A 51,664-nucleotide genomic window follows, 5' to 3' on the forward strand; every position below is an offset into this window, starting at 1 on the left:
AAGTTATACGTAACGGCTACGTTTGCAAATGTTTGGCACGGCCTAACTTCTATATAAATGCCAAGCTAAGTACAGCATCAATATGCCTACTAGAGCATCCAGTATGTTCCATGCCTTAGGCTTTGCAAATAAAGGCCTGAGTAATCGCGCACCATATCCAAGCGCAAAGAAGAAAAAGAACGAAGCGCTAACTGCACCAGCGGCAAACGTCAATTTACTGCTTGCACCCGTAGAGACCATGCCGACGAGTACCAATGTGTCTAGATAGACGTGCGGGTTTAACCAAGTAAAACCAAAGCACAGTAGTAAGGCTTTTTTTAAGCTACTCACGACTTGTCCTTCGACAGTCATTGCATGTGATTTTCTAACGCTGGCATATAAGCTCTGCAAGCCGTAAACTAGCAAAAATAGTGCGCCTGCCAGTCTGGCTATGTCAACAGCATGCGGATAGCGAGCCGTTACAGCACCAAAACCAGCGACACCTGCCGAAATTAGTATCGCATCGCTCACCGCACAAAACAGACAGATAAAAAAGATATGTTCACGTTTGATGCCTTGTTTGAGTACAAAGGCATTTTGGGAGCCAATCGCTAAGATAAGTGAGAGGCCGAGCAGGAAGCCAGAAATATAATCGGGAGCATTCATAATACGGTGCTTAACGGTTGGAGTATAGAAATGTTGACATTTTGATTACTGGCAGACCAGAAAAAACCTGTTAAGATACGCTATTGAACGAATGTATGCAATATGCGCACAATGTGAGTGTAATAGACGAGGGGCAGAGCAAGTCATGGTAGTCAGTTTGACAAGAATGCTACAGTCATTTGGGCAAGCTCAGGATGACCTACCATCATTGGCAGTAAAGAATGCTCAAGAGATGAGCGTCGATCATGAACAGGATGCTAGTAATGATGGCAATCAAACAAATCACGGGCGTTCTACACTGACGCCACCTGAACGTGTAAACCGCATATGTGATGCGTTGGCACAAGTGAGTGATAGCCAATCATCCACGCCTTTGACCGATCGCTATCTGAGTAATCATGCTCAAATGCGCCCAACCAATAGACCGCCTTTTGACCCAGATACTTTGTGGTATCTCAAACATGGACGTTGTCCGATTATGACTGAGCTTGTTGATGTGGTCGATGAGGCCACCCTAAATGCTATGCCTATTGAGGCCGTTGCGATATTAGACCGTATCAACGGTAAGCTAAAGCGCTATCGTGAGTGGAGTAGTGAGCTGAACGAACAGCAACAGCAGCAACATAATGAGCGTCAGTTCGTCATCGATAAGTTGGTCTCCGAAAGTATCCCTGAGGCATTGCATCATTATGAGCAGCTACAACGTTTTAGTCCGCATCGTACCAAAAATAATATGGTGCAGGGTAAGATGACTGCTGGTGATATGCTGACAGATTTGTTTTTGGAGATTGATTATGAGCTTGATGAGTTACTAGATGAGTTGCATCAAACGGTTCTGAACCGCCTTGCCTCTACCCATCGTTATGTCAAAAGCCGTACGCAAAGTTAAATATCTTTTTTAATAGCACTTTTTTTGTACATTCGAAAAGGTTAAGTGTTATCAAAAGATACAATCAACTCGGTGCATAACAATATAGGGCTTTAATAGAGCCTTATTTTTTTGTTTAATAATAACAACTATAAGAAATTTGTTAAGAGATTCTGACAAGTAACAAGGACAATACAATGACCCAAATGACTGCGATGTTCGTAATGTTTGTTTTGTATGGGCTGTTGCCAGCAGCTGGGTTATATCTAGGATATCGTGGCATTAAAAAAGTCACAGCACCCAAAATGCTCGAATATAAGGCGATGCCGCAATTGGGTTATATACCCGAAAAAAGCCTGCCCGTCGAAGTGAAGACGGCTCTTGAGCAAATTAATACAAAAGGTGAAAAGCTGCGTGTCATGTATGGCGATACCAATAATGATGGCAAGATTGATGATAAAGATACCGTCAATGAAACTTATATTATGATTCAAAACTTGATGGATAGGCACGTACCGCTTGCTGTGGCTGATTATCGCCGCTTGCATGATTTAGACGATTCGCTTGCTGACACTACCAAAATTAAACATTCTAATGTCACTGGTAAAGAAGCTTTGTTAGATGTGCTTGAAACGATTAACACACAGTTCGATGTCCTGCTCAACGCATCCTATCACCAAGATGGTCAAAAGCTACTCGCAACCAATCGCTATCTCCAAAAACGCTTTGATAATCCTGCTACTAATATAGGTATTCAAAAGCCCGATAGCAATGCCAGTAGTGATACTAGCAGTGATGTAAATATCCAAGCGATTGAAAGCCCGACTGGTGAAAAAGTGAGCGCTGAAGACATTAAGCTATAAATACAAAGTTGGATGGTGAAAGGATAAAGAGTAATCGTATATGAGTATTTTAATAGGCGTTGGCATTGTAACGACCGTCACCACCTTTTATCTAGGTAGAAAAGGCTGGCAAGCTTTTCATAAAGCTGTCGGTATATCACCTGGTGTGCTTACTTATCATGATTATGATGCGCCCTTATCATTAGCCACATTAAATTGGCAGCGGTTAACGTTAAATAAACAGCACTTAAAAAATTTATCAGAGCAGCAACTGCGTCAGCTAAAACGTATCGATGAAAAAATGAACAGTTATCACGCTTATCAAACAGCCCTACACAATCAATATAAGACACCAGCTATAACAGAAGCGCAGTTTGTGTTGAATAAAATGTTGCAAACACGGCTACCTGAAATGCTAGCCACCCATTACCAATTAACGAATACAAGCAGTGTGAGTAGTAAGAAGAGACTGGAAGGTAATGAGTTATTGCAGAGTGTTTTAGACAACATCGAAAAGCGTTTGGATAGATTACTGGCCCAAATGGACGAGGAGCAGCTACAAGAGCTGCGAGTTATGAAGCGCTATATTAATAGTCACGATAGCTGAGCTGTTATATCTATACTGAGCAACTGTAACGCCTGAAAAAAGAGACATACAAAAGCGGCCAATGATTATTCATCATTGACCGCTTTTGTATGTTTATCCCAAATCTATTTAAGACTTAGAATAATATTAAACCAAATCAGCTAGCGCTTATTATTGCGATCACGGGTGTTGCGTGTACCACGGCTGGCAGGGCTAGCACTACTTTTAGGCTTAGCACTGCTGTTGCGGTTATCGCTACGGGTATCAGTACGACGCGCTTTGAGTGGTTTATTTCTAATACGCTCTTGTTTTTCTTTGGCTGCGCCATGTAGACCTGTACCATAACGTGGGCGCAAGCTGACTAAGTCCGTCAACGTATTGATTTCTTTTTTATCAAGCTCTAAGAAACGACCAGTACGTAGCTCTTTTGGTAGAACAATTGTGCCATAGCGTGTACGCAGTAGACGACTAACCTTTAGACCTTGAGATTCAAACAAACGACGTACTTCGCGATTACGGCCTTCTTTTAGCTGGACATGGTACCACTTGTTGACACCTTCGCCGCCGCCTTCTTTGATGTCTTCAAATTTTGCGACACCATCTTCTAACATGACACCAGCAGTCAACGTACGTGCGATATCAGGCGTCACTTCACCCAATACACGTACAGCATATTCACGAGTCACTTCACTAGATGGGTGCATCAAGCGGTGTGCCATTTCACCATCATTGGTAAATAACAATAAGCCAGTTGAGTTAATATCCAAACGTCCAACCATTACCCAGCGGTCATGAGTCAGTTTTGGCAAACGCTCAAAGACAGTTGGGCGGCCTTCTGGATCTTTAGCTGAGCAAACTTCGCCTTCAGGCTTATAGTAAGCAATAACACGGCGACGCTTCTCATTTTCAGAAGTGTATTTGATTTGACGGCCATCAACGCGAATCTCATCACCTTGCGAAACACGATCACCGATGGTCGCAGGACCGTTATTAACTGTTACGCGGCCAGATTTGATGACTTCTTCCATTTGACGACGTGAACCAAGTCCCATACGGGCGAGTGCTTTCTGTAATTTTTCATCTTTCATAATCATAACCTTGAGTCGGTGGGTTTACATTTCTCAATGTAAAAAAATTGGATTGGCTATTCTACGCTATTTTAACAAATTTAGCACGTAAACCAATACCTTACTACTTAATGACGTAGTCACTCATGAATACGTAATACTGTTTAATTCACTTATTATAAAAATTTATCAGCGTGCAGGCTTTATCTTACGCTAGGATTTTGTAACGTACACAGGTACAATATTACTCTTAGTCAAATATTGACGAAGCAAAGGACAGGCATGCAAAGTATTTGCGCGCGCTGTCTTTATTTTTTTATATCGTACCCTCTATTGGAGTTACTATGTCTACTGCCCAAGAATCCGCCACCGTTTTGGACGGCAAAGCACTTGCCAAACAGATAGAACAGGATCTGCGCACGCGCGTAGATACGATTAAGGATAAGACTGGCCGCACCCCAAGTTTAGCGACGATATTGGTTGGTGACGATCCTGCCTCTGCGACTTATGTCCGTATGAAAGGCAACGCCTGTAAGCGTGTTGGCATGGACTCTATACGCGTTGAGATGCCAAGTGTCACGACCACTGAGCAGCTCATGGCAAAGATAGATGAGTTGAACAGCAATCCAGATGTGCATGGTATTTTGCTACAGCATCCTGTTCCTGAGCATATTGATGAGCGTGCTTGCTTTGAGCAGATTGACCTAGCAAAAGATGTTGATGGCGTGACTTGTCTTGGTTTTGGTCGTATGGCGATGCAGCAATCAGCTTATGGCTCATGTACACCGCAGGGTATCATGCACCTATTAGAGCATCATAATATCGAATTGTCGGGCAAAGAGGCAGTAGTCGTAGGGCGTAGTGCTATTTTAGGTAAACCAATGGCGATGATGCTATTGAATGCTAACTGTACGGTGACTATTTGCCATTCAAGAACTCAAGATCTGGCAGCGCACATTAAGCGTGCTGATATCGTAGTTGGTGCGGTGGGTGTACCTGAGCTGATTAAAGCGGAGTGGGTCAAATCAGGAGCCGTCGTCGTCGATGCAGGATTTCATCCGACAGATGATGGCGGTGTCGGTGATATCGAGATGAAAGGCATGGAAAATATTGCCAGTGCTTATACGCCAGTACCAGGTGGCGTTGGCCCAATGACTATCAATACGCTTATTCGCCAAACCGTTGATGCTGCTGAAAAATCAGCGGGTTTGAACAACGGCTAAAAAGATAGTCATACGAATACTGATTGCCGATATATAAGGGGGCCTGAGGTAACATAGACTTCAGGCTAAATCAACCACATTTCAGTTGATAGGACCTAAACATGGCTAAAAAAAACGTAGGTGTTCATGAGCGACTACAAGGTATTGGTAGAGGGTTTGTTGATGTCTGTCATTACGTTATTTTATTTCTAATCAGTGTGGTTGTCGTTTGGACCGCAGGAAAAGAGTTCGTTGGTATCATCCAAAAAGGCTCAGCGGATCTAAAAGACATATTGATGTTATTTATTTACCTTGAGCTACTGGCTATGATAGGTATTTATTTTAAAACCCATCGTTTGCCAGTACAGTTTCTGATATTTATTGCTATCACTGCCTTGTCACGACATTTGGTGGTTGATGTACAAGCAGTTTCAGACTATTTTCATTTATGGCTGCTAGCGACAATTTCTGTGGCTATTATGCTATTGAGCGGCGCTATCGTAGTGCTCACTTGGACGGCAAAAACGTTTGGTCGTCCAGAGGATAATCTGGATAAACAGCATGCAAACCTAACGGTTAAAGCACTATTGCCTGACAATGCTCAATCGCCCGATAGCCATACCAATCATCGCCGCGAATAATAGCCGTGAACAATTAGATAACAACATAAAAAAGAGCGGCCAGTGGTTGCTCTTTTTTATGCTATTTAGTTCTATGAGAAGCGTTTGGTACTACAACCATTTAAGTCTTTTAAAGTTGTAATACAGGTAGCTACACAAGGCGATAATAATGGCCATGATGAAAAGATATGAATACTTCCAATGCAGCTCAGGCATAAAATCAAAGTTCATACCATAGATACCAGCGATAGCAGTTGGTACGGCTAGGATACCGGCCCATGCAGCGAGCTTACGCACGACTTCATTCTGACCCATATTGACCATCGCCATGTAGGTATTCATCACCACGCTCAGCATTTCATTAAGACCGTTAATTGCATCTATTGAGTGTAAGAGGTGATCGTTAACATCGCGAAAGTAAGGCTTAGCCGCTTGAGAAAACCCAGAGACAATTTCACTCTTTTTGTGATTGATAAAAAAGCTACAGATGTCTTGTACAGGTAAAATAATAGCGCGCATATGTACCAGTTGCGACTTGAGCTCGTAGAGGTTTTTTAGCGTGCCTTTATCAAACTCAGAGGTAAATACATAGCCCTCCTGTTCGCGCAGGTAGCGGCCCAATCTATCGGTAATTGGCATATAGTTATCAACGATAAAATCGAGGATAGCATGCAGTACAAAGATAGGGCCCATGCGTAGCTTTTCGGGGCGACGGTGGCAATGCTCACGTACTGGTGCATAAGAATTTGAAGGGCCATTGCGAATTGTAATGAGGTAGTTCTTACCCATAAATATCGCAGTCGTACCATAACGAATGACATTGTCTTCGAGTTTGGCTGTACGTAGTACTACAAAGACCATATCATTGTCGTAGTTTTCGACCTTGGCACGTTGATGATCAGCAAAAGCATCTTCAATCGCTAGCTCATGCAGGTCAAAGGCTTCTTTTACTTTGACCATGGTTTCTAAGCTTGGGTCGTATAGTCCAAGCCAAATAAATTGACCATTATTACCTAGCGTACGACTCACATCATTGAGCGCCACTCTATTAAGGTTTTCACCTGTTTTACGTGAGTAAGCGTAGCAATTGACCACCTCATCTGCACTTGATGAATCAATGTCTTCATAGCGTTCTGAGTCAGGATCGTAGACTGTCATGGTCTCGATAGTATCCTCAGTAGTAGCGTCCACATCCCCATAAATATAACTATCATCATCGTCCAAATAAAGATGCTTGTCATTCATATTGGCATAGATATGATTCATATTAGAATCAGGGGCAATATGAGCTGCTTTTTTGATCAGTTGATTATTATCATTTTCCATATACTTTCCTGTCATATAATAAAAAACTTCAATAATCCAAATATACTGTGAGCTTTGCTATGGTTTTATCGTATGCTAATACTATTTATAGGGTATAGCTTTCTATAGGGCATAGCTTTTTAGCGTATCGATATCTACCAACGCCAATAGACTTTCATGACACGCTTCTAGCTTTATTTGCGGTGCGATGTCGAAGTCTAATGCTTCAACCCAACGCAGGGCGCAGATACACCAGTAGTCGCCAGGTTTGAGACCAGAAAAGTTGTACTCAGGTAGCGGGGTGATCAGGTCATTACCGCGACTGGCAGAGAAGTTTAAAAACTCGCTGGTCATCTTGGCGCAAACAGTATGTTGACCGACATCATGGTTGCCAGTATGACAAAAACCATTGCGATAATAGCCAGTGATAGGATCGAAGCAACAGCTGGCAAGTGCGGTGCCTAAGACATTGGTTTGGTTGATGGCAGGGTTTGGGTGGTAATCAGATGACATAAGGCTTCCGAGATGAAAATATGTGTTAGTGTATCATGAGTCTGTACCGAAGATGCTGCCATAATCGCGCTCATTATCTTATGGATAACAAAAAACAAACCTCTCGACAATTCACCTAATATTGAGCCAAATACATCAACGATGACTGTTATATCTACTAAGCTAATAAGCGGCAATTGAACTGTAATTAGATAGTGATTGTGGCTAATTGTCACTAGGCGAACCTTGAGTGCTATGCTAAACTAAAGCATAAAGTGCCTTGATTATTTGTCGCAATTTTTTAGCGCAAAAAGATACTCGTCTTATCATTCTAAATTATACTTATTATTCACCCTTTTGCGGTTACCTGGTTTGTTTATAAATAATTGGGTCAATGATGTTGCGCGTTAAAAATAAATACACACAGCGTCAATACTCGGCAAATCACTCTTTAAGTACCGCATCAGTACCGCGTTTTTGGTAAGCGATACGCCAAACAAGGATTTATTGTGTCTGTTAGTTCTGATTCTGCAAAACCTGCCCAGCCAAATTCTACCAACGAAACAGTGTCTCAGCCTGCCGAAAATAGTGCTGCACCCAATCGCATGCCATACTTAAGCAACTTTGGCAGTGATGTTGCTAATAGTTGGTTGTTGCCTGATGGGGTAGTGGATGTCCTATTTGAAGATGCGCATAAGCAAGAAGTGCTTAGACATCAGTTAATCGAGCAGCTTATTACTCATGGTTATCAGTTGGTTTGCCCACCGATGATTGAGTTTACTGAGTCTTTGCTAAGTGATGCATCAGAAGATCTAAAACGTCAAACCTTTAAAATTATCGATCAGTTGACGGGTCGTCTAATGGGCGTACGCGCTGATATTACGCCGCAGATTTTGCGTATCGATGCGCATTGGGGCGGTACGGGTATTGCACGTTATTGCTATGTTGGTGATGTGATTCATACCTTGCCATCAGGTCTGTTTGGCTCACGTACGCCTCTACAATTAGGTGCTGAGATATTTGGCTGTGCGTCACTAGCGGCAGATATAGAGCTGATAGACGTGCTGTTTACGATGGTGAATAAGCTCAATATGAGTGCAGCGCTTCATATCGATTTGGGTCACGTAGCGATATTCAAACGCTTGGCCGAATTGGCCGAACTATCAGACAGTGATACTGAGCAACTGATGTACTTGTATGCCAATAAAAACCTACCAGAGCTTAAGCGTGTTTGCCGTAGCTTACCAATGGGTGATGATTTTTATGTGTTGGCACGCTTTGGTCACGATATCGCAAATCTATTAGCCAAATTATCAAATACAGCGCAGCAAGACGGTCAGATCGCGACGGCAATCGACGAGCTACAGCGTTTGAAAACCTATCTACAAGATCAATGGCAGTGCCCAGTCAGTATTGATGTGACTGAGCTATCAGGTTATCACTATCATACTGGTATCGTATTTAATGGTTATATCAATAGCGAAACGCAGCCATTAGTACGTGGTGGTCGTTTTGATGGTATGCAAAGTCAGACGCAAACGTTACGCGCGGCCACAGGCTTCAGTATGGATGTCAGCCGCTTGCTGGCGCATACACAGCTAGATGCGCCAACCGTTGTCCTAGTTGATTTTGCTGCTTTGACTAATGCAAATACAGATGAGATGCAGACGCTATTACAGCAAGTGGAGAGTCTACGTCAGCAAGGCTATCGAGTCACTATGCCGTTAGATGCACAGGACAGTCCAGATGATGTTACGCATCGTTTGAGTATGTCTGCTGACAGTCAATGGCAATTACAGACTGTTTAACTCTCTGATAATAGACCACTGAATGGCACACACCGTCAACAGTATTTAGTACATATTATAAGAACGCAGAATTATTCGTTAGATATCTCAGGGTTTCTATTTCATGAAACACTGAGATACAAAGATATAGCTAAGAAAGTCAGTTTAGTTTTCCAGCTTTTATTGCACACACCTCAATATATAAGGTAAGGATTGATCATGGGTAAGAATGTTGTAGTTTTGGGTAGCCAATGGGGCGACGAAGGTAAGGGTAAAATCGTTGATTTACTTACCGAAAAAGCCTCAGCAGTAGCCCGCTTTCAAGGCGGTCATAATGCTGGTCACACGTTGGTTGTCGATGGCAAAACCACTGTCTTGCATTTGATTCCATCAGGTATCTTGCGTGAAGGCGTCACTTGCTTCATCGGTAATGGTGTGGTGTTAGCACCTGACGCACTACTAAAAGAGATGAAAGAATTAGAGACAAACAACGTACCTGTACGTGAGCGCCTACGTATCTCTCCTAACTGCCCACTTATTATGCCTTACCATGTGGCCCTTGACCAAGCTCGTGAAGCCAAGCGTGGCACTGGTAAGATCGGTACAACAGGTCGCGGTATCGGCCCTGCATACGAAGACAAAGTAGCACGTCGTGCGATTAAACTTGCTGATTTGTTCCGTGAAGATCTAGAAGAAAAGCTACGTAACCTAATCGAATATCATAACTTCCAACTAACTGAGTACTATAAAGTTGAAGCAATTGATTTTGATGAGACACTCAAGCTGTGTAAAGAGTGGAAAGAAGAAATCAAAGGTATGGTTACTGATGTAACTGAAGACCTAAATCAATTGCGTCTGGCTGACAAACATCTTATGTTTGAAGGTGCTCAAGGTACATTGCTAGATATCGATCATGGTACGTATCCGTTTGTTACTAGCTCAAGCGTAACCGCTGGTGGCGTGTCTACTGGTACTGGTATTGGTCCATTATATTTAGATTACGTACTTGGTATCACGAAAGCGTATACCACGCGCGTTGGTAGTGGTCCGTTCCCAACTGAACTGTTCGATGATGTTGGTGCTCACTTAGCCAAAGTTGGTCATGAGTTTGGTGCGACAACTGGTCGTGCACGTCGCTGTGGTTGGTTTGATGCTGAAGCATTACGCCGTGCCGTAGTACTTAACTCTATGTCAGGTATCTGCTTGACCAAGCTTGACGTACTAGATGGTCTTGAAGAATTGCTAATCGGTGTGGGTTACAACTTACCTGAGACTGAGTGTGCAGGCGCACATGATGCTGAATTCTATGAGTCAGTTACGCCTAAGTACGAAACAATGCAAGGTTGGAGCGAGTCTACCGTTGGTATTACGAACTATGATGAGCTTCCAGAAAACGCTAAAAAATATATCAAGCGTATCGAAGCATTGATCGGTTGCCCAGTTGATATTATCTCAACCGGTCCTGATCGTGAAGAGACTATCGTATTACGTGATCCGTACGACGCTTAATTTTTACTACAAACTTGATTAAATAGTTTCTAGTATCAGTGATAGAACCCCAATGCTGAGCGTTGGGGTTTTTGCTTTTGTTAGAACTTATAGCATTATCAATGACTAATGAACAATGAATTTACTTTTTTGCAAGGTATGGTCATAAATTAACCCTATCATTTGTAGCCTTAATCATTATAATAGGCAGCAATCCTATGTTGGCGCTTATGGTTATACATTGATATACCATGAGTTGTGCAAAACAGTCCAAGTCAACATTGTGGCCAAAGCAAAAACAACGCATTAATTTTTATATATTTTATTGAATTTATCATCTATTAGGAGCTTCTCATGGCTAACGAACGTACTTTATCTATCATCAAACCTGACGCAGTTGCTGGCAACCACATCGGCGCTATCTACAGCCGTTTTGAACAAGCTGGTCTAAAAATCGTTGCAGCTAAAATGCTACAACTTGATGATGAAAAAGCAGGCGGTTTTTACGCTGAGCACGCTGAGCGTCCATTCTACAACGATCTAAAATCTTTCATGATGTCAGGTCCAGTATTGGTATCAGTACTAGAAGGCGAAAACGCTATTGCTAAGCATCGTGAAATCATGGGTGCAACTAACCCAAAAGAAGCTGCTGAAGGCACTATCCGTGCTGACTTCGCTAGCAGCATCGATGAAAACGCAGTACATGGTTCAGATTCAGCTGAGTCAGCAGCACGTGAAATCAGCTACTTCTTCAGTGATGATGAAGTTTGTGCACGTACACGCTAATATAGTAAATAAAAGATAAGCTTTTACGGCGTTCGATTTGTTTGTAGTAACTGCTATAATAAGACAGCTACGATTTAAGCTAATCTTACTTGTATAAGTTTTATGTTTATTTGGCTATAGACGAATTATTGACAACATTGGTTGTTTGTAATTGGTTTGCGAGACGGCTTATATCTTATGGGTATAGGCCGTTTTAGCTATTATTCATTGAAATTGTCGATGACTTACCTCATTATTAATTTTACTTAGCGTTATCAATCCCTTATCAGCATATTTTTTATCAATGGCTAATTTATTAATTGGTATTTGTCAAGCTGAAAAACTGCGCTCATAGCGGATTGCTCATGCACCCATGTATGTATGGCAAAGCCCATATAAATAATTGCACCGCTTATCTAAGCTTCTGCAAAAAGGTTACCTATTATGTCAACTTTTCAAGCACCTACTCAGCACGTACCTGCTAAGATTACTGATAGTATTAAACTAGTAGATGAGGCACATGCCAAAACCAATCTATTGGGTATGTCACAAGCGCAACTGGCTGATTACTTCAAGAGCATTGGTGAAAAACCATTTCGTTCCACTCAGGTAATTAAGTGGATATATCAGCATGGCGTGACAGATTTTGAGCAAATGACGAATTTGAGCAAGTCATTGCGGGACAAACTGTCACTTAATGCTTGTGTGGTTCCGCCCAAAGTGATTCATCGTCAATATAGTGATGATGGTACGCGTAAGTGGGTATTTGAAGTTACTGGTGGCTCATTGGTTGAGACGGTGCTTATTCCTGCAGATGACAGTAAGTCAAATGGTCGTAAAACACTATGCGTGTCTTCGCAAGTAGGCTGTGCGCTAGACTGTAGTTTCTGTAGTACAGGCAAGCAAGGGTTTGAGCGTGACTTGAGTGCGGCTGAAATTATCGGTCAGTTATGGGTCGCTAATGCTTCATATATGACGGATGAAAATGAAAGCTTAGAAAACATTGATCATAGCCTATGGGAAAATAATGTTACCAATGTGGTGATGATGGGTATGGGTGAGCCGCTATTGAACTATAAACCTGTGGTTGGTTCAATGGAGCTGATGCTAAGCGATCATGCTTACGGATTGTCAAAGCGCCGTGTCACATTATCGACTTCTGGTGTCGTCCCGAAAATGTATCAGCTAGCACAAGACATCGATGTGGCATTGGCTATTTCATTACATGCGCCAAATGATGAACTGCGTAATGAGCTAGTACCTATTAACAAAAAATATCCGCTAGAAGAGCTGATTGCAGCGGCAAAAAACTATGTTTATGATGTTAATCCACGTCATAAGAAACACGTCACGATCGAGTATGTGATGCTTGACGGCGTCAATGATAGCAATGAGCATGCGCATCAGTTGGTTGCGTTATTGGACGGGTTACCAAGCAAGATTAACCTTATTCCTTTCAATCCGTTCCCACATGCACCGTATGACAAATCAAGCAACAACCGCATCCATGCGTTTAGCAATATATTAAGCGAAGCTGGTTTTGTTTGTACGATTCGTCAAACACGTGGTGATGACATTGATGCCGCTTGTGGTCAGTTGGTTGGACAAGTTGCCGATCGCACTAGACGCTCAGCCGCATGGCAGCAGAGTATCAAAGATCGTGAAAGTGTTTAGTAAGTTTTCTAGCAAATGAGCGTTATATCTGACTGATATTGCATTTTAACTGTCTTTTTTCTGTCGCAATGGTAAGAAAATGTAGCAATGACGGTCGAGACTATGGAATGCGGCAATTAATAACAACTAAATTGTACTTAAAGGGGTTAAATCTATTAAACTGATGTTTCTTTGATCGAACGCATTGAATCCCAGTTTTATGATGGCGGCTATGATGACTTCTAAAAATTCTTGTCAGTTCAAACATCAAAAATCATTTTCTAAGTTTCATAAGCAGTTAAGTATCAGTGCTGCCCAAACTGCTTTACCAAAGCGTACAGTGCTATCGGTGGTGTTTGGCGTCCTTGTATTAAGTGGCTGCCAGAACACACCGACTAATGATTTGCTAGGCAACTCTTCTTATCAAACATCTACGCGCGCTAGCAATGATCGAAATTTAGATCAGCAGGAAATCGCCCGTGTGCGTACCTCACTTGCTGCGCAATACATCCGCAAAAATGAACTCGACACTGCGCAGCAGCAGCTTGAAAAAGCCTTTGCTGCCGATAGCCGTTATGCGCCAGCCTATGATATGATGGGCGTTTTGTTGCAGCAAGAAGGCAGTCGTATCAATCTAGCCAAAGCCGATCAGTACTTCAAAAAAGCTATCGCGCTAGATAGAGACTTTGCACAAGCACACAATAATTATGGCGTATATTTGTCACAGACAAAGCGCTACCGTGAAGCGGCAGAACAGTTTGAGATTGCAGGCGCGTCGCTAGGCTATGAAGGCCGTATTGGTGCGCTAGAGAACCTAGGTCGTACTTATCTACAATTAGGTGATAATAGTGCCGCTTCAAAAGCATTTTTACGCGCACTTGATGGCAATCGTAATAGTATTATTGCTCATATCGAACTGGTAGATTTATTGCTTGAACAACAGCGTGTACCGCAGGCACAGAGACTGTATGATGAGACTCTGATATTGGTGCAGGGGCAGGGTGTTAGTCCGCGCTTGCTCTTACAAGGTATAAAGCTTGCAGCAGCACAAAATAATATAACTACGCGCCAGCAATTGGCACAGCAGCTTTTATCCGCTTACCCATTAAGTGATGAAGCAAAACAACTTAAGACTTGGCTTAACAATCCAGAGGCACCATGGAAATGATCACCCCATCATCTAACACTCAATCTAACGCGCAGGGATCATTTGGTGCCGTGTTGCAGCAAGCCCGTAAAAACAAGCAAGTAACTTTAGAGGTAGCGGCGGCCGAGCTGTTTATTCTCAAGCGTCATCTAGAAGCACTAGAAAATGAAAACTTCGCGGAGCTACCACAGGCTGCGTTTGCTCGTGGTTTTGCGATTAACTATGCCAAATATTTGGGCTTAGATTCAGCCAAAATTGCTAGTAGTTTTGATGCCGCTTACCCCAACGAGTTAAAGGCCAAGTCAGCCAGTAATATCGACACGCCACTACGTCCAATGGGGACTTTGCAGCGTGATACTCATAACCGCATCCGCTTTAACCCCCTATTGATCATAGGTGTTGTCGGGTTGATTATTTTGGCGGTGTTTTTATTTCGTATGGTGAGTAACGCTAGCAAAGAAAATACCCAAGAGCCTGTATCAGCTGTTGAGGATATGTCCGCAATAGAGCAAGCACAAGGTGCCGCCATAAACAATGATGCGAGTGGCGTTGGTGCTTCTGGCTCTGCATTGAATCTAGGTGATGCTGCAACGACTGCTAACCTAAACCTTATATTGACAGATGACGCTGTGGTTAGCATCACGGATGCTGACGAAAACAGTCTTATAAATGGTGCCCAGTCTGCGGGTAATTACGACCTATCTGGTATGCCACCGTTTAATGTAAAAATTGATAATATCGACAATGTGAGTTTGATGCTCAATCAACAACCAGTTGCACTAGATACGTATGCAACAGATAAGCAGGCTGCTTTTGAATTGGCGCCATAGTCAGTTATATAAGCGCCAAATTTGAGTGCATCACATATGAATGTGTTGGTTGAGCTGGTTTATATTATATATACAAAGGCCTAGAGCTTTTCTATTTTTGATTCAAGGATTTATGTATGTCAATGCCATCGCCTATTAATCGTCGTCAGACCAAAAAAATCTATGTCGGTGATGTCGCGGTTGGTGGTGATGCACCAATTAGCGTACAGAGCATGACCAACACTGATACCTGTGATGTAGCAGCGACGGTCGCTCAGATCGAGCGCTGTGTCGAAGCAGGTGCAGATTTAATGCGCGTATCAACGCCAACAATGGATACCGTTAAAGCCTTTGGTGAAATTCGCAAATTGGTAAGCGTGCCTTTGATCGCTGATGTGCATTTTGATCATAAAATCGCTTTGGCAGTTGCTGAAGCAGGCGCTGACTGTTTACGAATTAATCCTGGCAACATTGGTAGCGATGCTAAGGTACGTGAAGTGGTCGCTTGTGCTAAATATCACAATATTCCGATTCGTATTGGCGTGAATGCTGGCTCTTTAGAAAAAGACATACAGCGCAAGTATACTGAGCCAACTGGCGAGGCAATGCTAGAGTCGGCAATGCGCCATATTGATATTTTAGAGCGTCTGAATTTTGACCAGTACAAGGTATCTGTTAAAGCCAGCAATGTGTTTTTGACACTGGATGCTTATCGCTTGATATCAGCGCAAATTGATAACCCATTACATTTAGGGGTGACTGAAGCAGGTGTCTATCGTACTGGTGCCGTCAAATCAGCTATCGCGCTAGGTGGTTTATTGCTAGATGGTATTGGCGACACTATTCGTATCTCCTTAGCAGCCGAGCCTGAAGAAGAGATTAAGATTGGTTTTGATATCTTAAAATCGCTTAATATTCGTTCGAACGGTGTAAACTTTATCGCTTGTCCAAGCTGCTCACGTCAAGAGTTTGATGTGATTAAAGTAATGACAGCATTAGAGTCGCGTTTAGAAGATATTCGCGAACCGATGGACCTATCTGTGATTGGCTGCAAGGTTAATGGTCCAGGAGAGGCAAAAGAAGCGGATATTGGTATCGTTGGTGCTGCACCTAGATCATTGGTCTATCGTATGGGTGAAAAAAGCCATCTTATCGATACAGGTAATCTGGTCGATGAAATAGAAGGTATGGTTCGCGCCCATGCAGAAGATTTGGCAAAAAAGCGTGAGAATGAAATCATTCGCGTAAAATAAGCCATAAAATAGATTGATACGTTAGATTATACCGTCACAACATCAGTCAGATATAACGTTTGTTTGAGTATACAAACGACAATAATAGAATACCTGTTAAACATTTAAGGATACGACCGTACCATGATCAAAGCTATCAAAGGTTTTAATGATATTTTGCCTGACCAATCAGCAAAGTGGCTGCATCTAGAAGCGATATTGGCTGATGTGCTTGGTAGGTATGGTTATGAGCATATTCGCTTGCCTATCGTTGAACAAACTGATTTGTTTGCCCGTGCTATTGGCGGCGCTACTGACATCGTCGAAAAAGAAATGTACAGTTTTACGGACAAGTCTGAGCCACCAACACCATTAGCACTACGTCCTGAAGGTACAGCAGGTGCAGTACGTGCAGTTATCGAGCATAACTTGCTACGTGGTGACACGCCTAAGCTTTGGTACATTGGCCCGATGTTCCGCTATGAGCGTCCACAAAAAGGTCGCTATCGCCAGTTCCATCAATTAGGTGTCGAAAGCTTCGGTAGTGCATTACCAGATGCTGACGCTGAACTGATTGCGATGACTCATCTGATGTGGAAAGAATTAGATCTCAACAACGAGATGCGTTTGCAACTGAACAGTTTGGGTGAGCTTGATGAGCGCTATGCTTATCGTGAAGCATTAGTCGCTTATTTGACTGATAAAAAGGACCAGCTAGACGAAGATAGCAAACGTCGTCTGACGACCAACCCTTTGCGTATCTTGGATAGTAAAGACTCGAGTACGCAAGCAGTATTGGCGGATGCGCCAAAGCTTGCTGACTTCTTGGGTGAAGAGAGTGTGGCGCATTTTGAGCAGGTCAAAACCTACCTGACTGCGCTGAATATCGATTTTGAAATCAATCCGCACTTAGTACGTGGCCTTGATTATTATAATAAAACGGTATTTGAGTGGGTAACAGATAAGCTTGGAAGCCAAGCCACCGTTTGTGCTGGTGGTCGTTATGATGGGTTAGTAGGTCAGTTGAAATCAATCGGTACAGATGGCAATAAACCAGTCAAATCTGAGCCTGGTGTTGGTTTTGCAATGGGACTTGAGCGTCTATTACTACTGATAGAAGCAGTAGCGCCGATTGCTGATATACCAGCTTGTGATGTATTTGTTGTTGCTCATCCTGAGGTATACAGTGCTGGTATAAGCTATGCACAAAACTTGCGTCACAGTCGTCCAGACGTACGAGTAAAGATGGCTAGTGCCACAAGTCTAAAGGCACAAATGAAAAAGGCGGATAAGTCAGGCGCGGCACTGACAGTCATCATTGCACAGCAAGAGCTGGATGATAATACGATTAGTATTAAAGATATGCAGACAGGTGAGCAAAAGACGGTCGCACAAGATTGGCTATCGACTACAGAGAACTTTTCTCGTCGCTAGTCGGTTTTTGACCAATCAGCTTTACTTGTGGCATCAGCAACTTAATGTAAATTTTATCAGGTAAATATATATGGCTCTGACACCTAATTCGCCGAATGCAGATAACTCCATGCAAAACTTAAAGCAATATGGTAGTTATATCGTCACTGCGATTTTGTTAGCATTGGCCGCCTATTTTGGCTGGACATACTGGCAAGACAATCATGCTCGAGTAGATACCGTCGCCGCCGATCAGTATGCTGATATTCAGCAGCTAAATGAAGAAGTCAACTTAGCCTCACAAAATCCAGATTTGGAAGCAGAAGCTCAAGAAGCGCTTACCCAGAGTCGTAGCCAGCTAGACAAAGATATCGATGCTTTGGTCAACACGCATGGTGAGTCGGTTTACGCATGGCAGGCGCTGATGATAAAAGCACGTCAACAAGTCGACAGCGATGATTTTGCAGCAGCGACTGAGACCTTCAAAAAAGCATTGGCTATCGATTTGGGTGATGCTGGTTTAGAAGCGATTACTCGTCTACGCTATGCAAAGACGCTGTTGGCCGCAGGCGATACAGATGCTGCACTGGCAGAAGCAAACAATGACATGCCAAACTCGTTCGAAGCAAGTCAGCAGGAGCTGCTAGGGGATATTTACTTAGCGCAGGATAATAAAGACTCAGCGATTAAATCTTATAGTAACGCGTGGGAGCTATTACGTAGTCGCCAAGAAACGCGTGCAGTATTGGCACTAAAGATGGAGAGCTTGGGTATCACGGCTGAACCAATTGCTGAGCAGACCAGCCTTATTCAAGAACCATCTGCTCCTGAGCCGTCGCTGGTGATGGATAGTTCGAATGAAGTCGCTGTCGAAGCAGGACAGTAAGTTAGCAGGCTAGACATTAAGTCAGTAGTATATTATTGAGAGTTGGTAATCACCCAAAGCTCTTTTTCCATATAACCTAATGATTACTAATTTGCTGTTGGCCAATTTACCAATTAATAATAATTTATCTGTAGTGAGAACATACAATGACTCAATCTATTCGCTCTAGCAAAATGTTAAACACGAAAACTATCAAAAAGACAGTCATGCATGTGGCTGTACTGGCAGTCATGAGCACAGCAGTGATTGGATGTAATCGCGGTATTAAGCCTGTTGTTAATGATCCGGTAGAGTTGGTACAAATCGCTCAGCCGATTAGCGTACTACAGCCCGTTTTTAGTACAGATGTTGGCAACAAAAAAGCCAGCAAAAAAGATCCGCTAGATCTGCAAGTTGGTTACGCTAGTAATCAAATCGTTACTGCCTCACGCGGTGGTGAGCTATCAGGGTTCAATAGTACAGGCGAGCGTATGTGGTCAATCAATGTTGACGATCAAATCACTGGCGGCGTTGCAGTAGACGAATTGAGTCAGACAGCCATCATTAGTACTCGTGGTGGTAAGGTCATGGCGTTTGATAGCACGACTGGTGCAAAGCGTTGGCAGCAGCAGTTATCAGGTTCGGTTTTGACGCCAGCACTGATTACTAATAACCGTGTCGTACTATCAGCGAACGATGGTTTCTTACATGGTTTGTCGCTGCAAACTGGACAATCAGTATGGCAGTTTGCGACTCAAGTACCTGCTATTAGCGTTCGCGGTAGCGCTGCGCCAACTCTATTAGACAATGAAACAGCACTTTTGGCTACCGCTGATGGTCGTCTGCATGCAATTACCGTCGATAATGGTCTTCCGCTATGGTCAAGACGTGTTGGTGTAGGCACTGGTAGTAGTGAAGTTGAGCGCATGAGTGATGTCGATGGCAAACCTATCGTAGATAAAAATCAGTTGTTTGCGATTAGTTATAGTGGTCAGCTATTAGGTATTGATTTGGCCTCGCGTCAAGTGATGTTTGTTAATGAAATTGCGAGCCTCAAATCACTTGCGGTAAATACTCAGCAAGTCATTGCTACTAGTCTAGAAGGCAAAGTAGTTGCTTATGATCGAAACAGTGGCGAGACACTATGGGAAAGTGACGAATTGGCTTATCGTGACCTAACCAATCCTGTGATGATTGGAAACTATATCGCCATTGGCGACCTCGATGGTGTGGTGCATCTGTTTGACCCTGCTACGGGTAGCATCGTTAGCCGCGTAGAGACTAAAGGTGTGCTGACCAACTTGCAAGTCCAAGGTAGCCGCTTAATGACTCAAAGCACCTCAGGACAAGTGGCTATCTGGCAGTTAGTACGCTAACACTTTTACAAATGAATGCTTATCGGTGATTAACGAAGTGTAATATTTCACTATAACTGTTAAGCCTATTCTTGATTGTCATTTATGAAAAACAAACGCTGCTTAGTCAGCGTTTAGTGCCTTGTGTAAATTGCTTGTTTAAACATAGGCTTTCGCGTACTCTATGCGACCGATGTGCTATCCATATATACTACTTATTTATGTATAATGAGCCGTCCTATATATTATTTCTAATCGTAAAATAGCCATCTATTGTTTTTGCTATTGTTTTATCATTCATTTTAATTCACGGTCAATTGCAGCATATCTATTACTATTATTATGTCACTGGTTATAAGAATAACTGTACTGCCCGTCATTGTGCCTTTCACTGAGAGTAACCCATGAGTATCAAGCCTGTGGTCGCCTTAATTGGTCGTCCAAACGTCGGTAAATCCACCTTATTTAATCAGTTCACAAAGAGTCGGCAGGCATTGGTCGCTGACCTTTCAGGATTGACTCGTGACCGTCAGTACGGTGATGCAGTTTATGAGGAAAAATCCTTTATCGTTGTAGATACAGGTGGTATCGGTGAAGCTGACGATGGTAGCGGCAATATCGATGACTATATGTCTGAGCAATCGCATACAGCGATTCATGAAGCCGACATCATTGTATTTGTCGTTGACGCTCGTGCGGGTATGATCGGCGCTGATGCTGAAATTGGTAAGTTTTTGCATACATTAGGCAAGCCTGTCTATGTCGTTGCCAATAAAGTTGATGGCGTACACGATGCTGCACCTGCTGAGTTTTATGCCTTAGGTTTGGGCGAGCCGTATCCAATGGCAGCCAGTCATGGTCGCGGTGTAGGTAACTTGCTTGAAGTGCTAACGGCTGATATGCCTGAGCAAGATAATGTAGTAGAGCCAAGAGGCTTGAAGCTTGCCATTATCGGTCGTCCAAACGTTGGTAAGTCGACGCTGGTAAATCGCTTGTTAGGCGAAGACCGAGTAGTAGTGTACGATATGCCAGGTACGACGCGTGATAGTATTTATATTCCTTATCAGCGTGAAGGTCGAGACTATGTTTTGATTGACACTGCTGGTGTACGCCGCCGTGGTAAAATCGATGAAAAAGTAGAAAAATTCTCTGTCATCAAGACTTTGCAAGCGATTGAAGATTCTAACGTAACCGTCATTGTCATTGATGCTCATGAGGGTATCGTTGATCAGGATTTGCATATGATTGGTTATGCGCTCGATGCTGGTCGAGCATTGGTCGTTGCGATCAATAAATGGGATGGTCTAACGCAAGATCAAAGAGACTATATCAAACTTGAAATGGATCGCCGTTTTAGCTTTATTCCCTATGTAAAAATACATTTGATTTCAGCATTGCATGGTACAGGTGTCGGTAATTTATACCCGTCTATTTTGCGTGCACATAAATCTTCGATGTTTGAAGTATCGACCAACCGTTTGACTCAGATTTTGCAAGATGCTGTGACGGCCAATCCGCCACCGACCATTGCTGGTCGTCGTATTAAGTTGCGTTATGCGCATATTGGTGGCCACAATCCACCCGTTATTGTGATTCATGGTAACCAAACCAGCGCGCTTCCTAAGAGCTATCAACGTTATTTAGAGAATCAATTCCGTCAAGTATTTAAGCTAGAAGGCACACCGCTTAATGTGATCTTGAAGCAAAATGATAATCCATATGCTAACAAGAGCGATACGCCGACTAAAGCCAAAGCACAGCAATTGCGTCAACGTGAGCGTAATAGATCACAGAAATTTACCACCAAGGATAAAAAGCCTCGTTAATTCTAGTATTTTGGGCTTCATATCTTAATTTTTGTGATTAATGTCATTGCGTTCGATAGCGTGATGACATTTTTCTATTAAAAGACTATAGTTTGCTCTCCTAAGTGGTTATCTTGCTTAGCCTTAGCGCCTTAAAAAATATTCAAATGTTTTACTTATCACATCTTTAAAATACCTGTACTATAAATGAAAGCTGCCCGCGACTCAGTAGAGTGATATGAACAACCGTTCGTCTCAAACCATTCCTGTACTTATCTGGCGTTCTGTCATACAAGCTGTCGTATTGGCAGTGCTAGCAGGCTTTTTATTGCCTTTTATTTATGGTTTAGTGCATCACTATCAAGAAAAAAGCCAGCATATTCAACAGCTAGCATCTTTATTAACGATTAGCGCATCGACTGCTGATGGGGCAGATGTTGTGGCTGAACAAGTTAATATCTTGTTGGAAAGCGAGCCGACTATTCAAAGTATTGTATTCTATGCAACCTCTGAGTCAATTGGAGCGGTAAATCCGTCGCTTGATGACTGGAAAAATGCTCTATTTGCGCACACTGTCAGCTTTAATTATCCAGTGGTTAGTAAAGACATTGATACTAGTAGTGCAGTATCTAGTAACTCTGACTCTGATCAACAGCTCACAATGGCTCTATCAGATATTATGAGCGAATCATCAGCGCCAGATTCGTCGTCTGGGGTGGTGACTGAAAATAGTACATTGATTGGTTATATCAATATTACGATGGATGTAGAGTTGCTACGTTTACATTGGTTCCAGAATATCCTTTGGTTATGGCTGTCAATAGTGATGATGATTGTTGCTTTTGCTTTATATATATTTAGGAAGCTTAATTGGCCAGTCAAGGATATTGAAGCATTGACTCATGTTTGTGATATTGTCACAAATAACGCAGATCTAGAGCAACTTCCAGTTATTCAACAGCAATTCAATTTTCAAGAACTGACCCAAATTAGAAAAGCATTGATCGTGTTGTTTAATCGTCTGCAAGAAGCAAGACAAGGTTATGAGACTCTTGCGGCTTTTGAGCAGCAATTGCACAACAAAGATGTGTCACTTGATGTGCAGTTGCACAATTTTCAAAGCATGATTTCTCATGAGTTAAAAACGTCATTGAATGCAATTGTAGGCGGTTTACAACTATTGGAGCATGAGACTCTAAGTACAGAGCAAAAAGACGCGATAGAGATTATCAGTAGTGGCAGTGATAAATTGGTATTGTCTTTAGATCATATTATACAGCTGAACCAAATCCAAAAAGGTCAGATAAAAATCCATAAAAATGAGTTTAACCCATTACAGTTAATCGCCGATCTGCTAGCCAAGTTTGAAAATACAGCTAATCAAAAGAGCTTGAGATTAATCAGTAATATTCATCATATAGACTATAGCTTATACGGTGATTCAGAAAAAATATATCAGATACTATCAATACTGCTCAACAATGCCATTAAATTTACGCCTGTCGGAGAAGTTACGATTACGTCGCAACTGACACATTTTAATAAGAGTAATCGGTGGCAGATTAGCGTGAAGGATACGGGTATTGGTATCGATAATGAACACCTAGACGATATATTTAATCCGTTTTTTCAGGTAGATTCGTCGCAAACACGCCAGTACGAAGGCTCAGGAATTGGCTTGCCAATTGTTAGACAAATGGCACAGCTTATGGGTGCCACTATTGATGTCGATAGTGTGCTTGGCGTGGGTACACAGTTTACGCTGACCATAGCGATGCCCAATCAACAGCAATCAAAACAGCAGCGCTTATTGTCTGGCCTAACGATTATTTATTATTACTATCATGAGACAGGCTCTTTATTGGATGAACTGGAGTATTTAGGAGCTACAATTATTTGTCGTCAAAGCTCTCAACTTGTCATAGAGGGAATGCGTAAGCAAAAAGTTGACATGGTAATGTTTGCTGAAGATGTTTTTCCAGAAAATGCAGAACTACTGGCCAAGCGAGTGCGTCAGTATGAACGTAATGAAGGTAGTAAGAGTGAGCATCGCGCGTTATTGGTATATTGGTATCCACAGCATCGGGCGCGCTATGTAGACAGTTTTGAGTATGGTTTAAAAGCAGCTGGCGTTGATTACTGTCATATTGCTACCTATAAAGAAAAAGCGTTAAGCGACCTATTAAAACAATGGTTGGTTTAGTCGTATTTCTATTTATGAGATCTGTTTTCTCTGGTCGTCAGTCATAGACATTCTACTAAGAATGTCTTTCGTCTCTTGACTACTACCTCACTACTACCTTACTACCAACGCCCTTTCTAATTAGAGTAAATATAAAAATAAAAAAGACGCCTGCTTTACGGCGTCTTTTTAAACGGTTTTTGACCAGTATTACTTTCTAAAAATCCTCTTAGAAAAGATTTTTGACCCAGCGAACGATATGTTCCCAAGTACGGCTCATAAAGCCTGACTGTTCGATATTATTGGTTGCAATGATGGGAACTGAAGCTACCGCTTTACCATCGATGACAGCCATCATTTTACCAACTTCCTGACCTTTCTTGATCGGTGCTTCTAAGCTCTCAGGAACGTCAACCACCGTTGTGATTTTATTTTTTTGTGTTTTGCTGGTTAGAATTTGCAAGTTGTCGCCAGTTGCCAATTCTACTTCGTCAGCTTCTCCAAACCATACTGGAAGCTTGCTGACAAACTGTACAGTGGGTGCTTTGGTAACGGTTGTAAAGTGCCCGAAGCCCCAGTTAAGTAGCTCACGTGATTGATCAGCGCGCGCCTGTTGGCTCTTTGTACCCATAATGACAGATATTAAGCGCATGCCTTCACGGTTACTAGAGGCGACTAAGCAGTAACCTGCGGCATTTGTATGGCCAGTTTTTAGGCCGTCAACTGTTGGGTCAGTAATGAGCAAAGCATTACGGTTACCTTGAGTAATGCCATTATAGGTAAACTCTTTTTCTGCGTAGATACTATAGTAGTCGCCACTGTTTTTGATAATAGCGCGAGCAAGTTTAGACAAATCCAAAGCGGATGCTAAATGGCCTTCATCAGGCATACCAGTAGCATTGACAAAGTTAGAGTTCTCCATGCCAATTTTTTGCGCTTGTTCGTTCATCAGGATTGCAAATGATTCCTCACTGCCAGCGATATGTTCAGCCATGGCTTTTGATGCATCATTACCTGATTGAATGATAATACCGCGTAGCATGTCGATGACGCTGGCGGTTTTGTTCACAGGCACATACATACAAGATTGGCTGCTACTACCACGGCACCATGCGTTTGGACTCATCAATACCTGATCATCTTCTTTCAGATCACCTGACTCCAAGCGCTGCTCAATGATATAACTGGTCATCATCTTAGTTAGAGATGCTGGCGGTAGTGCCTCATTGGCGTTCTTTTGGGCCAAAATTTCGCCAGTGTTATAGTCCATCAACACATAGGCTGTATTATCCATCTCAGGTGGTTGTATGGCCGCGTTTGCCATTACTGCACTCATCGAGATACTTACACCAACTACCAGCTGTATCAGCTGGTTTTTCACACGCTTTACTGTCATATATCATTACACCGCATCATGGAACCAAATGTATTTATCGCTTATGTTTTGTACCTATTTTCATACATTATTTTAAGCAGCATGTTTTAGATGCAGTGTTTAAAATAATGTATTGGCAAAAATAGTGACGCCTACACAATAGACATAAAATTAACGCCTTATCTTAGCAAAATGACTACCGATGGGGAATCGATAAATGCAAAAATAAGGTCAGCTTGAAAAGAAAAACAGAGGCCTATCATATATTCGTCGTAACTATAATCTGACCAATTTCTATGACAGAAAATTTAATGCTCATAAAAAAGCCTGCTGCACTGCTTGTGGTTAACAAGTGAAGTGACAGCAAGCTTTGGTGCTATAGATACTTAAACAATTAGTTGATGAGGTTTGCCTAGTCAACGTTATAAAAGGTATATAGCGTTTGTTTTGTTGTTATTGATATCGTCATTCGCAAACTATAATGCTAGTAACAGAACTAAGCTAACTGAGTGTCTAGTAGTCTGCGTTCGCTAAATCTTGACATAGTGCTTTGTTTTCTTGCTTCGAGAATCCCATCGTCCAACCGCGAATACCTTGAAGTATCTGACGATAGTCCTGTTGTGTAGATAAATATTGTATAGCAGCTTTTGGATCTTCTAAAGTCGGCATCAGTTCATGCAATTGGACAGTATACGACTTATAAAACCGCTGTTTTTGCTTGCCGTTTAGCATTGGTGGGCATATTTCTGATAGCACCTGCATTACTGCAATTTCGTGCTTAGTAATGTTGATACCAGATAGGTCTAGCGGAATGGTCGTACCAGAATCATTTGCAGCATTAGAAGCTTGAGACAGCATAGCAACAGATGTTATCAATCCTGCAATCCCAACTTTTGAGGCAGTGTTTGCTATCACAGAAGCTATAGATAATATCGATTGTTTATTCATTCAGTATTACACTCGCTCGTCTTTATTTAATGGTCATATGTTAATCGGTAAGAAAACAAAAGTCACATAAAATATTGATTTATGTGTAGATATCTTGTGAGCCAAAACCATTTTTTAGCAACATATCAGTAGCATACCCTAATGACGTTACTTCAGTATCATTACATCGGTTTGTATTGTTGTAGGGTGTTGCGTATTGTAACGCGATGCTTAATCGAGTAATTACTGTCTATTTGACGCAGATTTTGTCACGTTATTTTTATCATATAATCATCAGCGTAATACTAAGAATGATACTTTGCTCAAGACAGGGTTCGTGTCTTTATATTATTCAGTTATAATCGCCTATGCCATCAAAATGATTATTTTTTACTAGACTGAAGCGTCATGTTGTTGGAAAATTAAAGTAATATGCTTGTACTTTGAATATGGTTATCGTCATTTGATGGCTGTTTTAATCAGAGACTATACGACAGCAGAGTTATTCAATAGAAATGTAAGTAATAAAATATTAACCACATATTGAGTAGAAATGAGATTTTTAATTAGTAATGATGACGGTGTATATGCGCCAGGGTTATTGGCACTGTCTCAAGCATTATCAGCTATTGGTGAAGTGGTCGTCGTCGCCCCCAATGATGAACAAAGCGGTTATGCTAGCGCGTTGAGTGTCTCAAGACCACTGCATACGCACCAGCTGCCCTCTAAGTTTGTAGCGGTAAACGGTTCACCAGCTGATTGTATTTATTTAGCATTACATGAGTTATATCGTGATACTGATTTTGACTGTGTAGTTACAGGCATTAACTCAGGGGCTAACTTGGGGCAAGATGTGATGTTCTCTGGTACGTTCGGTGCTGCATTGACTGCGCAACTATCTGGTATTCCTGCTATTGCAACGTCTTTGGTAGGTGGGGGCGTCAAAAATGGCGGACAAGAATCGGCCAGTGATTATAAAGTGGCTGCACATGAAATTGTCAAACTGCTTACTGAAACTTCGATTTTAGAGGTTCTCAAAAGTTTGCCCTATCATGTATTAAACGTTAATATTCCTGACGTGCAGCATACCGATGATATCAAGGGTCGAAAAATAACCTCATTAGGTCATAAGCAAGTTGCTCAGCCAGTACGTCACATGATAGATCCTCGGGGTCGGGATGCGTATTGGTTATCTCTACGCAAATGTAAAAGTGGGCGACCATTAGAGACGTCAGTTGATACGATGCAGGTGAATCAGGATGCAATGACGGATTATCAAGCCATAGAGGCAAGGTATGTCAGCTTGTCACCAGTATGTCTACATCATACGCCAACGGTAGCGCTAGATAGATTATCAACACTTGCGCTATAAACATTATAAGATATCATCCACACCAGCGTACTAAACACAACCGTGTTATGAGAATGTCAAAAACTTTTGAGTGATATCAAGAGCTTTTGAATGATTAAACCATGAAAGAGCAACACAAAGAATAGGAACCTTGTATGAAAAAAATCATAGCTGGAGCGCACCTTGTTAAAGCCGCGTTGATCGGTACTATGGCAGTCGCTACTCTATCTGTAGTCGGTTGTGCAACTAAGCCTACATATCAATCAGCGAACCAGGCAGGTCCTAAGATTATTACTAACGCGCAAGGCGTCCCTAACTATCATCGTGTACAACGCGGCGATACGGTCAGCCAAATTGCAGGGCGCTATCGATTGAACTATCGTCAAATTGGGGCGATGAACAATTTAGATAGTAAATACACGATTTATAGTGGTCAATGGCTTAAACTGTGGCAAGGCAATGCGGCAACTACTGCAAGTAACAATCGCTACAGTGCCCCAGTTCAATCTCAACCAACTTATACGCCACCTGTGACCCAATCTCAAACACCAGCCTATGAAGCCACTGCCAACTCAACCTCTGGTTATGACTATCCTACGCGCAATCCAGTGACGCGTAATATTGACCCTGCCGCAGGTAATATGGGTATGTGGTTTGCAGGTAAAGTTGGTGATCCAGTACTTGCCAGTCAATCGGGAACTGTGCTTTACTCAGGCAATGGTTTACCAGAATATGGCAATCTAATTATGATTCGTCATAGCGATGATTACATCACAGCTTACGCGCATAACAGTCAATTGCTAGTAAAAGAAGGCGATACAGTACAGCGTGGTCAACGTATTTCTAGTATGGGTAGCAGTGGTCAAACCAATGAGGTAGGCTTAGAGTTTCAAGTTCGCTTAAATGGTAATCCTATTGACCCGCGTAGCGTACTTGGGCGTTAGATTTAAATAATAGCTACGGATAGCTTGGCGACTGTGAGTCATTTTATTTATTCATGTTTGAGATTTTTTATGAGATTAAAAAAGCAATACCTCACCTTTGTGCCAGCATTAGTGATGGTTGGGTGTACAAGCCAACAGGCAATGCAGAGTAAACCTGTTCGTCAAGGCGGCGTTGAGATTACTCAAACTCAAACCGTTCAGGTCAAGCCAACACCTGCACCAGTGGTCAAGCCGCAGCCTGCGCCCAAACCTAGCTATACTAGCTTTTCTGATTGGAAGTCAGACTTTTCTATGCGTGCCATATCGTCAGGCTATGATACCCAAGTGATCAATCGATTACTCGATTCTGCTTATCTAAATCAACAAGTGATATCGTTAGACTCGGGCCAGCCTGAGTTTTCTAAGATGCCATGGGAATACGTAGATTCTGCGGTATCAAGTGGACGTGTCAGTGTAGGGAAGCGCAAATTTGCCGAGCAACGTGCTTATTTGTCTCAGCTAGAGTCTCAGTATGGGGTTAATGCAGAAATTATCGCTGCGATATGGGGTATGGAGTCATCGTTTGGCGCTGTAACGGGCAATAGCGATTTGCCAAGTTCCCTTGCTAGCCTTGCTTATGATGGTCGTCGTCAAGCGTTCGCTGAAACGCAGCTACTATCGTTAGCGACCCTGCTACAGCGTGGTGACGTATCATGGTCACAGCTCGATGGCTCTTGGGCTGGCGGTATGGGGCAAACACAGTTTATCCCTGAGACTTGGCTCAAACAAGGGGTCGATGGTGATGGAAATGGACATCGTAACCCTTGGGCCACTGGTGATGCACTAGCGTCAACGGCCAACTATCTCAGTAACTCAGGTTGGGTTCGTGGCTTAGCGCCATTTTACGAGGCAACCGTACCAGCTTCGTTTGATTACTCAGTAGTTGGTAGCAAACAACCTGCTGCTAGATGGGCTGCGATGGGCGTTGATACGATAGAGGATGTTTACTTAGATGCCAATACTCAGATGGAGCTATGGTTGCCAGCCGGTAAGGACGGTCCAGTATTGCTGTTGAGCCCAAACTTTGATGTAATTAAAGTCTATAACAACTCATCTAGCTATGCACTAGGAGTAAGCTTGCTTGGTAAGTCAATTGATGGACAAAGCGGTCTACGAAAGTCATGGCCTCGTTATGAACGTCCATTATCGACCACGCAAGTGACTAACTTACAACGTCGTTTGACTAGTATGGGTTATGATACCAAAGGTGCTGATGGTATCGTGGGTACCAATACTCGCATGGCGTTCCAGCGCTGGCAAGCAGATAATGGTCAGACGCCAGATGGTTTCATTACTCAAAACAGTGCGTCTTCATTAGCGTCTTGGTGAGCTAAGGTAGCTACGATGATACAGTGGATAAAGGTGACTATTTTTAATTGTACTTAGTCACTATTCATTAACCACTGGTCATTAGGCGTTAGTTTACTTTTTTCTATAAAAAGCACCTTGCCTAGGTGCTTTTTTTGTCTCAATCTATGTTTGATTTTACCGACATCTTTAACTCAATGAATAATGCAATAAATATCAAATACTGAGACCAGTTCAATCTGATTTCATCTAAAACTTATCAGGACAAGGTTAATACAAGAAAGTTGATACTTTGAATGATAGACTCTAGATAATGTATTCTTTAACGATGACTTTTACCCATAGTTTCTAATGACATTTTACAAAGACCATTTTTAATAACAGTTTCGATTATAAATAATTAGAACAACAGAAAGAGCGTGACCTTATGATTACCATGGAAGAATTACAAGCTGCGATACAGCAACGGATAGATAATTATCATATTACCGACTTTCCGCTACAAAAAAGAGCCGTTCACACTCGAGAGTTGTTAGACAGCTTAAATTATATACTGGCTCAAGATATTGCTTCTCCCTTCGATGTGCCGAGACAAAACCTGTCTGCAATGGATGGCTACGCGATTGCCATAGGTAGTGAGTTATCAGAAAACAGTACGATAGAAATCGTTGGTGAGTCGCAAGCTGGCAGTGCTTATACTGGTGAAACAGCAGCGGGGCAAGGGGTACGGATTTTTACTGGTGCAGTTGTGCCAGATTGCTGCGATACGGTTATTATGCAAGAGAATACAAACTTTGCAGATATCAGAGCGACCGTTGATAAATCTCGACCATATAACATCACGCTCACGCAAACGGCCAAAGTTGACAATAATATTCGCTCACAAGGTGAGGAGATTGAGTCTGGTGAAGCCGTTTTAAAAATTGGCAAGCGCCTGAATCCTGCAGATATTAGCTTACTTGCGAACCTTGGTGTTAGCCAAGTTGATGTGTATCAGCCGCTCGTCGTCGGTGTGCTGGCAACAGGTGATGAACTTGTAGCTATTGGTAATGAGCTGCAAAGCCTCGCTCAAATATATAACTCCAATACCCCAACATTCAAAAGCCTGCTATCAGATCTGCCTATCACTATTCGTGATTATGGCATTATCCCTGATAACTTAGAGCAGACAACGATCGCGATCAATGAGGCCATGCAAGACTGTAATGTACTGGTTTCTACTGCAGGTGTGTCAGTTGGTGATTATGATTTTTTAACCACTGTAATTGAAACGTTAGGTCAGATTAACCATTATAAAGTGGCGATGAAGCCTGGTAAGCCTTTTGTATTTGGTGAGTTGAACAAAAACCTCGATAAGCCAGTATTGTATTTTGGCCTACCAGGTAACCCGCTCTCTACGGTTGTGGGTACGCTACAGTTTGTGATACCTGCATTATGGCAAATGTCAGGTGCTAGCGTATCAGAGCAACCGATGCCACTAACTATCAAAGCCAAACTCACCAGTGACATTAGAAAATCTCCCGGCCGCAAAGACTTTCAGCGCGGCGTATTGTCACGTGACGAGACAGGTCATTATCAAGTTGAGTGCTTCTCAAGGCAGCAGTCACATAGAATCAAGCAGCTGAGCCGCGCCAACTGTTTTATTGTGTTGGACAAAGACAGTGGTAATGTAGCAGCTGGTCATGACGTCGTTGTACAACCGTTTCCTTGGCTACATCGCTAATTCACCGTTTGCCAATTTATTGTAAGGTGGTCGCACAAAACTAAAAAGCAATCCTATAACCTTACACTGGTATGCTAAACACGAATAACAAAGTAGTGCTTATAGTAAGCAGTACTGATGGCAGTAACATATGATTGATGACAACATAGATGACAAACATAAAATAGATAGCCCACAACTGTATTCACCGAGCTTAGCACCTGCATTATCTGATAGCTACATAGAGCGTTCGTCAGTTGTGCCTACTGAACAAATGAGTGAATATCACCAGCCGTTGACCGATGGGTTTTCACGCCGGTTGACTTATTTGCGCTTGTCGATTACTGACTTCTGTAATTTTCGTTGCGAATATTGCTTACCAAATGGCTATCAAGGTAAGCGCCCTGATGATGAGCTGAGTATCTCTGAAATTGCGACCTTGGTACGCGGCTTTGCCCAAGTAGGGACTAAGAAAGTTAGAATCACGGGTGGTGAGCCTTCTATTCGTCGTGATGTTGTCGAAATTATCAAAACGATTAAACAAACGGACGGTATTGAGACGGTTGCGATGACCAGTAACGGCTATAAATTAGGTAAACATATAGCTAACTGGCAAGCTGCTGGACTCGATCAGCTTAATATCAGTATGGACAGCTTCGATGCCGCTACTTTTCACAAGATGACAGGCTTTGATACCTTGCCGCAAATATTGGCTGACATGGATACATTGCTAGAAACAACTGATATTAAACTGAAAATAAATAGTGTCCTAATGGCAGAGACTGCCTTTGAGAACTTAATCACGGCGATTGACTATGTCAAAGACAGACAAGTGACCTATCGCTTTATTGAATTTATGCAGACCAGTGACAATAGCGATTTGTTTTTTGCTCAGCATGCTCAATCTGATATTATCACTGATTATTTGTTAGAGAATGGTTGGCAGCCGCACGAGCGCGGTAGTGCCGATGGGCCAGCAGTAGAGTACAGCCATCCCGAGTATGTCGGTCGTATCGGTATGATTGCGCCATATGCGGCGCACTTCTGTGATACTTGTAATCGCCTGCGGGTAAGTAGCCAGGGCAAGGTGCATTTGTGTCTATTTGATCAAGGCAACTATGATATCCGTCCATACTTACAGCAAGACGATATCCAAGGACTGGTGAACACTTTACATAGCTTTATGCCAATTAAGCCTGAGCACCATCATTTGCATGATTCTAATAGTGGCATCATGCACAATCTGTCGATCATCGGCGGCTAAGATATTTTGAGCCTGCAATCATTTTCTAACATAGCTTTTTTGATACAACGCATCTTGAATATCATTACAAAATAACACCTATAAAGGATTATCTATGAGTAAGCCTGCTGCACAATTTACACCACTTAATATCGCTGTATTGACCGTTTCTGATAGCCGGACGCTGGCAGAGGATACGTCAGGCCAGTACTTAGTAGATAGCTTGACCGAAGCAGGGCATCACTTGGCAGATCGTCAATTAATCACCGACGATATTTACCAGATTCGCGCAGTCATTAGTGGTTGGATTGCTAGTCCAGACGTTCATGCGGTTATTACAACTGGCGGTACAGGGTTCTTTATCAGAGATAGCATGCCAGAAGCTGTGAGTGTACTGTTTGATAAGTCGATTGATGGTTTTGGTGAAATGTTCCGTCTAGTCTCAAAAGATGAGATCGGTATGTCTACCGTACAATCGCGAGCAGTTGCTGGCATGGCTAATGGTACGGGTATATTCTGTTTACCAGGCTCTTCTGGTGCGTGCCGTACTGGTTGGGAAAATATCCTAAAAGATCAGTTTGATAGTCGTACTCGTCCGTGTAACTTCGTGCCGCATTTTTTGGTACAAAATCCCAATCATACTTAAGCCACGATTGAGCTATGAGTGATATACAATTGAGTTTGATGGTAAAGGTATAATGACACAGCGCTCAAATACTTTGGATAATTTGGCCAGTTTAGCCGGTGTGGTTATCTTGGCAGGCGGGGCATCGAGACGTATGGGAACGGCTAAGGCAATGTTGACGCTACCGTCAGGTGAGCAGCTGCTAGACTATCATGTTCGTCATGCGAGCAAGTTAAATACTCCTATATTGATTGCAGATAATGGGCGTGGTTTTCAAGTTGGTTCAGATATAAATCTAGAGAACCCTAATTTGCCTGTTATACATATTAGTGATTACGGTTCTGATTCTGATAAGCAGATCGATACTGGCGGCGCATTGGTCGCTATCGAATCAGCCTTACAAACATTGGTCGGTTTGAATGATTCAGGCGCATCAAAAAACGTACAAGTATCGTGGTTACTGGTTATCAGCTGCGATAGCCTAATACCAGCAACTGACTTGTGGCAGAAATTACAATGTGAAAAGAGCCTTGCCGCCGATGAGAAAGTAATTTGCCTAAAAGACGACAGTCACCTATATCCATTGTTAGGGCTGTATCAGTTAAACATCGAACCTGATTTGAAGGTCTATATAGATAGCGGACAGCGTAAGGTGATGCAGTTTATTGAGCCGATTATGCAACCTGTACCATTTAGCAAAGTGTGGCAAAATCTAACCAACTTCAATACACCTGAAGATTTTAAGCAGGCATGTGCCGCTCTACAAAAATAAAAAAAATATCACATAAGAAAGGTTATATAAATGAGTGACAGCGTTCAGATAAATCAGCAATCTACTTTATCTCACTTAGACAGTGATGGTGATATTACCATGGTTGATGTCAGTGGTAAGACAGCAACGACGCGAGAATCTAATGCTACTGGTCAGGTACGCTTTCCCAGTGAGATTTATGCGAAGATTAAAGCAGCTGATGGAATGACTAAAAAAGGCAGCATCACACAAACAGCTCATATCGCTGGTATTATGGCGGCCAAACGCACTCATGACCTTATACCGCTTTGTCATCCACTACCACTAGATAAGATCGGTTTAAGCTTTGAGTATAACGATGCGCTCAGTAGTGTCATGGTCAGTGCGGTGGTCAAAGTCACGCATAAGACAGGGGTCGAGATGGAGGCGTTGACAGCGGTTAGCGTTGCTTGCTTAACTATCTATGATATGACCAAAGCGCTATCGCATGACATCGTTATAGATGATATTCATCTGGTGAAAAAGACAGGTGGCAAGTCAGATTATAGTCATGCTTAAAGTGACAAAGTTGTAGAGTGTGTCATCAGTCAATCAATCAATTAATCAATAAAAATATGCTAAATGCCAAGCAAGGAAGATTGCATAAGAGGGAGAGTTTTATGAGTGTTATCGATATGACAGCTGATATCGAATCAACAATGAATATCAATGTCATGTATTTTGCCAGTTTGGCTGACGAGGCCAAGTGTCAGCAAGAGACAGTTAGCGTACAGCAGGATACGTCACTAACTGAACTATACAAACAGCTTAACCAAAAGCATCGCTTTAGCCGTTTGCAGTCAGAGCTACGCGTTGCAGTAAATGACTACTTTGCTAAATGGACTGACCAGATAAATGATGGTGATAGCGTGGTTTTTATTACCCCAGTCGCTGGTGGTTAAATGAGACTGATTAATAAGCTATAAAGCCAGAACCAATATAAGTAGAGCAAGCAGAGAAAATACATGACCGATAATGTCCACGACCACTCAATGACCATCAAACGTAGTGCTGACGAAGCTTACCTTATCGCCGAGCGTGATGGTTTTGCGCTACTAGATATTGCTATAGATGAGGATAGGCTTAAAAGCACGTTAGATAATGACAGCTGCGGTGCGTTTGTCTGCTTTGAAGGGCGAGTGCGCAACCATAATAATGCCACCAGCGTTGATCGCCTTACCTATTATGGTTATGAAGGTTTGGCAATCAATCAGGGCCGTGCCATTATAGAGGAGGCCAAAAAGCGTTTTGAAATTACGCATGCTATTGCGATACATCGAATTGGTGCTCTAGAAATTGGTGATGTGGCTGTGTGGGTTGGAGTAGTGTCAGCGCACCGTTATCCAGCATTTGATGCTTGTCGTTGGATATTAGATACCATCAAAGCGGATATTCCTGTATGGAAGCAAGAATACTACGAAGACGATTCGTCTAAATGGCTTAGCAATAATGGTTAAGTCATCAGTTATTGTCTGTGTATCTGCTTGTCTACTATTGTTGCTAAATGCTTGTACGCAAGACAAAGACGCTAATACGCCGCTTGCTGATGATATCACTGAGCAACCTCACACATTGCGTATCGCTGCGGCTGCTAACTTATCTGATGTACTACCTCATATTATTGATAGCTATCAGACTGATAACAGCTCGTCTTCCCAAAATATTTTAGGTATCTCAAATATTGAAGTTACTTATGCCTCTTCTGGTAAGTTATATGCGCAAATTAAAGCAGGGGCACCTTATGATATATTTTTGTCTGCCAATCAAGATTTTCCTGCTAAATTGGCTGATAAAAATTCAGCTGGTACTACTAATGAAGAGCGTAAACTAACCAAGCCTTTTACGTATACCAGAGGTCAATTAGCGCTCTATAGTGTCACCAAACCTTTAAATAATTTTACGCCAACATCGCTAGGTGATGTGTTTACCAGTGCTGACTTTACTCAGGACAGCAAAGTAGCTATCGCTAACCCTGACCTTGCTCCTTATGGCGCCTCTGCAAAAGCCTATCTGCAATCACAGAATATATATGATAAGTTGAATGCTCAAAAAATTTTGATACAGTCAGAGAATATCGGTCAAGCATTTCAATATGCGCATACGGGTAGTGTGGACTATGGTTTTGTCGCACAGTCTCAGCTTGTTGCGATTAAAGCCAAGCCTGAGCAATTTATTACTTTGCTGCCAACGTCTTATCCAGCTATCTTACAAGATGGGATAATCGTTCATAACACTGATCAAGCAGCAGACTTCACCGACTACCTGCGCTCAAAAGCAGGGCAGCAGCACTTCTTACAAGCAGGCTATCTGGCCGTCCAGTAATACGTTAGACTAACCCCTCTCATCATAGAACGAGCAGTGACATTATATGATTGACCAGTCTCTTATGTCAGATATGCTCAGTCCATTTTGGGTGAGCATCAAGCTAGCTTGTGTGACCACTTTATGTCTATTACTATTTGCGACGCCTATCGCTTATTGGTTGGCTAAGCCGAGTCGCATAAAAGCAATAGTACGTCTTAAGGTACTGCTCATGGGCATCATTGCGATGCCTCTGGTACTACCACCCACCGTGATTGGTTTTTATCTATTGTTACTGCTCAGTCCTAGCATGGGCATCGGTAAATGGTTGAGCGAGCATAACATCAGCCCGTTGATTTTTACCTTTGAAGGTCTGGTCATCGGTTCTATTATTTACTCATTGCCTTTTTACATACAACCCGTGTATGCACAGTTTTTACGTATTCCGAAAAGTGTCACGGAGGTTGCTCATCTGTTAGAACCAAGCCGTATGCGACGGTTTGTGAAAGTGGCTTTACCGCAAGCGCGCATAGGTATTATTTTGGGCAGTTTGGTAAGCTTTGCTCATACGATCGGAGAGTTTGGTGTTGTACTGATGATAGGAGGCAGCATCTCAGGCGAAACTAAGGTGGTATCGATTGCGATATATGAGCAAGTAGAGGCGCTCAACTATGAGGCAGCGCACATGATGTCTGGTGTTTTAATTATTATAGGTATAGTGATGGTGGCGTTGATCGCTAGTGTGAGCCGAATCAGTCAACGTTCATAGGGCTAAAATATTTGCATACAAGTTAAGTGTTAGATAGCGCAGCAGCTATATAGATGAGACTTAAACAAAGTCTATAGACACAAAAAAACCTCAAACAATCTAATGCTTGAGGCGAAACTTGCTTAAACTCGTAAGTTTAAATTCGTTTTAAATATGGCGCAGCGGACGGGACTCGAACCCGCGACCCCCGGCGTGACAGGCTAGAACCACTAAACTTTATAAATCGTTATTAAGTTATATTAACCTATAAAAACATACATATCAATATCTTAAGTCAATAAATAGCTATGACGTTTGGCGCAATTTAAGACATTTTACGTGAGCTATATTCCATATTTTGGTCACTAAAAATGTTTAATTATTGCACATTAGAATTCGAAAAAAGCATAGTAATTATACATGTTTTTTTTGCGTTTATTATTTAGATTAACGTTTTTAGATTATTATCTATTAGATATATCTGGAAAATTAGCTTCTAAAGTTTAAGGAATGGTCTATCCAGTTCAACCACCAAGCCACCCTTTATCCAAACCATAATCTATCCATTTTACCTTTATCTGATCGGTAATATTCGCGTTAGGATAAGTAAATACAGTACCGCCAAGATAAAGCTCATCTCCGATTTTATACGGTTTTTCTTCAAAGGTCAGAATCTCTGTATCCGCATCCCAAGAAAAAGAAGTGTCCTCCATTGCCAGTAAATAAGTGTTGTCTTTAGTCGTTACCTCTTCAGTGTTCCTAGCTAAAGCAAGACAGTTATCCACACTTAATATCTGCCTATCTACTAGCTAACTCTCATCTTTATACTTTCTTTATATCCTGCCTATTTATCTTAATAACACTTTTATACTTCTCTCAGCATACTAATGACATTATCCAATGAGCAGCAAGGTCTTAGTAATCTTGCGGCAATTAATTGACTGATCTTGGTGTTAGGAGAGTGCTATGGAAGTATTTTCAGGGCTTATCGCCCTAGGTTTATTTGTCTATTTGCTATACGTACTGATTAAACCGGAGGCGTTCTAATGACCATCCAGGCTTTATCTCAGTTGATTATTTATCTTCTCATTTTATTTACTTTGGGCTATTTTTTATCCGGTTATATCATGCAGCGTATGCAAGCACCGATATCTCGTCTTGAATCTCGTGGTTTTACGGCACTTGGCATGCTTGGGCGGGATGCAAAAGGTAATGTTGCATCTGGGATGAATTGGAAACAGTATGCCTTAGCTATTGTCTGGTTCAACATCCTTGGCTTTTTGGCACTATTTATCTTGCAACTGGCGCAAGGTAATTTGCCGCTCAATCCACAAGCAATGACAGGAGTCACTTGGGACTTGGCTATGAACACGGCCATCAGTTTTATGACCAATACCAACTGGCAGGCTTATGGCGGTGAGAGCACGATGAGCTATCTCACGCAAATGATGGGTATGTCGCTACAAAACTTTTTATCTGCAGCAACAGGTATTGCCGTCGCTTTTGCCTTGATGCGTGGCTTGATATTTAAGAAAAGCGCTCACCTTGGTAATGCGTGGGTCGATTTATGGCGCTGTAATATTTATATCCTATTACCGATAGCGACAATCATCGCGCTTCTATTAATGAGTCAAGGTGTTGTACAAACCTTATCGACCTATATGGACGTGCAAACCCTTCAAGGTGATACCCAAACTATCGCCTTAGGACCAGTCGCGTCACAAGAAGCGATTAAAATGTTAGGTACTAACGGCGGTGGTTTCTTTAACGCTAACTCTGCCCACCCGTTTGAAAATCCAACGCCTTTTTCTAATTTAATTCAGATGCTCGCTATTTTTCTTATTCCTACTTCACTGTGTTTTTGTCTCGGTAAGATGAGCGGCAACCTGAAGCAAGGGGTGGCGATATTAGCAGCCATGACCGTATTGTTTGTCGGTATGTATTCATTAACGGTGAGCAGCGAGCTTACTGGTAATCCTTGGTTAACGTCACAAGTGTCAGGGCTAACCGCTGCTGATGTCAGTGGAAATATGGAAGGTAAAGAAGTGCGCTTTGGTATTGTGGCTTCATCGTTATTTGCCACTATTACTACTGCAGCATCATGTGGTGCGGTAAATGCGATGCATGACTCATTTACGCCCATGGGCGGCTTTGGTTTGATGTTGCAGATGCAGTTAGGTGAAGTGGTATTTGGCGGTGTCGGAGCCGGACTGTACGGCATGTTGCTCTTTGCAATATTGGCGGTATTCGTATCAGGACTCATGATTGGACGGACACCAGAATATCTTGGTAAAAAGATTGAACCATTTGAGATGAAAATGGTTGTATTAGCATTACTTGCAGCACCCACTATGGTGCTAATGGGAACGGCGATTAGTGTGATGACTACGAATGGTCAAGCAGGGATTTTTAATCCTAGCGCCCATGGTTTCAGTGAAGTGCTGTATGCCTTTAGCTCTGCTGCCAATAATAATGGTTCTGCTTTTGCAGGGTTGGGGGCCAATTCGGTCTTTTATAACTCCATGCTTGGGCTTGCGATGGTGGTTGGGCGTTTTGGGGTCATCATTCCAGTACTGGCTTTGGCAGGATCGTTGGCGAAAAAACCAAGACTTGAAGTCAATAGCGGTACTTTACCGACGACCACGCCATTATTTGTGGGTCTATTAGTCGGAACTGTGCTGATGATTGGCGCATTGACTTTCATTCCTGCGTTAGCGCTTGGACCTATTGTAGAGCATATATGGATGATGAAAGGTTAGCCGCTGCCTATTTGTCTAGACTTCAGCAAATTTGCCAAAGTCGATAGATTTGATAATTTGATAAATAGGCACTTACCTTTTTAGTGGTGAATTGCTCCCTTTTTATGATTATGTTAGGAATAAAAACCATGAATGTTTCAGTAGATTCTAATAATAAAGACTTAGATGTGCCGCCTCAACAAGAGCCTGATAACTCTGATTTGCCCGAAAAACCTTCACAAGGTCTGTTAGATCCGGCACTGATTAAACCGGCGCTAAAAGATGCGCTACTCAAGCTTGATCCTCGCGTTCAGTGGCGTAATCCCGTGATGTTCGTCGTTTATATCGGTTCATGGTTGACGACCATATTAGCCATTAACATGTTAATTCAGAGTCAAACTGGACTGATCTTTACCTTGTTAATCACGTTTTGGCTATGGTTTACCTTATTATTTGCCAACTTTGCTGAAGCGTTAGCAGAAGGTCGCAGTAAAGCGCAAGCATCGAGTCTTAAGCAGGCACGTCAAGATGTGCAAGCGCGTAAGCTTGCTAGTAGCGACCGATTATCCGCCGCTACTATGGTACAGGCGACGGAGCTCAATCAAGACGATATTGTATTAGTGCAAATGGGAGAAATCATTCCGGCGGATGGTGAGGTGATAGAAGGTCTTGCTTCAGTCGATGAATCAGCCATTACTGGTGAATCCGCTCCTGTAATCCGTGAAAGTGGCGGTGATTTTAACGCAGTCACTGGCGGTACTAAGGTCTTGTCTGACTGGCTGATTATTCGTATCACCCAAGCGCCGGGGCAAGGATTTTTGGATCGTATGATTGCCTTGGTAGAAGGTGCCAAACGTACTAAAACGCCTAATGAGATTGCACTGACTATTTTGCTTATTGCATTAACCCTGATATTTCTAATGGTTTGCGTCACCCTGTTGCCATTCTCTCAGTTTGCAGTGCTCGCATCAGGTCAAGGCGAACCCATCTCTATTGTTATTTTAGTCGCATTACTGGTCTGCCTGATCCCGACAACGATTGGCGGTTTATTATCGGCTATTGGGGTAGCAGGTATGAGCCGTATGATGCAAGCCAATGTCATTGCGACCTCTGGACGTGCGGTAGAAGCTGCTGGCGATGTCGATGTGCTATTGCTCGATAAGACCGGCACTATTACTTATGGTAACCGTCAAGCTTCTTTATTTCTGCCATCGAATGGTATCAACGAGAACTTGCTAGCTGAAGTGGCATTGATTAGCTCGCTAACCGATGAGACGCCCGAAGGTCGCAGTATCGTCAAACTGGCACAAAGCCGTTTTGATATCGATGAGAATATCTGGAAATCAAAGCCATCTGAAAATATCGAATTTACGGCACAAACTCGAATGAGTGGTACCAATATTGAGCAACGCCGCATCCGTAAGGGCGCTTATGACGCCATTGTAAATTGGGTGACAGAACAAGGTGGTACGCTGCCTAATAATCTAGAGCAACAAGTAGAAGAAGTTGCTCGCCGTGGTAGTACACCACTGTTAGTTGCAGACGGTCAGCAGATATTAGGCGTTATTGAGCTCAAAGACGTGGTGAAATCTGGTATCAAAGAGCGCTTTGCTGAATTGCGAAAAATCGGTATTACTACCGTGATGATTACTGGTGACAATCCTTTAACCGCTGCTGCTATCGCTGCTGAAGCTGGGGTTGATGACTTTATGGCGGAGGCTACCCCAGAACAAAAACTTGAGCTGATTCGTAGTTATCAGCGCCAAGGTAAGCTGGTGGCGATGACTGGTGACGGTACCAATGACGCGCCAGCACTTGCTCAAGCTGATGTTGCCGTCGCTATGAATAGTGGGACTCAAGCGGCCAAAGAAGCGGCGAACATGGTGGATTTGGACTCAAACCCGACCAAGCTTATTGAAGTGGTGCAAACCGGTAAGCAAATGTTGATGACCCGTGGGGCGCTGACGACTTTTAGCTTGGCTAATGACGTCGCTAAATACTTTGCGATTATTCCAGCAGCTTTTGCTGGTACTTATCCCGCCTTAAACGTTTTAAATATTATGCATTTGGGCAGCCCAAAGAGCGCTATTTTATCAGCGGTTATTTTTAATGCTTTAATCATTGTATTTCTAATTCCACTAGCGCTGCGAGGCGTCAAGTATCGTCCAAACTCTGCTATTAACCTATTGCGCCGGAACCTCTTGATATATGGATTGGGCGGACTACTGCTACCGTTTGTGGGAATAAAGGTTATCGATATGCTCATTAACGTATTGCAATTGGTCTAATCATTCATAAGGAATATTACTATGTACACTCATTCTCATCCAGATACTGACTCCAAGCCATCACTACAAGATGCAACAGGTAGCAGCAACACACTAGATAACGCTGCTACTTATATGCCAATGCTCAAACCTGCTGTATTACTATTTATACTATTAGGTATCATTTTAGGTTTATGCTATCCATTACTAATGACGGGCGTCGGGCAAGTGACTATGCCCAATCAGGCAAATGGTAGCTTAATAGAAAAAGAGGGGCAGCTGGTTGGCTCTGCGCTTATCGGTCAACAGTTTGACCAACCACAATATATATGGACACGACCTTCTGCTGCGGGTGAAGGTTATGATGCCACCCAATCTTCAGGTAGTAATTTGGGACCTTTAAATCTTGAACTTGCCAGCAATGTTGAGGCGCAAGTGCAAAAGCTTAAGGCGGCTGATCCACAGAATAAAGCGCCGATTCCGATTGATTTGGTGACCATGTCGGGAAGTGGCTTGGATCCACATATCTCACCTGCGGCGGCACAGTGGCAAGCCAATAGAGTGGCAAGTATACGCGGGATAAGTATCGAACAAGTACAAAAAGCGATCAATGATAATACCGATAGTAAGCAGTTTAATGTCTTTGGCGAGCCGCGTGTCAATGTGCTGGCAGTTAACTTAACTTTAGACGAGATATCTACTCTCCCAGTTAAATAGTAAGACAGTATTAAACAACACTACCGGATTAACCAAAAGCCGCCACTTTAATTTACTTTTATTTAAGAGCTATCGAGGGTCATAATGAATATTAACCGCCCTAGCCCAGATGCGTTATTGCAGCAAATCAAGCAGCAAGAGTATACGGTCAATAGAGGTAAATTAAAGATATTTTTTGGAGCGTCGGCCGGGGTTGGTAAAACGTATGACATGCTGACCTCTGCCCACCAAGCACAAGCGCATGGACGTAATGTATTGGTTGGTATTGTAGAGACCCATGGCCGCAGTGAGACAGCAGCACTGGTACAAGGGCTATCAGTATTGCCGCTACGCGAGATTGAATATCGTGGACAGATGCTACAAGAGTTTGACATTGATGCCGCTCTCGCCAGTCATCCAGATATTTTGCTGGTTGATGAGTTGGCACATAGTAATATTCCAGGATCTCGCCATCCTAAACGTTGGCACGATGTTGAAGAGTTACTAAAAGCAGGTATCAGTGTTTACACGACCCTAAACGTTCAGCATTTAGAAAGCTTAAATGATGTTGTCAATCAAATTACTGGAGTCGTGGTTCAAGAAACCTTGCCCGACTGGTTTTTTGATCAGGCAAATGAAGTGGTATTGGTTGATTTACCGCCAGATGAATTATTGGCGCGTCTTCACGAAGGTAAAGTATACATTCCAAGCCAAGCCAAGCACGCTATTAATAACTTCTTTCGTAAAGGTAATTTGATCGCGCTGCGAGAGCTGGCATTACGCCGAACCGCAGACTTGGTCGATGCCGATATGCAAGATTATCGTAACCAAGCTCGAATTTCACCTATTTGGAATACCGCAGATCAGCTATTGGTAGGAATCAGTACGGGGGCAAACAGTGAACGCCTCATTCGTCATGCTGCTAGGCTGGCCAGTAGTCTACATTCACAGTGGTATGTGGTACATGTCGATACGCCACGCGGTTTAAATCGTTCAGTTAATAATAAGCAGAAAGTTTTGGAGGCATTGCGTTTAGCGGATGATTTGGGTGCAAAAACTGAAGTGATTAGTGCCATTACTGTGGCAGAGGGTTTGGCCAGCTATGCCCATCAATTCAATATTGGCCGTATTATTATTGGACAAAACCATGCTAACCGCTCTAGACCGTATCACTGGGGTCAGTCGCTGGTCAAGCTCATCTCACAGCAAGACGTTAATTTAGATTTGATATTGGTTAATCAAACTAAGCAGTTAAGCAAAACTATTAATGAGCGTCAATTACCGTCTTGGAACGTGGCAGAATTATCATCGGTAGATAACCGTAATGGTTATCTCATGGCAATTTTGGGATGCGGATTAGTAACCGTTACCTTAGTGGCTCTCACGCGCTGGTTTGATTTAGCCAACGTAGTCATGCTGTACTTGTTAGTGATTGTTTTTATCTCAGTACGCTTTGGACGCGCGCCTGGTATATTAGCTGCTTTTTTAAGTGTGTTAAGTTTTGATTTATTTTTTGTTGAACCTAAGCTGTCATTTAATGTCAGTGATGTCCAATACTTAGTCACCTTTGCCGTTATGCTTATCGTCTCTTTAATCATTAACAACCTAGCAGTTGGCCTGCGATTTCAGGCACAAGCTGCCCGTAAACGTGAACAACAGGCCATATCCATGAGCTATCTTGCTCAAAGCCTAAGTGCTGCTCGTAAAAACAATGACATCATCAGCCAAGCTGCAGCATGGCTAACACAGCATATTGCTAGCACTGCAATTATAGTGATGCCAGACGTGGAAAATAAACTGGTCGTTATGACTGACTGTACGATACCTGCAGAATTCAACTGGGTTGTCACCCGATGGGTATTTGATCATAACGAAAGCGCGGGACTAGGAACTAATACACTCACCGCCAATACGATGCACTATCGGGCACTCGCTACATCAAATCAGGTGCTCGGTGTTTTAGCACTGATGCCTACAGATAGTGAGAGTTTCAATCAACCCGAACAACAAAGAACCCTTGATATGGCCATTGCCCAAATAACGCTAGCCTTAGAGCGGGTATATTACGCAAAAGTGGCTCAAACCGCGCTCATAAAGGTAGAATCAGAGCGGCTGCGTGGGACTTTATTATCGGCCCTGTCTCATGATATCCGAACGCCAATAACGGTATTATCTGGTTTAGCATCTTCTCTTGCTATCCAGAGTTTAACGGCAAGTGAGCAGAAGCAACTGGCAGTCGATATTGAGCAGCAAGCAAACGTCATTCAGCGTTTAGTCATTAATATTTTAGATTACGTCTCGCTACAGTCTGGCGGCATGAAACTAAACAAGCAATGGGTGAGCTTAGAAGAAATCGTTGGTAGTAATATCCGTCAGCTTGAGCACTATTTAAAAGAGCGCCAGATAGAAATAGACATTCCCCATAATATTGACTTTATTTATACCGACGAATTGATTTTGTCGCGTATTTTAAATAACTTAATAACCAATGCAATCAATTATACCCTAGACAATGCCTGTATTTGCATCAAAGCAATGCTTGATAATAATCGGCAATACCTGATAACGGTGACAGACACAGGAGAAGGTCTACCTGTAGGTATGGAGACGCAAATATTTGAGCGCTTTATTCGAGGGAATTCGGAAGGTACTACAACGGGATTGGGTTTAGGCTTAGCTTTGAGCAGAGATTTAGTTGAGCATCTGGGTGGCACGTTAAGCGCTAATAATATACAACCTCACGGTGCACAATTTATTATAACGCTACCTTGGCAACCTTTGCCTGAACAAGATTTATTGAGTGACGACTTTATAGCAAGCAGCCCAAACATTGATTCAGCAAACTTAGCACGATAAGTGCTATATCATAAGGTTAATACTAATAGCGAAAAACACACTAATGAAGACCATACTAATTATCGAAGATGAAGCCCATATTGCGCGATTTATTAAAACAGCGATGGAGCAAGAAGGCTATCAAGTTTATATCGCTGATAGCTCGCACAGGGGCTTAATAGAAGCTGCGACGCGCCGTCCTGATTTACTTATATTAGATCTTGGCTTACCTGACGGTGATGGCTGTGACGTCATTGCAGATATTAGGACGTGGTCCTCATTACCTATTTTAGTATTATCAGCTCGCAGTGATGAACAGGATAAAATAAAAGCGCTCAATTTAGGTGCGGATGATTATTTAGTGAAACCTTTTAGTATGGGCGAATTGGTTGCGCGTGTTAATGCACATATGCGCCGCTGGCAGGTTGGCTACGAAGCACCTAGTCAGATAGAGCTTGGCAATGTCAGCATCGATCTCACGCAGAGACAAGTCAAGAAAAATGGTAAAGACGTCCATTTAACACCTATTGAGTATCGCTTGCTGACTGTCCTGATCCGTTATGCGGAAAAAGTACTGACCCATAAACAACTGCTTAATGAAGTTTGGGGTAAAGGTCATAACCATCAAGAACATTATGTTCGCATATTTATGTCAAATTTACGCCAGAAACTAGAAGATAATCCTTCTCGACCAAATTTCTTCTTAACCGAAATCGGTGTCGGCTACAAGCTACATATACCTAAAGACTGACAATACATGAATGTATTTAGTCTCCTAACTAGAATATTAAGCTGATGGTAAGATGCAAAAAAAAGAGGGAAATATCATGAACAAGCTCAATATGTCCGCCATAGCCATTGCTATATTGGTGCTGTTATCAGGTTGTGATAAATCAATAAAAGATCCCAATATAGTATTTTCAGAAAATAATAAAGATCCTATGAAAGAGCTTGAAATAACCTCAGCCGTCGATCCCCGTCAATTAAGTTATAAACAAACCTTTTATGTGCCCATTTATTCAGACATTTATATTGATAGGTACAATGAAAAAGTATTGCTATCGGCGACTTTGAGCATTCGTAATACCACATTAGAAAAATCACTATATATCAATAAAATTGATTACTACGGTACTAACGGAGAGCTAATAAAATCATATATCAAGAACTCAATTAAGCTGCCACCTATGGCAACCCTCAACTATATCGTTGAAAAAGAAGAAAATAAAGGGGGTCCTGGTGCAGACTTTATCATTGAGGTTGAAGCTTTAGATGATACGGTTAAACCAGTGATTGAGGCGGTAATGATTGGTAATTTTAATAATAAAGCTTTTGCTTTTAACACGCAAGGGACACCAGTTATGCACTGATAAAAAATCATTTTATATTCAATGTATATCGTTCGTTAACTCATAAGGTGGAACACAAAAATACATTTTAAAAGTGACCTTCTTTATCTTTAAATTGTCCATTTGATCAATAACGATTCATCTGATAGCTCTGTTCTAACCTGAACTTAGGCATGTTCAAAAGACTTCTTTATTTGAATATTACTAAAGATTGTAGCAATGTATCCATTAATAATACATCTGGCAGTAATTCAGGAATCCTTTGCTTGGTATGTGAAACCTTTAAGTTTGTTATGATTATTCACAGTACCTCGAGTCTTATCGATAAGCATTGAAAAATCTTTCTGACTAAGATAGTTTATTGGAGATTCATCTTCATTACCAAATATTTCGTTCCAAATAGCGCTACTATATTTGCCTTTAGCCTGTGATAACTCTCTAATTTCGGAATACATGACACCTGGTTTTGAAAGTGAAAGAATAGAAATCGCCCTAATATAATCCATATATATAAAGTCTATTACGTCTTGGTCAAACTTATCTTGAATTCTTTTTTTTACTCTGTTTATCTGTTCATCAGTTTTATTCTTTGTATCATGACCTTGAGATGTTGTATAACTTAGAATCACAGTATTTTCATTAGAAATATCATTTAGATCAAATATAGGAGAAAAACAGCCCCCGATGATTTCGTATAAACCGTCTTTAAATATGACAGAAATATTATGAATAGGTATGTCAACTCTGCTGCCAAAATAGTTAGGTACGTTTTTGAGATAGGTACTCTTATCACTACTAATATAGGCTTTGATCAGTACTTGATGAAGCCTACTGGCTAAAGGATGGAGTTTTACGATTGAGTTGCTATTTAAACTAATCGTTTTAGCAGATAGTTTCATATTACGCTACTTCCTTATTAATTCTGTCACCCATCATAATGAATACATAGTGACAAAATATTTGTATTGTCCTCACATTCCACTGCTTTATAGGTATAACAGAGTTTGCCCTATTTTGAATTCTTGTAACTTCAGTCTGACTAGCGAGTGAGAGCTCTACTCGGATCTGCCTTCGATTTTGGCAAAAATTCTCTTCTTGCTCATTATCCATATTTATTCTCTGTGAAATAGGTATATCTTTTAAAGCGTCGTTCCAATTATTCTGATCTTTTTCGGCAGCTTGTGCATAGTTGTAGTAGCTCAGTCGAATATCTTTTTTATAGACTAGTTTACGAATAACTTGAAGGTAGTTATAGAGGTCTACTGCGCAGTTAAATATAATAAAATTTTTATTATTTTGAGAGTGAGTAAGTGTATGATATATAAATTGATGGATATGTTTTTTGTCCTCACTCTCTAAGTAAAGGCTACGAAATTTTTCCGTCATTTGCATCATGATTCTTCTATCATCATCATATCTATCCTTAACAGGTAATAAGCCTCCTTTATTATTGATATCAAACAACCTAGGGTTGCCTTTCCTAGTTTGAAACTCTAAATCGTCTCTTAGTCGCTTTGCATTACGATGCCATGTTTCAACAGTTTCTTGACTGACATCATAGATATGCATGAGGTTCTCATAATCACCTTTCTGAGTATAAGCTTCAAGAACTTGATGTACTTCATCGAAAGAATATTTCTTAACTTTTACAATTTTTTCATCAAAATCATCATTCAGTATTTTACTGTGCATAGGTTTCGGAAAATAAGGCAGTTTAAGCTTATCAATGAGATATTCATTTAGTCTTAAATGCATATTTTCAGTTTCAAATTTTTGTCTTCTCGGTATTTTTAGTATCTGATTGTGCTTCATAGCTAGTTTAAAATTGGTCTGCCATAATAATAATCCCACCTGAATGTCCGTAAAATGTACATATGATGAAAATGTTGTACTAGGGGTAGCGTGGCCTGCTATTCCTGCCAAAGCATATATTTTCTTGTACGCAAGATTCGTTTCGAAATGATTGATGATGCTAGCAGCTTGAGCTGATTCGTAGGGTAGCAAGCCTTTTAAAAACGTTGCACCTGGATGGCCATTAAATTGATAGTCTTTATCGTATAAAAATGACATTAACTGAAAATTAGTTAGACAACTATGACGTAGATGATGTGTAGTAAGATAGCTTAAGCCAGTAACCTCTTTTATAAGATGTGTAAGCATTTTTGATATTGTTTGAGCGTTGTAAGACATGCCATCTTGGCTGGCTATAAGCGTTTGACCTTTATCGCCTGAACGTTTGATGTAAATACGCTTAATTAACTTAATATCAGACTCTGTTAAGAGTTGTGCAAGTAATACACGACGTAAAGCAGAGAGGCTTTTATTGTTTCCAAACTTATTATTTCTAATCTCTAGATAATTCTGAGTTTCGGCTACATCACGCAATCTTATTTTAACTATTTCACCAATTCTCAGCCCGCACCGATGTCCTAATATTAACGCTAAGCTCAAAGCCTGTTTTTCATCTACATTTGTAGTAAGGCTATTAATCCTATCAAGGATAGCTTGGAACATCTGCTCTGATATATAACCAACTTTATGATGGGGTTTATCGCTTGTAATCAATGGAGCTATAGGTTCTATATGGTAGTGTTTAACCATGTATTGGTGTATTTCATTAATTAATGTAGCGACTGAATTCTTTGCTTTCGTGGTCTTACTGAGTTCAGTCATCTCACTGTATAGCGTTATAAAATCTTCTTCCTGATAACTTTGTAGGTTTGCATCTTGAGTAAGTGCTAGCCAGCGACTAGTGATGGTATTACTATAGGTTTGAACACTGCTTACTTTACAGGTACGTGCTTTCAATAATAGCCAGCCAACTATTGCCTTTTCTTGTAAAGAGCTTTGATCACTTTTTAATCGATTATAAATTTCATCTAGCTCTTTAATTAATTTCTTTTCAGATAATTTGGCATTATTTTCTTTAACGTCTTTCCTAAGTAACTTCGCTATCTCTACTACTAAGCAAGGACTACTTTCTACATGGCTATTACTATCCATGTTAGTCAAAACGCTATTAAATTCTTCTTGTTTCTGATTTTCATTATGTTGAATATTATAGATCAGAGACTGCCAATTGGAAGTTGGCAAGCTATAGGTGTTTTCTTTACCCGTTATAATGTACCAAGTATGTTCAGGGAGATCGAAGAGGAAGTGATTTTCTAGCACATAGACTGCACCCATCAAAAAACGTTTCAAACCAAGTTCTATATTATTTCCCTGATTTGCTTGTATTAGTTGTATGCTTTGATACCGTTTGTATATTGTGAGATTTCTATCACGATCAATAACGTTATTTTTCTGCTCTTTGATATAAGACTGAATAATATGAGCTGATAGTGGAGAAATAAAAACCTGTGCTTGATGTACTGCTTTTGACTCTTTATAAGTATTTGTATGATAAGCCTTGTCCTTAACGATCACAGTGATGGTTGGCAAACCTGAAATTTGTTCGATTTTTAAACGTTTCCCAATTATTTGATCTAATATCTCCTGTAGTACAGGAGCCTTTAGGATTGCACTGTGAAAGATTAGAGTGAATAAGATATCACTTACAGTTATATCAACAGTTTTTTTATTTTCTAAACCTTTAGCCCAGTTTAGATAAAAATCTAGTATACGCTTACCATCATTGAACCATTCTTGTGTACGAAAAGATTTGGCACGAGATGATTGAATGATAAGTTTAGGAAAACCTATATCAATATTTTTATCTTCTATTCGACTTTGACAGTATTTTACGGCGTGATTGTATGAGGTAGAATATCTCTTAACATCTTTAAAATATTTATTAGTAGATAAATTAGTATCAAACTTTAGCCACATCAGGTCAAACGCTCGCTGTTTATCTTCAGAAGCTGCAATTTTTGTCAGGTCGATGTGTTTGTCTATTAGTTCGCAAGCTAACGAAAAGCGCTTTTCTTCTAGTTTATCTCGTTTTTCTTCTCGTATCTTAATACCAGATTTTTTTTGACGTGCCATCCTTAGCGCTCCAATTGAAGGACTGTAAAACCAATACCTTTGATAAGCTCATCTAGTGTATTTGCAAACTCTCTAAGTTCAGATTGTTTCAAACCGCTAAAAGGGTCGTAAAAGCTGAATCCTAGTTCATCAGAATGTCCCATCCAAGCACTAATAACGTCATAACCAATGGGTCTTTCATTGAAGTCTGAGTTGTATGAATATTTGCCGATGTGTATATTTTTTAGCGAGCGTATAAAATGTCGATGCCAATTAAGAGGTAGCGATATATATTGTGACATGCGCTCTTTTATGAATGCTTTGTTTAACTTTAA

46 protein-coding genes are annotated in these 51,664 nt (G+C 41.7%); 36 read left to right on the forward strand and 10 right to left on the reverse strand.

Features of this window, described 5'->3' with window-relative positions; genetic code table 11:
• Positions 1-42: 42 nt before the first annotated feature.
• Positions 43-645: a LysE/ArgO family amino acid transporter gene (locus ACT3QQ_RS08890; RefSeq protein WP_444527728.1), complete on the reverse strand. Its 603-nt coding sequence runs from the start codon at positions 643-645 to the stop codon at positions 43-45.
• Between the two features lie 145 nt (positions 646-790).
• Between ACT3QQ_RS08890 and ACT3QQ_RS08895 the strand changes: the two genes are divergently transcribed.
• From ACT3QQ_RS08895 to ACT3QQ_RS08905, 3 genes are all read left to right on the forward strand, one after another.
• Complete coding sequence (locus ACT3QQ_RS08895; RefSeq protein ID WP_444527729.1) at positions 791-1,534, forward strand: hypothetical protein; 744 nt, start codon at positions 791-793, stop codon at positions 1,532-1,534.
• A gap of 176 nt (positions 1,535-1,710) precedes the next feature.
• Positions 1,711-2,376 (forward strand): hypothetical protein, encoded by a 666-nt coding sequence (locus ACT3QQ_RS08900; RefSeq protein ID WP_444527730.1) that lies wholly within the window; start codon positions 1,711-1,713, stop codon positions 2,374-2,376.
• Between the two features lie 40 nt (positions 2,377-2,416).
• Complete coding sequence (locus ACT3QQ_RS08905) at positions 2,417-2,962, forward strand: hypothetical protein (protein ID WP_444527731.1); 546 nt, start codon at positions 2,417-2,419, stop codon at positions 2,960-2,962.
• A gap of 140 nt (positions 2,963-3,102) precedes the next feature.
• Here the strand turns inward: ACT3QQ_RS08905 and rluB are convergent, their stop codons facing one another.
• Positions 3,103-4,029 (reverse strand): 23S rRNA pseudouridine(2605) synthase RluB, encoded by a 927-nt coding sequence (gene rluB, locus ACT3QQ_RS08910; protein ID WP_444527732.1) that lies wholly within the window; start codon positions 4,027-4,029, stop codon positions 3,103-3,105.
• Positions 4,030-4,352: 323 nt separating this feature from the next.
• Between rluB and folD the strand changes: the two genes are divergently transcribed.
• Entirely contained in the window at positions 4,353-5,231 is an 879-nt protein-coding gene (gene folD / locus ACT3QQ_RS08915; RefSeq protein WP_444527733.1) for a bifunctional methylenetetrahydrofolate dehydrogenase/methenyltetrahydrofolate cyclohydrolase FolD, read from the forward strand.
• A 101-nt stretch (positions 5,232-5,332) separates the two neighbouring features.
• Positions 5,333-5,851, forward strand: a complete 519-nt coding sequence (locus tag ACT3QQ_RS08920) for a phosphate-starvation-inducible protein PsiE (RefSeq protein WP_444527734.1) — start codon at positions 5,333-5,335, stop codon at positions 5,849-5,851.
• 90 nt (positions 5,852-5,941) lie between these two features.
• On the opposite strand, the gene corA is transcribed toward ACT3QQ_RS08920, so the two are convergent.
• A complete protein-coding gene (gene corA / locus ACT3QQ_RS08925; protein WP_444527759.1) occupies positions 5,942-7,096 on the reverse strand; it encodes a magnesium/cobalt transporter CorA in 1,155 nt (384 codons plus the stop codon).
• Positions 7,097-7,258: 162 nt separating this feature from the next.
• A complete protein-coding gene (locus ACT3QQ_RS08930; protein ID WP_444519379.1) occupies positions 7,259-7,648 on the reverse strand; it encodes a DUF2237 family protein in 390 nt (129 codons plus the stop codon).
• A 488-nt stretch (positions 7,649-8,136) separates the two neighbouring features.
• Between ACT3QQ_RS08930 and ACT3QQ_RS08935 the strand changes: the two genes are divergently transcribed.
• The 12 genes from ACT3QQ_RS08935 (at position 8,137) to ACT3QQ_RS08990 (ending at position 24,149) form a co-directional block, all read left to right on the forward strand.
• Positions 8,137-9,435 (forward strand): ATP phosphoribosyltransferase regulatory subunit, encoded by a 1,299-nt coding sequence (locus ACT3QQ_RS08935; RefSeq protein WP_444527735.1) that lies wholly within the window; start codon positions 8,137-8,139, stop codon positions 9,433-9,435.
• A 198-nt stretch (positions 9,436-9,633) separates the two neighbouring features.
• Complete coding sequence (locus ACT3QQ_RS08940) at positions 9,634-10,923, forward strand: adenylosuccinate synthase (RefSeq protein WP_444527736.1); 1,290 nt, start codon at positions 9,634-9,636, stop codon at positions 10,921-10,923.
• A gap of 333 nt (positions 10,924-11,256) precedes the next feature.
• Positions 11,257-11,688, forward strand: coding sequence for a nucleoside-diphosphate kinase (ndk, locus tag ACT3QQ_RS08945; RefSeq protein WP_201567108.1), 432 nt, complete (start codon positions 11,257-11,259; stop codon positions 11,686-11,688).
• Positions 11,689-12,111: 423 nt separating this feature from the next.
• Entirely contained in the window at positions 12,112-13,341 is a 1,230-nt protein-coding gene (rlmN, locus tag ACT3QQ_RS08950) for a 23S rRNA (adenine(2503)-C(2))-methyltransferase RlmN (protein ID WP_444527737.1), read from the forward strand.
• A gap of 211 nt (positions 13,342-13,552) precedes the next feature.
• On the forward strand, positions 13,553-14,488 hold the full coding sequence (gene pilW, locus ACT3QQ_RS08955; RefSeq protein WP_444527738.1) for a type IV pilus biogenesis/stability protein PilW: 936 nt from the start codon (positions 13,553-13,555) through the stop codon (positions 14,486-14,488).
• Entirely contained in the window at positions 14,479-15,297 is an 819-nt protein-coding gene (locus tag ACT3QQ_RS08960; RefSeq protein WP_444527739.1) for a helix-turn-helix domain-containing protein, read from the forward strand. Before pilW ends, ACT3QQ_RS08960 begins: the two co-directional genes overlap by 10 nt.
• Positions 15,298-15,413: 116 nt before the next feature.
• The gene (ispG, locus tag ACT3QQ_RS08965; protein WP_444519385.1) at positions 15,414-16,529 is read left to right on the forward strand and encodes a flavodoxin-dependent (E)-4-hydroxy-3-methylbut-2-enyl-diphosphate synthase; all 1,116 of its coding nucleotides are present in this window, start codon (positions 15,414-15,416) and stop codon (positions 16,527-16,529) included.
• Positions 16,530-16,652: 123 nt separating this feature from the next.
• Entirely contained in the window at positions 16,653-17,942 is a 1,290-nt protein-coding gene (gene hisS, locus ACT3QQ_RS08970; RefSeq protein WP_444527740.1) for a histidine--tRNA ligase, read from the forward strand.
• Positions 17,943-18,012: 70 nt separating this feature from the next.
• Positions 18,013-18,807: a YfgM family protein gene (locus tag ACT3QQ_RS08975; RefSeq protein ID WP_444527741.1), complete on the forward strand. Its 795-nt coding sequence runs from the start codon at positions 18,013-18,015 to the stop codon at positions 18,805-18,807.
• Positions 18,808-18,953: 146 nt separating this feature from the next.
• On the forward strand, positions 18,954-20,162 hold the full coding sequence (gene bamB / locus ACT3QQ_RS08980) for an outer membrane protein assembly factor BamB (RefSeq protein WP_444527742.1): 1,209 nt from the start codon (positions 18,954-18,956) through the stop codon (positions 20,160-20,162).
• Between the two features lie 383 nt (positions 20,163-20,545).
• Positions 20,546-21,967, forward strand: a complete 1,422-nt coding sequence (gene der / locus ACT3QQ_RS08985) for a ribosome biogenesis GTPase Der (protein ID WP_444522376.1) — start codon at positions 20,546-20,548, stop codon at positions 21,965-21,967.
• A 217-nt stretch (positions 21,968-22,184) separates the two neighbouring features.
• Positions 22,185-24,149 carry a sensor histidine kinase gene (locus ACT3QQ_RS08990; protein WP_444527743.1) on the forward strand — a complete coding sequence of 655 codons (1,965 nt, stop codon included), beginning with the start codon at positions 22,185-22,187 and terminating at the stop codon, positions 24,147-24,149.
• 208 nt (positions 24,150-24,357) lie between these two features.
• On the opposite strand, the gene ACT3QQ_RS08995 is transcribed toward ACT3QQ_RS08990, so the two are convergent.
• Positions 24,358-25,524 (reverse strand): D-alanyl-D-alanine carboxypeptidase family protein, encoded by a 1,167-nt coding sequence (locus ACT3QQ_RS08995; protein ID WP_444527744.1) that lies wholly within the window; start codon positions 25,522-25,524, stop codon positions 24,358-24,360.
• Between the two features lie 492 nt (positions 25,525-26,016).
• Positions 26,017-26,451, reverse strand: a complete 435-nt coding sequence (locus ACT3QQ_RS09000) for an MCR_0457 family protein (protein ID WP_444519392.1) — start codon at positions 26,449-26,451, stop codon at positions 26,017-26,019.
• Between the two features lie 532 nt (positions 26,452-26,983).
• Between ACT3QQ_RS09000 and surE the strand changes: the two genes are divergently transcribed.
• From surE to modB, 12 genes are all read left to right on the forward strand, one after another.
• Positions 26,984-27,802 (forward strand): 5'/3'-nucleotidase SurE, encoded by an 819-nt coding sequence (gene surE, locus ACT3QQ_RS09005; RefSeq protein WP_444527745.1) that lies wholly within the window; start codon positions 26,984-26,986, stop codon positions 27,800-27,802.
• A gap of 134 nt (positions 27,803-27,936) precedes the next feature.
• The gene (locus ACT3QQ_RS09010; RefSeq protein WP_444527746.1) at positions 27,937-28,725 is read left to right on the forward strand and encodes a peptidoglycan DD-metalloendopeptidase family protein; all 789 of its coding nucleotides are present in this window, start codon (positions 27,937-27,939) and stop codon (positions 28,723-28,725) included.
• A 69-nt stretch (positions 28,726-28,794) separates the two neighbouring features.
• Positions 28,795-30,093 carry a lytic murein transglycosylase gene (locus ACT3QQ_RS09015; protein ID WP_444527747.1) on the forward strand — a complete coding sequence of 433 codons (1,299 nt, stop codon included), beginning with the start codon at positions 28,795-28,797 and terminating at the stop codon, positions 30,091-30,093.
• Positions 30,094-30,499: 406 nt separating this feature from the next.
• Positions 30,500-31,795: a molybdopterin molybdotransferase MoeA gene (locus tag ACT3QQ_RS09020; protein WP_444527748.1), complete on the forward strand. Its 1,296-nt coding sequence runs from the start codon at positions 30,500-30,502 to the stop codon at positions 31,793-31,795.
• A gap of 130 nt (positions 31,796-31,925) precedes the next feature.
• On the forward strand, positions 31,926-33,038 hold the full coding sequence (gene moaA / locus ACT3QQ_RS09025; RefSeq protein ID WP_444527749.1) for a GTP 3',8-cyclase MoaA: 1,113 nt from the start codon (positions 31,926-31,928) through the stop codon (positions 33,036-33,038).
• Positions 33,039-33,132: 94 nt separating this feature from the next.
• The gene (gene moaB, locus ACT3QQ_RS09030; protein WP_444527750.1) at positions 33,133-33,663 is read left to right on the forward strand and encodes a molybdenum cofactor biosynthesis protein B; all 531 of its coding nucleotides are present in this window, start codon (positions 33,133-33,135) and stop codon (positions 33,661-33,663) included.
• Between the two features lie 52 nt (positions 33,664-33,715).
• A complete protein-coding gene (gene mobA, locus ACT3QQ_RS09035) occupies positions 33,716-34,414 on the forward strand; it encodes a molybdenum cofactor guanylyltransferase (protein WP_444527751.1) in 699 nt (232 codons plus the stop codon).
• 30 nt (positions 34,415-34,444) lie between these two features.
• Entirely contained in the window at positions 34,445-34,951 is a 507-nt protein-coding gene (gene moaC / locus ACT3QQ_RS09040) for a cyclic pyranopterin monophosphate synthase MoaC (protein WP_444527752.1), read from the forward strand.
• A gap of 101 nt (positions 34,952-35,052) precedes the next feature.
• Entirely contained in the window at positions 35,053-35,334 is a 282-nt protein-coding gene (locus ACT3QQ_RS09045; RefSeq protein ID WP_444527753.1) for a MoaD/ThiS family protein, read from the forward strand.
• A gap of 63 nt (positions 35,335-35,397) precedes the next feature.
• Positions 35,398-35,889, forward strand: coding sequence for a molybdenum cofactor biosynthesis protein MoaE (locus tag ACT3QQ_RS09050; protein WP_444527754.1), 492 nt, complete (start codon positions 35,398-35,400; stop codon positions 35,887-35,889).
• Positions 35,882-36,754, forward strand: a complete 873-nt coding sequence (modA, locus tag ACT3QQ_RS09055; protein WP_444527755.1) for a molybdate ABC transporter substrate-binding protein — start codon at positions 35,882-35,884, stop codon at positions 36,752-36,754. Before ACT3QQ_RS09050 ends, modA begins: the two co-directional genes overlap by 8 nt.
• Before the next feature lie 46 nt (positions 36,755-36,800).
• Positions 36,801-37,502 carry a molybdate ABC transporter permease subunit gene (modB, locus tag ACT3QQ_RS09060; RefSeq protein WP_444527756.1) on the forward strand — a complete coding sequence of 234 codons (702 nt, stop codon included), beginning with the start codon at positions 36,801-36,803 and terminating at the stop codon, positions 37,500-37,502.
• Between the two features lie 503 nt (positions 37,503-38,005).
• On the opposite strand, the gene ACT3QQ_RS09065 is transcribed toward modB, so the two are convergent.
• Positions 38,006-38,266: a hypothetical protein gene (locus ACT3QQ_RS09065; RefSeq protein ID WP_020443002.1), complete on the reverse strand. Its 261-nt coding sequence runs from the start codon at positions 38,264-38,266 to the stop codon at positions 38,006-38,008.
• A 181-nt stretch (positions 38,267-38,447) separates the two neighbouring features.
• Here ACT3QQ_RS09065 and kdpF point away from each other — a divergent pair, with 181 nt between their 5' ends.
• The 7 genes from kdpF to ACT3QQ_RS09100 all read left to right on the forward strand — a co-directional run bounded on the left by kdpF (position 38,448) and on the right by ACT3QQ_RS09100 (position 47,387).
• On the forward strand, positions 38,448-38,528 hold the full coding sequence (kdpF, locus tag ACT3QQ_RS09070) for a K(+)-transporting ATPase subunit F (protein ID WP_084674193.1): 81 nt from the start codon (positions 38,448-38,450) through the stop codon (positions 38,526-38,528).
• Positions 38,528-40,240, forward strand: coding sequence for a potassium-transporting ATPase subunit KdpA (gene kdpA / locus ACT3QQ_RS09075; protein ID WP_443536452.1), 1,713 nt, complete (start codon positions 38,528-38,530; stop codon positions 40,238-40,240). The genes kdpF and kdpA overlap by 1 nt, the downstream gene beginning before the upstream one ends.
• 128 nt (positions 40,241-40,368) lie before the next feature.
• Entirely contained in the window at positions 40,369-42,507 is a 2,139-nt protein-coding gene (gene kdpB / locus ACT3QQ_RS09080; protein ID WP_226941152.1) for a potassium-transporting ATPase subunit KdpB, read from the forward strand.
• Positions 42,508-42,528: 21 nt separating this feature from the next.
• Complete coding sequence (kdpC, locus tag ACT3QQ_RS09085) at positions 42,529-43,203, forward strand: potassium-transporting ATPase subunit KdpC (protein WP_198411590.1); 675 nt, start codon at positions 42,529-42,531, stop codon at positions 43,201-43,203.
• Between the two features lie 84 nt (positions 43,204-43,287).
• Positions 43,288-46,038, forward strand: a complete 2,751-nt coding sequence (locus tag ACT3QQ_RS09090; RefSeq protein WP_444527757.1) for a DUF4118 domain-containing protein — start codon at positions 43,288-43,290, stop codon at positions 46,036-46,038.
• A gap of 43 nt (positions 46,039-46,081) precedes the next feature.
• Entirely contained in the window at positions 46,082-46,768 is a 687-nt protein-coding gene (locus ACT3QQ_RS09095) for a response regulator (protein ID WP_020442997.1), read from the forward strand.
• A gap of 76 nt (positions 46,769-46,844) precedes the next feature.
• Positions 46,845-47,387, forward strand: coding sequence for a DUF3124 domain-containing protein (locus tag ACT3QQ_RS09100; RefSeq protein ID WP_100749150.1), 543 nt, complete (start codon positions 46,845-46,847; stop codon positions 47,385-47,387).
• A gap of 230 nt (positions 47,388-47,617) precedes the next feature.
• On the opposite strand, the gene ACT3QQ_RS09105 is transcribed toward ACT3QQ_RS09100, so the two are convergent.
• The 3 genes from ACT3QQ_RS09105 to ACT3QQ_RS09115 form a co-directional block, all read right to left on the reverse strand.
• Positions 47,618-48,265: a hypothetical protein gene (locus ACT3QQ_RS09105; protein WP_100749151.1), complete on the reverse strand. Its 648-nt coding sequence runs from the start codon at positions 48,263-48,265 to the stop codon at positions 47,618-47,620.
• Between the two features lies 1 nt (position 48,266).
• Positions 48,267-51,350: a tyrosine-type recombinase/integrase gene (locus ACT3QQ_RS09110; protein ID WP_193032032.1), complete on the reverse strand. Its 3,084-nt coding sequence runs from the start codon at positions 51,348-51,350 to the stop codon at positions 48,267-48,269.
• 2 nt (positions 51,351-51,352) lie between these two features.
• A partial coding sequence (locus ACT3QQ_RS09115; RefSeq protein WP_444527758.1) for a hypothetical protein occupies positions 51,353-51,664 on the reverse strand: 312 nt, incomplete at its 5' end.

The sequence above is a fragment of the Psychrobacter sp. AOP7-A1-24 genome, assembly GCF_052376235.1.
Lineage (GTDB): Bacteria > Pseudomonadota > Gammaproteobacteria > Pseudomonadales > Moraxellaceae > Psychrobacter.

Coding starts and splice junctions, on each gene's coding strand:
- ACT3QQ_RS08890 (WP_444527728.1), bottom strand. CDS start 645: ATGAATGCTCCCGATTATATTTCTGGCTTCCTGCTCGGCCTCTCACTT.
- ACT3QQ_RS08895 (WP_444527729.1), top strand. CDS start 791: ATGGTAGTCAGTTTGACAAGAATGCTACAGTCATTTGGGCAAGCTCAG.
- ACT3QQ_RS08900 (WP_444527730.1), top strand. CDS start 1,711: ATGACCCAAATGACTGCGATGTTCGTAATGTTTGTTTTGTATGGGCTG.
- ACT3QQ_RS08905 (WP_444527731.1), top strand. CDS start 2,417: ATGAGTATTTTAATAGGCGTTGGCATTGTAACGACCGTCACCACCTTT.
- rluB (WP_444527732.1), bottom strand. CDS start 4,029: ATGAAAGATGAAAAATTACAGAAAGCACTCGCCCGTATGGGACTTGGT.
- folD (WP_444527733.1), top strand. CDS start 4,353: ATGTCTACTGCCCAAGAATCCGCCACCGTTTTGGACGGCAAAGCACTT.
- ACT3QQ_RS08920 (WP_444527734.1), top strand. CDS start 5,333: ATGGCTAAAAAAAACGTAGGTGTTCATGAGCGACTACAAGGTATTGGT.
- corA (WP_444527759.1), bottom strand. CDS start 7,096: ATGAATCATATCTATGCCAATATGAATGACAAGCATCTTTATTTGGAC.
- ACT3QQ_RS08930 (WP_444519379.1), bottom strand. CDS start 7,648: ATGTCATCTGATTACCACCCAAACCCTGCCATCAACCAAACCAATGTC.
- ACT3QQ_RS08940 (WP_444527736.1), top strand. CDS start 9,634: ATGGGTAAGAATGTTGTAGTTTTGGGTAGCCAATGGGGCGACGAAGGT.
- ndk (WP_201567108.1), top strand. CDS start 11,257: ATGGCTAACGAACGTACTTTATCTATCATCAAACCTGACGCAGTTGCT.
- rlmN (WP_444527737.1), top strand. CDS start 12,112: ATGTCAACTTTTCAAGCACCTACTCAGCACGTACCTGCTAAGATTACT.
- pilW (WP_444527738.1), top strand. CDS start 13,553: ATGATGACTTCTAAAAATTCTTGTCAGTTCAAACATCAAAAATCATTT.
- ACT3QQ_RS08960 (WP_444527739.1), top strand. CDS start 14,479: ATGGAAATGATCACCCCATCATCTAACACTCAATCTAACGCGCAGGGA.
- ispG (WP_444519385.1), top strand. CDS start 15,414: ATGTCAATGCCATCGCCTATTAATCGTCGTCAGACCAAAAAAATCTAT.
- hisS (WP_444527740.1), top strand. CDS start 16,653: ATGATCAAAGCTATCAAAGGTTTTAATGATATTTTGCCTGACCAATCA.
- ACT3QQ_RS08975 (WP_444527741.1), top strand. CDS start 18,013: ATGGCTCTGACACCTAATTCGCCGAATGCAGATAACTCCATGCAAAAC.
- bamB (WP_444527742.1), top strand. CDS start 18,954: ATGACTCAATCTATTCGCTCTAGCAAAATGTTAAACACGAAAACTATC.
- der (WP_444522376.1), top strand. CDS start 20,546: ATGAGTATCAAGCCTGTGGTCGCCTTAATTGGTCGTCCAAACGTCGGT.
- ACT3QQ_RS08990 (WP_444527743.1), top strand. CDS start 22,185: ATGAACAACCGTTCGTCTCAAACCATTCCTGTACTTATCTGGCGTTCT.
- ACT3QQ_RS08995 (WP_444527744.1), bottom strand. CDS start 25,524: ATGACAGTAAAGCGTGTGAAAAACCAGCTGATACAGCTGGTAGTTGGT.
- ACT3QQ_RS09000 (WP_444519392.1), bottom strand. CDS start 26,451: ATGAATAAACAATCGATATTATCTATAGCTTCTGTGATAGCAAACACT.
- surE (WP_444527745.1), top strand. CDS start 26,984: ATGAGATTTTTAATTAGTAATGATGACGGTGTATATGCGCCAGGGTTA.
- ACT3QQ_RS09010 (WP_444527746.1), top strand. CDS start 27,937: ATGAAAAAAATCATAGCTGGAGCGCACCTTGTTAAAGCCGCGTTGATC.
- ACT3QQ_RS09015 (WP_444527747.1), top strand. CDS start 28,795: ATGAGATTAAAAAAGCAATACCTCACCTTTGTGCCAGCATTAGTGATG.
- ACT3QQ_RS09020 (WP_444527748.1), top strand. CDS start 30,500: ATGATTACCATGGAAGAATTACAAGCTGCGATACAGCAACGGATAGAT.
- moaA (WP_444527749.1), top strand. CDS start 31,926: ATGATTGATGACAACATAGATGACAAACATAAAATAGATAGCCCACAA.
- moaB (WP_444527750.1), top strand. CDS start 33,133: ATGAGTAAGCCTGCTGCACAATTTACACCACTTAATATCGCTGTATTG.
- mobA (WP_444527751.1), top strand. CDS start 33,716: ATGACACAGCGCTCAAATACTTTGGATAATTTGGCCAGTTTAGCCGGT.
- moaC (WP_444527752.1), top strand. CDS start 34,445: ATGAGTGACAGCGTTCAGATAAATCAGCAATCTACTTTATCTCACTTA.
- ACT3QQ_RS09045 (WP_444527753.1), top strand. CDS start 35,053: ATGAGTGTTATCGATATGACAGCTGATATCGAATCAACAATGAATATC.
- ACT3QQ_RS09050 (WP_444527754.1), top strand. CDS start 35,398: ATGACCGATAATGTCCACGACCACTCAATGACCATCAAACGTAGTGCT.
- modA (WP_444527755.1), top strand. CDS start 35,882: ATGGTTAAGTCATCAGTTATTGTCTGTGTATCTGCTTGTCTACTATTG.
- modB (WP_444527756.1), top strand. CDS start 36,801: ATGATTGACCAGTCTCTTATGTCAGATATGCTCAGTCCATTTTGGGTG.
- kdpF (WP_084674193.1), top strand. CDS start 38,448: ATGGAAGTATTTTCAGGGCTTATCGCCCTAGGTTTATTTGTCTATTTG.
- kdpA (WP_443536452.1), top strand. CDS start 38,528: ATGACCATCCAGGCTTTATCTCAGTTGATTATTTATCTTCTCATTTTA.
- kdpB (WP_226941152.1), top strand. CDS start 40,369: ATGAATGTTTCAGTAGATTCTAATAATAAAGACTTAGATGTGCCGCCT.
- kdpC (WP_198411590.1), top strand. CDS start 42,529: ATGTACACTCATTCTCATCCAGATACTGACTCCAAGCCATCACTACAA.
- ACT3QQ_RS09090 (WP_444527757.1), top strand. CDS start 43,288: ATGAATATTAACCGCCCTAGCCCAGATGCGTTATTGCAGCAAATCAAG.
- ACT3QQ_RS09095 (WP_020442997.1), top strand. CDS start 46,082: ATGAAGACCATACTAATTATCGAAGATGAAGCCCATATTGCGCGATTT.
- ACT3QQ_RS09100 (WP_100749150.1), top strand. CDS start 46,845: ATGAACAAGCTCAATATGTCCGCCATAGCCATTGCTATATTGGTGCTG.
- ACT3QQ_RS09105 (WP_100749151.1), bottom strand. CDS start 48,265: ATGAAACTATCTGCTAAAACGATTAGTTTAAATAGCAACTCAATCGTA.
- ACT3QQ_RS09110 (WP_193032032.1), bottom strand. CDS start 51,350: ATGGCACGTCAAAAAAAATCTGGTATTAAGATACGAGAAGAAAAACGA.